The 56,402-nt window shown below is 65.3% G+C and carries 51 protein-coding genes and 1 pseudogene (2 of these 52 running past the window's edge); 26 read left to right on the forward strand and 26 right to left on the reverse strand.

The window, feature by feature from the left end; translation table 11 throughout:
- From C722_RS0104210 to C722_RS0104220, 3 genes are all read left to right on the forward strand, one after another.
- A protein-coding gene (locus C722_RS0104210) for a methionine ABC transporter permease (RefSeq protein ID WP_017639302.1) crosses the window boundary here: on the forward strand, nucleotides 1-325 show its 3' end. Its footprint begins 341 nt before the window's first position; 325 of the gene's 666 nt are visible here — the last part of the coding sequence; its start codon lies off the left edge, out of view; its stop codon occupies nucleotides 323-325.
- A gap of 50 nt (nucleotides 326-375) precedes the next feature.
- Nucleotides 376-1,167: a MetQ/NlpA family ABC transporter substrate-binding protein gene (locus tag C722_RS0104215; protein ID WP_026083649.1), complete on the forward strand. Its 792-nt coding sequence runs from the start codon at nucleotides 376-378 to the stop codon at nucleotides 1,165-1,167.
- 68 nt (nucleotides 1,168-1,235) lie between these two features.
- The gene (locus C722_RS0104220; RefSeq protein WP_017639304.1) at nucleotides 1,236-2,012 is read left to right on the forward strand and encodes a MetQ/NlpA family ABC transporter substrate-binding protein; all 777 of its coding nucleotides are present in this window, start codon (nucleotides 1,236-1,238) and stop codon (nucleotides 2,010-2,012) included.
- A gap of 51 nt (nucleotides 2,013-2,063) precedes the next feature.
- Here the strand turns inward: C722_RS0104220 and C722_RS0104225 are convergent, their stop codons facing one another.
- The 3 genes from C722_RS0104225 to C722_RS0104235 all read right to left on the reverse strand — a co-directional run bounded on the left by C722_RS0104225 (nucleotide 2,064) and on the right by C722_RS0104235 (nucleotide 4,908).
- The gene (locus C722_RS0104225; protein ID WP_017639305.1) at nucleotides 2,064-2,339 is read right to left on the reverse strand and encodes a helix-turn-helix domain-containing protein; all 276 of its coding nucleotides are present in this window, start codon (nucleotides 2,337-2,339) and stop codon (nucleotides 2,064-2,066) included.
- Nucleotides 2,336-3,661: a type II toxin-antitoxin system HipA family toxin gene (locus C722_RS24600; protein WP_026083650.1), complete on the reverse strand. Its 1,326-nt coding sequence runs from the start codon at nucleotides 3,659-3,661 to the stop codon at nucleotides 2,336-2,338. The genes C722_RS0104225 and C722_RS24600 overlap by 4 nt, the downstream gene beginning before the upstream one ends.
- A gap of 98 nt (nucleotides 3,662-3,759) precedes the next feature.
- A complete protein-coding gene (locus tag C722_RS0104235) occupies nucleotides 3,760-4,908 on the reverse strand; it encodes an MFS transporter (protein ID WP_017639308.1) in 1,149 nt (382 codons plus the stop codon).
- A 174-nt stretch (nucleotides 4,909-5,082) separates the two neighbouring features.
- On the opposite strand from C722_RS0104235, the gene C722_RS0104240 reads away from it, so the two are divergent.
- Nucleotides 5,083-5,250 (forward strand): rubredoxin, encoded by a 168-nt coding sequence (locus tag C722_RS0104240; protein WP_007161456.1) that lies wholly within the window; start codon nucleotides 5,083-5,085, stop codon nucleotides 5,248-5,250.
- An 88-nt stretch (nucleotides 5,251-5,338) separates the two neighbouring features.
- Here the strand turns inward: C722_RS0104240 and C722_RS0104245 are convergent, their stop codons facing one another.
- From C722_RS0104245 to C722_RS0104255, 3 genes are all read right to left on the reverse strand, one after another.
- Entirely contained in the window at nucleotides 5,339-5,614 is a 276-nt protein-coding gene (locus C722_RS0104245; RefSeq protein ID WP_017639309.1) for an HU family DNA-binding protein, read from the reverse strand.
- Between the two features lie 423 nt (nucleotides 5,615-6,037).
- A complete protein-coding gene (locus tag C722_RS0104250; protein ID WP_017639310.1) occupies nucleotides 6,038-7,585 on the reverse strand; it encodes a SulP family inorganic anion transporter in 1,548 nt (515 codons plus the stop codon).
- Nucleotides 7,586-7,794: 209 nt separating this feature from the next.
- On the reverse strand, nucleotides 7,795-8,502 hold the full coding sequence (locus C722_RS0104255; RefSeq protein ID WP_017639311.1) for a carbonic anhydrase: 708 nt from the start codon (nucleotides 8,500-8,502) through the stop codon (nucleotides 7,795-7,797).
- 669 nt (nucleotides 8,503-9,171) lie between these two features.
- On the opposite strand from C722_RS0104255, the pseudogene C722_RS26915 reads away from it, so the two are divergent.
- Nucleotides 9,172-9,942: pseudogene (locus C722_RS26915) on the forward strand (MCP four helix bundle domain-containing protein); the annotation flags it as partial.
- On the forward strand, nucleotides 9,934-10,797 hold the full coding sequence (locus C722_RS26920; protein ID WP_371099768.1) for a methyl-accepting chemotaxis protein: 864 nt from the start codon (nucleotides 9,934-9,936) through the stop codon (nucleotides 10,795-10,797). The pseudogene C722_RS26915 and the gene C722_RS26920, both read left to right, overlap by 9 nt.
- 42 nt (nucleotides 10,798-10,839) lie before the next feature.
- Here the strand turns inward: C722_RS26920 and C722_RS26640 are convergent, their stop codons facing one another.
- The 3 genes from C722_RS26640 to gloA all read right to left on the reverse strand — a co-directional run bounded on the left by C722_RS26640 (nucleotide 10,840) and on the right by gloA (nucleotide 13,469).
- Nucleotides 10,840-10,962: a hypothetical protein gene (locus tag C722_RS26640; RefSeq protein WP_017639313.1), complete on the reverse strand. Its 123-nt coding sequence runs from the start codon at nucleotides 10,960-10,962 to the stop codon at nucleotides 10,840-10,842.
- 157 nt (nucleotides 10,963-11,119) lie between these two features.
- A complete protein-coding gene (locus tag C722_RS0104270; RefSeq protein WP_256204523.1) occupies nucleotides 11,120-12,730 on the reverse strand; it encodes a methyl-accepting chemotaxis protein in 1,611 nt (536 codons plus the stop codon).
- Nucleotides 12,731-12,944: 214 nt separating this feature from the next.
- Nucleotides 12,945-13,469 (reverse strand): lactoylglutathione lyase, encoded by a 525-nt coding sequence (gene gloA / locus C722_RS0104275; RefSeq protein ID WP_017639315.1) that lies wholly within the window; start codon nucleotides 13,467-13,469, stop codon nucleotides 12,945-12,947.
- A gap of 247 nt (nucleotides 13,470-13,716) precedes the next feature.
- On the opposite strand from gloA, the gene C722_RS0104280 reads away from it, so the two are divergent.
- Nucleotides 13,717-13,908, forward strand: coding sequence for a CsbD family protein (locus C722_RS0104280; protein ID WP_026083651.1), 192 nt, complete (start codon nucleotides 13,717-13,719; stop codon nucleotides 13,906-13,908).
- Nucleotides 13,909-13,957: 49 nt separating this feature from the next.
- Here the strand turns inward: C722_RS0104280 and C722_RS0104285 are convergent, their stop codons facing one another.
- Complete coding sequence (locus C722_RS0104285) at nucleotides 13,958-14,689, reverse strand: glutathione S-transferase (protein ID WP_017639317.1); 732 nt, start codon at nucleotides 14,687-14,689, stop codon at nucleotides 13,958-13,960.
- 187 nt (nucleotides 14,690-14,876) lie between these two features.
- Here C722_RS0104285 and C722_RS0104290 point away from each other — a divergent pair, with 187 nt between their 5' ends.
- The 4 genes from C722_RS0104290 (at nucleotide 14,877) to C722_RS24610 (ending at nucleotide 18,953) form a co-directional block, all read left to right on the forward strand.
- Complete coding sequence (locus C722_RS0104290; RefSeq protein WP_017639318.1) at nucleotides 14,877-15,953, forward strand: glycosyltransferase family 4 protein; 1,077 nt, start codon at nucleotides 14,877-14,879, stop codon at nucleotides 15,951-15,953.
- Nucleotides 15,954-15,960: 7 nt separating this feature from the next.
- The gene (locus C722_RS0104295; protein ID WP_017639319.1) at nucleotides 15,961-16,998 is read left to right on the forward strand and encodes a hypothetical protein; all 1,038 of its coding nucleotides are present in this window, start codon (nucleotides 15,961-15,963) and stop codon (nucleotides 16,996-16,998) included.
- Nucleotides 16,995-17,837: a glycosyltransferase family 2 protein gene (locus C722_RS0104300; RefSeq protein ID WP_017639320.1), complete on the forward strand. Its 843-nt coding sequence runs from the start codon at nucleotides 16,995-16,997 to the stop codon at nucleotides 17,835-17,837. Before C722_RS0104295 ends, C722_RS0104300 begins: the two co-directional genes overlap by 4 nt.
- A 126-nt stretch (nucleotides 17,838-17,963) precedes the next feature.
- Nucleotides 17,964-18,953 (forward strand): YihY/virulence factor BrkB family protein, encoded by a 990-nt coding sequence (locus tag C722_RS24610; RefSeq protein ID WP_017639321.1) that lies wholly within the window; start codon nucleotides 17,964-17,966, stop codon nucleotides 18,951-18,953.
- Nucleotides 18,954-19,312: 359 nt separating this feature from the next.
- Here the strand turns inward: C722_RS24610 and gpmA are convergent, their stop codons facing one another.
- The 6 genes from gpmA to C722_RS0104335 all read right to left on the reverse strand — a co-directional run bounded on the left by gpmA (nucleotide 19,313) and on the right by C722_RS0104335 (nucleotide 25,470).
- Nucleotides 19,313-20,059 carry a 2,3-diphosphoglycerate-dependent phosphoglycerate mutase gene (gene gpmA, locus C722_RS0104310; RefSeq protein ID WP_017639322.1) on the reverse strand — a complete coding sequence of 249 codons (747 nt, stop codon included), beginning with the start codon at nucleotides 20,057-20,059 and terminating at the stop codon, nucleotides 19,313-19,315.
- Nucleotides 20,060-20,187: 128 nt separating this feature from the next.
- Nucleotides 20,188-20,415, reverse strand: a complete 228-nt coding sequence (locus C722_RS0104315) for a hypothetical protein (protein ID WP_017639323.1) — start codon at nucleotides 20,413-20,415, stop codon at nucleotides 20,188-20,190.
- A 505-nt stretch (nucleotides 20,416-20,920) separates the two neighbouring features.
- A complete protein-coding gene (locus tag C722_RS0104320) occupies nucleotides 20,921-21,541 on the reverse strand; it encodes a DUF2268 domain-containing putative Zn-dependent protease (RefSeq protein ID WP_017639324.1) in 621 nt (206 codons plus the stop codon).
- Between the two features lie 55 nt (nucleotides 21,542-21,596).
- Nucleotides 21,597-22,940 (reverse strand): cytochrome c, encoded by a 1,344-nt coding sequence (locus C722_RS0104325; RefSeq protein WP_017639325.1) that lies wholly within the window; start codon nucleotides 22,938-22,940, stop codon nucleotides 21,597-21,599.
- A gap of 11 nt (nucleotides 22,941-22,951) precedes the next feature.
- Nucleotides 22,952-24,739 carry a GMC family oxidoreductase gene (locus C722_RS0104330; RefSeq protein WP_017639326.1) on the reverse strand — a complete coding sequence of 596 codons (1,788 nt, stop codon included), beginning with the start codon at nucleotides 24,737-24,739 and terminating at the stop codon, nucleotides 22,952-22,954.
- A complete protein-coding gene (locus tag C722_RS0104335; RefSeq protein WP_017639327.1) occupies nucleotides 24,739-25,470 on the reverse strand; it encodes a gluconate 2-dehydrogenase subunit 3 family protein in 732 nt (243 codons plus the stop codon). The genes C722_RS0104330 and C722_RS0104335 overlap by 1 nt, the downstream gene beginning before the upstream one ends.
- Nucleotides 25,471-26,044: 574 nt before the next feature.
- Between C722_RS0104335 and gabP the strand changes: the two genes are divergently transcribed.
- Together gabP and C722_RS0104345 are read left to right on the forward strand one after the other, a co-directional pair.
- Nucleotides 26,045-27,433, forward strand: a complete 1,389-nt coding sequence (gene gabP / locus C722_RS0104340) for a GABA permease (RefSeq protein WP_017639328.1) — start codon at nucleotides 26,045-26,047, stop codon at nucleotides 27,431-27,433.
- Between the two features lie 355 nt (nucleotides 27,434-27,788).
- Entirely contained in the window at nucleotides 27,789-27,998 is a 210-nt protein-coding gene (locus C722_RS0104345; RefSeq protein ID WP_017639329.1) for a DUF1127 domain-containing protein, read from the forward strand.
- A gap of 124 nt (nucleotides 27,999-28,122) precedes the next feature.
- Here the strand turns inward: C722_RS0104345 and C722_RS26110 are convergent, their stop codons facing one another.
- Nucleotides 28,123-28,350: a hypothetical protein gene (locus tag C722_RS26110; RefSeq protein WP_143075250.1), complete on the reverse strand. Its 228-nt coding sequence runs from the start codon at nucleotides 28,348-28,350 to the stop codon at nucleotides 28,123-28,125.
- Between the two features lie 308 nt (nucleotides 28,351-28,658).
- Between C722_RS26110 and C722_RS0104355 the strand changes: the two genes are divergently transcribed.
- The 10 genes from C722_RS0104355 (at nucleotide 28,659) to garD (ending at nucleotide 42,706) form a co-directional block, all read left to right on the forward strand.
- Complete coding sequence (locus tag C722_RS0104355) at nucleotides 28,659-29,762, forward strand: efflux RND transporter periplasmic adaptor subunit (protein ID WP_157225799.1); 1,104 nt, start codon at nucleotides 28,659-28,661, stop codon at nucleotides 29,760-29,762.
- Complete coding sequence (locus tag C722_RS0104360) at nucleotides 29,759-30,829, forward strand: efflux RND transporter periplasmic adaptor subunit (protein ID WP_017639332.1); 1,071 nt, start codon at nucleotides 29,759-29,761, stop codon at nucleotides 30,827-30,829. The genes C722_RS0104355 and C722_RS0104360 overlap by 4 nt, the downstream gene beginning before the upstream one ends.
- Nucleotides 30,826-33,876, forward strand: a complete 3,051-nt coding sequence (locus C722_RS0104365) for an efflux RND transporter permease subunit (protein WP_017639333.1) — start codon at nucleotides 30,826-30,828, stop codon at nucleotides 33,874-33,876. Before C722_RS0104360 ends, C722_RS0104365 begins: the two co-directional genes overlap by 4 nt.
- A gap of 232 nt (nucleotides 33,877-34,108) precedes the next feature.
- Nucleotides 34,109-35,050: a LysR family transcriptional regulator gene (locus C722_RS0104370; RefSeq protein WP_026083654.1), complete on the forward strand. Its 942-nt coding sequence runs from the start codon at nucleotides 34,109-34,111 to the stop codon at nucleotides 35,048-35,050.
- 119 nt (nucleotides 35,051-35,169) lie between these two features.
- A complete protein-coding gene (locus C722_RS26400) occupies nucleotides 35,170-35,340 on the forward strand; it encodes a hypothetical protein (RefSeq protein ID WP_017639335.1) in 171 nt (56 codons plus the stop codon).
- 120 nt (nucleotides 35,341-35,460) lie between these two features.
- Nucleotides 35,461-37,272 carry an aminopeptidase P family protein gene (locus C722_RS0104380; RefSeq protein ID WP_017639336.1) on the forward strand — a complete coding sequence of 604 codons (1,812 nt, stop codon included), beginning with the start codon at nucleotides 35,461-35,463 and terminating at the stop codon, nucleotides 37,270-37,272.
- Nucleotides 37,269-38,309, forward strand: a complete 1,041-nt coding sequence (locus tag C722_RS0104385) for a low specificity L-threonine aldolase (RefSeq protein ID WP_017639337.1) — start codon at nucleotides 37,269-37,271, stop codon at nucleotides 38,307-38,309. The genes C722_RS0104380 and C722_RS0104385 overlap by 4 nt, the downstream gene beginning before the upstream one ends.
- A gap of 256 nt (nucleotides 38,310-38,565) precedes the next feature.
- A complete protein-coding gene (locus C722_RS0104390) occupies nucleotides 38,566-39,603 on the forward strand; it encodes a LacI family DNA-binding transcriptional regulator (protein ID WP_017639338.1) in 1,038 nt (345 codons plus the stop codon).
- 166 nt (nucleotides 39,604-39,769) lie between these two features.
- Nucleotides 39,770-41,128, forward strand: coding sequence for an MFS transporter (locus tag C722_RS0104395; RefSeq protein ID WP_017639339.1), 1,359 nt, complete (start codon nucleotides 39,770-39,772; stop codon nucleotides 41,126-41,128).
- 21 nt (nucleotides 41,129-41,149) lie between these two features.
- Nucleotides 41,150-42,706, forward strand: coding sequence for a galactarate dehydratase (gene garD, locus C722_RS0104400; protein ID WP_017639340.1), 1,557 nt, complete (start codon nucleotides 41,150-41,152; stop codon nucleotides 42,704-42,706).
- Between the two features lie 65 nt (nucleotides 42,707-42,771).
- Here the strand turns inward: garD and C722_RS0104405 are convergent, their stop codons facing one another.
- The 4 genes from C722_RS0104405 to rph form a co-directional block, all read right to left on the reverse strand.
- Nucleotides 42,772-44,676: an acyltransferase family protein gene (locus C722_RS0104405; protein ID WP_017639341.1), complete on the reverse strand. Its 1,905-nt coding sequence runs from the start codon at nucleotides 44,674-44,676 to the stop codon at nucleotides 42,772-42,774.
- A gap of 46 nt (nucleotides 44,677-44,722) precedes the next feature.
- Nucleotides 44,723-46,021 (reverse strand): membrane protein, encoded by a 1,299-nt coding sequence (locus tag C722_RS0104410; RefSeq protein ID WP_017639342.1) that lies wholly within the window; start codon nucleotides 46,019-46,021, stop codon nucleotides 44,723-44,725.
- Between the two features lie 306 nt (nucleotides 46,022-46,327).
- On the reverse strand, nucleotides 46,328-46,690 hold the full coding sequence (locus C722_RS0104415; protein ID WP_017639343.1) for a DUF4870 domain-containing protein: 363 nt from the start codon (nucleotides 46,688-46,690) through the stop codon (nucleotides 46,328-46,330).
- 16 nt (nucleotides 46,691-46,706) lie between these two features.
- Complete coding sequence (gene rph / locus C722_RS0104420; RefSeq protein WP_017639344.1) at nucleotides 46,707-47,429, reverse strand: ribonuclease PH; 723 nt, start codon at nucleotides 47,427-47,429, stop codon at nucleotides 46,707-46,709.
- Nucleotides 47,430-47,601: 172 nt separating this feature from the next.
- On the opposite strand from rph, the gene C722_RS0104425 reads away from it, so the two are divergent.
- The 3 genes from C722_RS0104425 (at nucleotide 47,602) to C722_RS25650 (ending at nucleotide 50,797) form a co-directional block, all read left to right on the forward strand.
- Nucleotides 47,602-48,462 (forward strand): YicC/YloC family endoribonuclease, encoded by an 861-nt coding sequence (locus C722_RS0104425; protein WP_017639345.1) that lies wholly within the window; start codon nucleotides 47,602-47,604, stop codon nucleotides 48,460-48,462.
- A 10-nt stretch (nucleotides 48,463-48,472) separates the two neighbouring features.
- Entirely contained in the window at nucleotides 48,473-49,093 is a 621-nt protein-coding gene (gene gmk / locus C722_RS0104430; RefSeq protein WP_017639346.1) for a guanylate kinase, read from the forward strand.
- Between the two features lie 282 nt (nucleotides 49,094-49,375).
- Nucleotides 49,376-50,797 carry an ATP-binding protein gene (locus C722_RS25650; protein WP_218186730.1) on the forward strand — a complete coding sequence of 474 codons (1,422 nt, stop codon included), beginning with the start codon at nucleotides 49,376-49,378 and terminating at the stop codon, nucleotides 50,795-50,797.
- 195 nt (nucleotides 50,798-50,992) lie between these two features.
- Here the strand turns inward: C722_RS25650 and C722_RS0104445 are convergent, their stop codons facing one another.
- From C722_RS0104445 to C722_RS0104465, 5 genes are all read right to left on the reverse strand, one after another.
- Nucleotides 50,993-52,486 (reverse strand): aldehyde dehydrogenase, encoded by a 1,494-nt coding sequence (locus C722_RS0104445; RefSeq protein ID WP_017639349.1) that lies wholly within the window; start codon nucleotides 52,484-52,486, stop codon nucleotides 50,993-50,995.
- A 103-nt stretch (nucleotides 52,487-52,589) separates the two neighbouring features.
- Nucleotides 52,590-53,201 (reverse strand): hypothetical protein, encoded by a 612-nt coding sequence (locus C722_RS0104450; RefSeq protein ID WP_017639350.1) that lies wholly within the window; start codon nucleotides 53,199-53,201, stop codon nucleotides 52,590-52,592.
- 81 nt (nucleotides 53,202-53,282) lie between these two features.
- Complete coding sequence (gene pelG / locus C722_RS0104455; RefSeq protein ID WP_017639351.1) at nucleotides 53,283-54,653, reverse strand: exopolysaccharide Pel transporter PelG; 1,371 nt, start codon at nucleotides 54,651-54,653, stop codon at nucleotides 53,283-53,285.
- Between the two features lies 1 nt (nucleotide 54,654).
- Entirely contained in the window at nucleotides 54,655-56,178 is a 1,524-nt protein-coding gene (gene pelF, locus C722_RS0104460; RefSeq protein WP_017639352.1) for a GT4 family glycosyltransferase PelF, read from the reverse strand.
- Nucleotides 56,175-56,402, reverse strand: partial view of a lipopolysaccharide assembly protein LapB gene (locus tag C722_RS0104465; protein ID WP_017639353.1) — the end only. The gene runs 762 nt beyond the window's last position; 228 of the gene's 990 nt are visible here — the last part of the coding sequence; its start codon lies off the right edge, out of view; it ends in the stop codon at nucleotides 56,175-56,177. The genes pelF and C722_RS0104465 overlap by 4 nt, the downstream gene beginning before the upstream one ends.

A 56,402-nucleotide genomic window follows, 5' to 3' on the forward strand; every position in this document is an offset into this window, starting at 1 on the left:
CGCCCTGCGCGAGGTCGACCGCGGCATCATCGAGGCGACCCAGGCCATGGGCGCCAGTCTCTGGCAGATCGTCACCCGCACCCTGTTGCCCGAGGCCCTGCCCGGGCTGATCGCGGCCACCACCGTTACCGCCATCGCCCTGGTGTCCTACACCGCCATGGCCGGGGTGATCGGCGGCGGCGGCCTCGGCGATCTGGCCATCCGTTTCGGCTACCAGCGCTTCCAGACCGACGTCATGGTGGTCACGGTGCTCTTGCTGCTGGTGCTGGTCCAGGTACTGCAGATGGTCGGCGATCGCCTCGTCGCCCATTTCAGTCGTCGTTGATTCAGGCTTCATCCACTCGAAGGTTTTGCACAAGGAAAATCCAGATGTCGCTGAAACGTACCCTGCTGTCCCTGGCCTTCGGCCTGGGTGTCGCCACCGCCGCCCAGGCCGCCCAGGCCGCCGAGACCCTGACCGTCGCGGTCAATCCGGTTCCCCATGCGGAGATCCTGGAATTCATCAAGCCGCAGCTGGCCAAGGAAGGCGTGGACCTGAAGATCAAGGTCTTCACCGACTACATCCAGCCCGATCGCCAGACCGATCAGAAGCAGGTGGATGCCAACTACTTCCAGACCAAGCCCTATTACGCCAGCTACCAGAAGAGCAACCCGAGCAGCGACCAGGTGCCGGTGGTGGCGGTGCACGTCGAGCCCTTCGGTGCCTATTCGCAGAAGATCAAGGACATCAAGGAGCTCAAGGACGGCGCCACCGTGGCCATCCCCAACGATCCGAGCAACTCCGGTCGCGCGCTGCTGCTGATCGCCAAGCAGGGCCTGATCACCCTCAAGGATCCGAGCAACGTCACCGCCACCCCGCGTGACGTCGTCGAGAATCCCAAGCACCTGAAGTTCAAGGAGCTGGAAGCCGCGACCCTGCCGCGGGTGCTGAACCAGGTCGACCTGGCGCTGATCAACGCCAACTATGCCCTGGAAGCCAAGCTGGTGCCGACCAAGGACGCCCTCTTCATCGAGAGCGGCGAGTCGCCCTACGCCAACCTGCTCTATACCCGCGCCGACAAGGCCAATGATCCGGCCATCCAGAAGCTGGCCAAGGCCCTGACCACCCCCGAGGTGAAGCAATTCATCGAGAAGAAGTACCAGGGCGCCGTCGTGCCCGCCTTCTGAGCCTTAGCTCCACCGCCGTCGACGCCCGCAGAGGCGCCGACGGTTCCACCCCGCTTTAGGAAACTGCCATGAAGAAATTGCTCGCCACCGCCGCCCTGCTGGCCGCCAGCCTGACCGCCCACGCCGCCGAGACCCTCAGCGTCGCCGCCACCCCGGTGCCCCACGCCGAGATCCTCGAATTCGTCAAACCCCAGCTGGCCAAGGAAGGGGTGGACCTGCAGATCAAGGTCTTCACCGACTATGTGCAGCCCAACCTGCAGGTGGCCCAGAAGCGCCTGGACGCCAATTTCTTCCAGCACCAGCCCTACCTGGATGAATTCAACAAGAGCCGTGGCACCGACCTGGTGACCGTCGCCCAGGTGCACGTCGAGCCTTTCGGCATCTACTCGCAGAAGATCAAGAAGCTCGACGAAGTCCGCGAAGGCGCCATCGTGGCCATCCCCAGCGACGCCACCAACGGCGGTCGCGCCCTGCTGCTGCTGGAGAAGGCTGGGCTGATCACGCTCAAGGACAGCGCCAACATCCTCGCCACGCCCAAGGACATCGCCGAGAATCCCAAGAAGCTCAAGTTCAAGGAGCTGGAAGCCGCGACCCTGCCGCGCGTGCTGAATCAGGTCGACCTGGCGCTGATCAACACCAACTACGCCCTGGAAGCCAAGCTCAACCCGACCCAGGACGCCCTGCTGCTGGAAGGCAAGGAATCGCCCTACGCCAATATCCTGGTCGCCCGTCCGGACAACAAGGACAGCGACGCCGTGCAGAAGCTGGCCAAGGCGCTGAACACCCCGGCGGTGAAGCAGTTCATCGAAGAGAAGTACAAGGGTGCCGTGGTGCCCGCGTTCTGATCGTGGTTTGAGATGAAAAACGCCGGCCCAGTGCCGGCGTTTTTCATGGGCTCAATGGCGTTTCAAGGGTACGACACCCATCCCCAGGCCAAAGGGCCGAAAAACCGCCTGTAGCGTCGCCAGCGTGGGATTGCCTTCGTCCTGCTCCAGTTGCCGTAGGGTGCGCAGCGAGATACGGGCCATGCGCGCGAAGTCGGTCTGGGTAAGGCCGGTGATCTCGCGCCGCAGACGTCGGATGCCAGTGCCCAGGCTCAGGCGTCCAGTCTGTAATCCCTCACGGATATTATCCAGCGTACGTTGCCGCCGTTCTTGATCATCAAGACTCATAGCAGCCCTGCCTCGCGCAGATGGCTATCCAGGCGCCGCAGCGGAATTCGCGGATGCTCCCAGGTGGCCTGCGGCAATACCGGCTGCAGCAGGTCCGGCAGAGCACGGAGCACCTCGGCGCTCTTCTTGAGGGCATCCCACAGCCGCTCCGGATCGTCCCATTCGGCCAGTAGCCGACAGGCGGCGTGCCAATCGACAACGCCCGCCTGCTCGACGGGCAGGGGCCATTTGCTGGTTCGGGTGATGCCCTGTTCGTCCATGACCATGGGTGCAAGGTCGTACAGGGGGGTCAGACGAACACCACGCTCATCACGCAGGATGGCGGTATTGCGACCGTGGTTGTCACTGTTGCCCAGCAGTTGATTGAGCAGGTCACGCCGCAGGTAATCATCCAGCAGCGCCGGTATCCCCTGGTCCTGATCGGCTGCACGCCAAACCCTGGTCAGGGCACCAATGGCGTCGAGATGATTCAGATAGCTACCAGGTACCAGGGTGTGAGTCAGCGAATAGAGAGATTCAACGGCCAGACGCTCCACCCCTTGGGGGCTGGTGCGGCGGTCGAAGCGTGGCATCCAGAGGCTGGGGCGTCGGCCTTCTTCCAGGGCGAGTCCGTTTGCGGAAACGGTCTCCAGTCCTAGGGCGTTCAGGGCTTGATAGTAGCAGTGCTCGCTGCGCAGGATGTCTTGGTCCGTGGCGCTAGCTTTGTTGCGTGGAAACTTCACCAGCCAATGTCGGCAGGCCAGGTCATCGCGCAGGGTGGCATCTGGATGGAGCAGGCCCTGAGGATCTTCGGTCAGCAGCAGCTTGGGTGCGTCACCACCCGCGCCGGTTGCACCGCCAAGGGCGGCACCTTGCTCATAGGCATATTCCAGAAAGCCTTGATCGCGAGCGACGACCTGCTCACGGGTAAAGCCCACGGAGGGTGTCTGCGCACGCTCATCTAGCGACTCACGAATCCGCAAATGGCCGATGGGCGCTGGCGTGCAGCGTGATAACAACCGAAAGTCGGTCTGAGTGGCTTCCGCTGCGCTCAGCCCAAGGCGAGGTAGCAGAAAACGGCGAGCGGCGCCGGCCGGGAGAATGTCATGGAGAAACGCCGGCCAATGGGACAGTCGCTCGACTTCCCAGCTCAAAGGCAGATTAGCGCTCACTGCGGCAGCTGTGGGCTTGCCGAAATCGTCGAGATGATCGCTCAGGTAGGCAGCCAGATAGCTGAGGGTGCAGGCGCCTTGTTGGGGACCTTGCCTCGGATCATCAAAAACCAAGCGTAAGGCATCCTGCCAACGCCCGGTCAGATAGGTTTGAACCACCAGCGCACTCACGGACGACCTCCGGCAATATACTGCCGGTAGTATGGGTCCTTAGCGCACTATCGGCAATATAATGCCAAAATCGCGACTCTAAGAACTGCGTTTGGGCATTAAATTGCCGTTTCTGCTGTGACCGGCGCGCTACCTCGGCGCCCAACGATCACCAGCAATACCGCGGCGCCGGCCGCCATCAGCAGCGGCAGGGCATGGCCGGTGAGCCATTGGCTGGCAGCGCCGGTGACCAGCGGACCGACCAGGCAACCGAGGCCCCAGAGTTGGGCGATGCAGGCGTTGGCGCTGACCAGCTCGGCGTCACGGTAGCGCTCGCCCACCAGGATCAGTGCCAGGGTGAAGAGGCCGCCGGCGGTGGCGCCGAACAGCACCAGCAGCGGCCAGACGCCCGGGGTGTGCAGCAGCAGTGGCAAGGCCAGGCTGACCGCCAGCAGCCCCAGGGTGCAGCCTAGGAACAGGCCCTGGCGCGAGAGGCGGTCGGCGAGCAGGCCCAGGGGCAGCTGCAGCAGAGCATCGCCCACCACCACGGCGCTGACCATGTACAGCGCCAGTTGCTGGCCGAAGCCCTGGTTGAGGGCATAGACCGGCAGCAGGGTAAGGATCATCGCCTCGAAGCAGGCGAACAGCGCTACCGCCCAGGCGATGGCCGGAGCGCCGCGGCAGAAATCCAGCAGCGCCTGCCAGGCGGCGGTGTGGCCGCCGGCGGCTGGTGCGCCCTGGCGGCCGAGCAGCAGGGTGGCGCCACCGAGCATGAGCAGGGCGCCCAGCCAGAAGCCCTGGTCACCCTCGGTACCCAGCGCGCCCAGCAGCAGCGGACCGGCCAGTTGGCTCAGGGCGTAGCTGCTGCCGTAGAGGGCCACCAGGCGACCCCGCCAGCGATCGGTGATGACCTGGTTCATCCAGCTTTCGCCCAGCACGAAGATCAGGGTGAGGATGGCGCCGAGCGCCAGGCGCAGAAGCAGCCACAGGGGGTAGCTGGGCAGCAGCGACAGCAGAATCAGCGAGGCGGCACCCGTCACCAGGCATAGCTGCATCAGTCGTGGCGTGCCGACTCGTGAAGCGAGGCGCCCGGCCAGGCTGGCGCCGGTCAGGATGCCAATGGCCGGCGAGGCGGCCATGACACCGATGGCGAAGCTGCCATAGCCCCAGCCCTCCAGGCGCAGCGAGACCAGCGGCATCGACAGGCCGATGGCCAGGCCCACGCTGATGACACTGCCCAGTACGGCGAAATAGATGGCCCAGGGCATGGGGGAGGGTGAGGAAGTCATGGGCTTAGCCTAGCGGATGAACGCGGACGACGGACAGTCGCCAAGAGCCGCTATAGAGCCACCGGCAGCGGCCTGGGTTCTGGCACGGTTGGCCTTTGCCAGGCTTTCGCGTAGCGTGCGCGCTACCTGAAGCCGGTTGAGAGATAACAGAACATGCGGAAATGGCAGTGCATCGTGTGCGGCTATATCTATGACGAAGCCCTGGGCTGGCCGGACGACGGCATCGCTCCCGGAACGCGCTGGGAAGATGTGCCCGAGGATTGGTTGTGCCCGGATTGCGGCGTGGGCAAGGGTGACTTCGAGATGATCGCCATCGGCTGATCGGCTCCGCGTGCGCCACGCGGACACAAAAAAGGCATCGCACGAGCGATGCCTTGTGGCTGCAGCGGCCATCCCTGCCGCCTCATCCTCAGCCTTCGATGCTGTCCTTCAGTGCCTTGCCCGGCTTGAACGCCACCGTGTTGCTCGCACGAATCTTGACCGGCTCGCCGGTCTGGGGATTCTTCCCCATGCGAGCACCGCGGTGACGCGGCAGGAAGGTACCGAAGCCGACCAGCGTCACGCTGTCCTTGCGGTGCAGCGCATTCGCGATCTCGTCCAGCAGCGTGTTGAGCACGACGTTGGCTTGTTCCTTAGGAAGTCCGACTTTTTCTGCAATCACAGTCGCCAATTCAGGCTTGCGCATAGCTACCTCTCGTGGAGTCATTTTTAGCCGTGTGGGCGTCGCATGGCTTTCCTGGCAAAGCGATTACCCCCGGGATAGAGGGTGGCCCGACACAAAGATCGTTGGTGCGACAAAAGTCGAACCAGATAGCGTTATAAGGCAAAGCCGAGAAGAGCGAAAGTTAATTAGCAGACTATTAGCCGTTGGTAGGATGACTGACCCCGGCTTCGGCCTTTATCCGCTGATTTGCGCACTATTTGTGGACAGATTGTCCACAATATGACCAATGGCGAGGCCGTCCAGATTTTAGCGAGATGCTCTGGCAAGCCACTGTTGGGTCGAATGGAGCGTCTTGATGTCAAGGCGTCTTTGCATCATTTCGTTACCAAAACGGCCGGATGGCGGAGCGACCAGAAGGCTCCGCCATCGCTAGCAAACCGGCGCCTAGGTCGACATCACCGTTTGCCCGGCGGAGGCCTGACCTTCCAGGCGCCGCTCCAGTGCCTTGGGCTCGATCACCAGGCGCATGCCATTGCTGGCCTGAGTGCGGCCCCAGTCTTCCAGCAGCTCCATGCAGGCGTGGTCGATATAGGAGACGCGTTCCAGGGGCACATGCAGGGTGGTGCCCGGCTTGACCTGCTCCAGCACCTTGGTCAGCTGGGGCACGCGCAGGAAGGTCGCGGCGCCCACCAGGCGTAGGTCGGCCTGGTCCGGCTGGTCTTCGCGATAGGTCAGGCTGACCTTGAGCTGTGCCGCCTTGACCGCCAGGAAGGCGATCGACAGACCGAAGCCCACCAGCACCCCGGTCAGCAGATCGGTGGCGACGATCATCAGCGCGGTCAGGGCATAGATGGCCATGGGCGCGCGGCCATAGCGCTTGAGTCCGGTCAGCGATTTGGGATCGGCCAGCTTGACGCCGGTGAACACCAGTACGCCGGCCAGGCTCGCCACCGGTACCAGCTTGAGCACGAAGGGCAGGGCGGCGACGAAGGCCAGCAGCCATAGGCCGTGGAAGATGGTGGAGGCGCGACTGGTGGCGCCGGCCTGGACATTGGCCGAGCTGCGCACTATGACGCCGGTCATGGGCAGCGCCCCGACGGCGCCGCAGAGCAGGTTACCGATGCCCTGGGCACCCAGTTCGCGGTCGAAGTGCGAGCGCGGCCCGTTGTGCATGCGGTCCACCGCGGCGGCCGAGAGCAGGGTCTCGGCACTGGCGATGAAGGCCAGGGCGAGGGCGGCTACCACCAGCTCGGCGTTGGCCAGCATGGCAAGATCGGCGAAGGTCACCCAGTCGATGGCATCGGCCAGGTTGTTGGGCACTTCGACCCGGCGGATGTCCAGCGCCAGCCAAAGACTGGCCAGGGTCGCCAGGGTCACGCCGATCAGCGCGCCGGGCAGGAAGCGTAGCGGCTGTGGGCGGAATTTCTCCCACAGCCACATGCTGGCGATGGTCAGCAGGCCGATCAGCGCCGCCTGGGCGCCGCTGCCACTGCCGTTCCACTGGCCGGCCGCGGTGAGGGCGGCGCCCGGGAAGGCCAGCAGATTGGACAGGCCCGACGCCGCTGGTTTGGCGTCCAGCATGACGTGCAGCTGCGAGAGCACGATGAGGATGCCGATGCCCGCGAGCATGCCGTAGACCACCGCTGGCGAGGTGACGCGGAACCAGGCACCCAGCCGGGTGAGACCGGCGACGAGCTGCATGAGACCGGCCAGTAGCAGTACCGGGCCCAGGGCCTCGAGGCCGTGCCGGTTGATCAGGTCGAACACCAGCACCACCAGGCCGGCGGCCGGACCACTGACCTGCAGCGGCGAGCCGGCGAGAAAGCCGACCACCAGGCCACCGATGATGCCGGTGATGATGCCCTTGGCCGGTGGCATGCCGGAGGCGATGGCGATCCCCATGCACAGCGGCAGGGCGACCAGAAACACTACGAGTGAGGCCAGGGCGTCGCGCGACAGGTTGCGCCCCGGGGTCTGTTGATTGCCAAGCATGGTCCTGGTCCTCCAGCGACTAGGAAAAAGGTGCCCGCGCGTCATATCACGTCATATGACACGGTGCGGGATTTAGGCGGCTAGCGGAAAGGGTGGGCGATCCCGATGGAGCCCCAGGTGGGATCGTCCGGCGCGGTGCGCTGTTATAGGGACGGGTCCAGGGACCCGTCTCCGGGCGGCCAGCCGGCGAACCGGATGACCGCGGTGGATCAGGCCTGCTGCAGGCGCGGACGCGGGGTGGCGACTGGCATGTTTTCGCCATCCAGGGGCAGGAAGCGTTCCTGCTGGGCGTCGTAGGCCTTGATCTCGCTGGTCTCGATGGAATAGACCCAGCCGTGGATCTGCAGCTGACCACTGGCCAGACGCGAAGCCACCGAGGGGTGGGTGCGCAGGTGTACCAGCTGGGCCACTACGTTTTCCTCGGTCAGGAAACCCAAGGTGCCGCCGTGGCCGCAGTCGCAATGGCTATGGTCTTCGACCACGGTACGGGCGACCTCGGCATGGCGCAGCCAGACCTTTACCGTCGGCATCTTTTCCAGCGGATCGGGATTGAGTACGGCTTTCATGGCGCCGCAGTCGGAGTGGCCGCAGATGATGATGTGCTTCACGCCCAGGGCTACGACCGCGTATTCGATGGCGGTGGAGACGCCGCCGTTCATCTGGCCGTAGGGGGGGACCACGTTGCCGACGTTACGGGTCACGAACAGATCGCCTGGCGAACTCTGGGTGATCAGTTCCGGGACGATGCGCGAGTCGGCGCAGGTGATGAACATGGCCTTGGGCGACTGTGCACTGGCGAGTTTCTTGAACAGCGCTTCCTGTTCGGGAAAGACATCCTGGCGGAAACGCTTGAAACCATCGACCAGCTGCAGGAGGGCCTCGTCGGGTGCGCCGAAGGTATCCGTGTTGTCGCTCATCTGTTTCTGACCTCTCTCAAGTACGCAATGGCAGCGGCAAGCGCTGGTTAGTGGCTAGACGCCCCCTGGCATCGCTTCGATACGCCCCGGCCATCTCGGGCTCTGGTGGCTTCATTTTCCGGCAATCCATCGCGTAGTCGGGCGGTGTCCTGGCACCCGGTGTCGCATCTTGGTGAACACAACCTTAATCCACGCTGAAACAATAGCTCGTGACCGACAACGCAGAAGATATTTCAAACTAATACTGAGATCATCCCGCCATTATCGCGACATGATCAGTGCATTTAGCCCTTTTATCGACACGAACCCTGCATTTCGCCACCGGATCACGCTTTTCCCCGTGAAGAAAATGTAAATCGCGATAGCCGAACAGATTTCCTTGATGATCAGTGGCTTGCGAAAGATGTGCAAAAATGTGAACACAATGCCGCTGGTGGAGATTGCTCGCCTTTCTCCCGCTTTGCATCCAGCCTGTGATCTGCGGCACAGTGCCGCAGCCTAGACCTTTCGCCAGCCTTTCAATAGCTCCAATGCCCTATGAGACAAGGGTTTGGTGGCTTTGCTCGACGCATGCTCCTGCAAGCCGTCCGCATCCAGGTCGATAATTGGCCTCAGGATCTGCCGCCAGCGGTCGATAGGGGAACTTTCCAGGCTCAACGGAAACTCTCCATGTCCTTTCGCAACCTCTCCATCGCGCGGCGCGCCACGCTCGGTTTCGCCTTTATCGGTCTGCTCCTGCTGCTGCTCGGCGGCACCGCCCTGGTCAAGATGAACGATATCCGCGCCTCGGGCCTGGCCATCGAAGAACGCGCCATGCCGCGCGTGGCCGCCCTCGACGAGCTGACCGCCCTGACCCTGCGCCTGCGGGTGCTCTCCTATCGTCTGCTGCTCAATCGCGAGCCGGAGATCATCGCCAAGACCCAGGCCTTGTTCCAGCAGCGCAACGGCCAGATGCGCGCCGCCCAGCAGCGCTACGAGGCCTTGATCCAGTCCGCCGAAGAACGCACCGCCTACGGTCGCTACGGCCAGTTGATCGCCCAGTACGACGGTCTGCAGCAGCGCATGCTGGCGTTTTCCGCCGCCGATCAGCTGGAGCCCCTGCGCCGGCTGCTCAACGAAGACCTGCTGGCCAACTCCGATGCGGTCAATGGCGTGCTCAAGCAACTCACCGACCTGGTGGATCAGCAGACCGCCGCCGCCAACGCCCAGTCCGCTGCCGACTATAGCCATGCCATCCAGTGGCTGGTGCTGCTGCTGGCGGCCACTGCGCTGCTGACCGTGGTCTTCGCCTGGCTGCTGATCCGCAGCATCACCCAGCCCATCGCCCGGGCCGTGCGGGCGGCCGAGGTGATCGCCACCGGCGACCTCAGCGAAGAGATCCACAGCGAAGGCCGCGACGAGGCCGCGCGCCTGCTGCAGGCCATGAAAACCATGCAGGGCCAGCTGCGCCAGACCCTGCAGGGCATCCTTGGCTCGGCCACCCAGCTCGCCTCGGCAGCGGAAGAACTCAATGCGGTGACCGATGAATCCAGTCGCGGTCTGCAACGCCAGAACGCCGAGATCGAACAGGCCGCCACCGCGGTGAACCAGATGTCATCGGCGGTGGACGAGGTGGCGCGCAACGCCGTCAACACCTCCCAGGCGTCCCAGGAGTCGGCCGGTGTGGCCCGTGATGGCCGCGATCTGGTGCAGGAAACCGTGGGCGCCATCGCCACCATGAGCGAGGATGTCCAACACGGCGCCACCCTGGTGGGCGATCTGGCGGTCCAGGTCAACGACATCGGCAAGGTGCTGGATGTGATCCGCAGCGTGGCCGAACAGACCAACCTGCTGGCGCTCAACGCCGCCATCGAGGCGGCGCGCGCCGGCGAGGCCGGTCGTGGCTTCGCAGTGGTGGCCGACGAGGTGCGGGCGCTGGCCCATCGCACCCAGGAATCGACCCGCGAGATCGAGACCTCCATCGGCACCATCCAGCAGGGTACCGATCAGGCGGTGGCGGCGATGCGCAGCAGCACCGAGCGCGCCCAGTCCACTCTGGAAGTGGCGCGCGGTGCCGGCCATGCCCTGGAGCGCATCCATGGCGCCATCGGCGGCATCAACGAACGTAACCTGGTCATCGCCAGCGCGGCGGAAGAGCAGGCCCAGGTCGCCCGCGAGGTGGATCGCAACCTGGTGAACATTCGCGAGTTGTCGGTCCAGACCGCGGCGGGTGCCGAGCAGTCCAGCGCCGCCAGCGCCGAGCTGTCGCGCCTGGCCGTGGACCTCAATGGGCTGGTGACGCGCTTCCGCCTGTGACCCTGGCGCGTCCGGTCGCTGTGGTGACCGGACGCTGCGCCACTAGCCGGAACCGAGCAGCTGCAGCACGCCGGTCAACAGCACCAGCAGGCCCAGGGGCGAGGCGAGAACGGACAGCAGCAGGCACCTCAGGCGAGGGCCGCGCGGGGTAGGGCAGGTCGTCATGACGTCAGGCAGCTCCGTAGCGAAAACCGGCGCCACGCTGGGCGCCCGGGGCAATTTTCGCCTGTACCGGCAGCGACGTCATGCCAAGAAAAGGTAAAGATGGGTAAAGCCACCGCTGCCCCGGGATGACTCTTCCCGGGAGCGACGGCGCGCCGGGCTAGACGCGGAAGCGCGCGGCCAGGCTGTGGATCTCGCGGGTCAGCTCGGCGAGCTGGCGACTGGAGGTCTCGATCTGGTCGGCGCCGCGCTTGGACACGCCTGCCAGTTCGCGGATGTTGATCAGGTTGCGATCCACCTCGCGGGCGACCTGGGCCTGCTCCTCGGCGGCGCTGGCAATGACCAGGTTGCGCTCGTTGATATCGCCGATGGCGACAAAGATGTGCTCCAGGCTCTGGCCGGTGCGCTCGGTGGTCTCGAGGGTGGTACCGGCCAGGGTGTTGCTGCGCTGGATGGCGGTTACCGCCTGGCCGGTGCCGGCCTGGATGTTGCCGATCATCTGCTCGATCTCCAGGGTCGACTGGCGGGTGCGCTGGGCCAGGCTGCGCACCTCGTCGGCCACCACGGCGAAGCCACGCCCGGCATCGCCGGCACGGGCGGCTTCGATGGCGGCGTTGAGCGCCAGCAGATTGGTCTGCTCGGAGACCGCGCGGATCACGTCCAGCACCTTGCCGATCTGGTTGGCCTGCTGCGCCAGACTGGCGATCACGGCTTCACTTTCGTTGACCGTGGTCTGCATGCTCTGCAATTCACTGAGGACCTGGGCCACCTGGCCACGACTGCCGGTGGCCAGGCGATCGGATTCGCGGGCGGTATCCGAGGTGGAGGCGGCATTGCGTGCCACCTCTTCCACGGCGGTGGTCATCTCGGTCACCGCGGTCACGGCCTGTTCCAGTTCCTGTTGCTGCTGGTTCAGGGTGCGATTGCTCTGGGCGGTGACCTGGCCCAGTTCCTGGGCGGCGCCGTCGAGTTGCTCGGCGGTGCGATTGAGCTGGGCCAGGGTGTCGCGCTGGCGGCGTTGCAGGGTGGCGAGGCCGGCGAACAGCTGGCCGATCTCGTCATGGCTGCGCACCTCGATGCGGCGGGTCAGATCGCCTTCGCTCATGGCGGCGAAGTGCTCGCCGGCTTCGTTCAACGGGGCCAGCACCCGGCGGGCGATGAACCAGCCGGAGAGCACCGCCAGCAGCAGGGTCAGACCAACCAGTACCAGGGTGCCGATCTCGGCCTGCAGCACGCGGCTGTCGGAGGCGGCCAGGGTGGCGTCGATGCGCCCGGTGATCTCGTCGGTAAAGACCTTGCGAGTGTCGGCGAAGGCGGTGCTGGCGTCCTTGGCGCCATCGCTGATGCGGATGTAGCCCGGCAGATCACCGGCGCGGCAGGCCTTGATCTGATTTTCCACGATGACCTTGTAGGCATCGAAGGCCTTGAGCATGGCATCGATCTGGCCGCGCAACTTGGGCTCGGTGGTGCTGGCCAGCATCTCGGTGATCAGCGTGCGGGCGATGTTCAGGCGTTCCAGCGCCAGCACCGTGCCTTTTTCGGCCTTGGCCGCATCGCCATTGACCCGATCGAGCATGGCGGTATGAGAGTTGGCACTGGCGCGGCTGATCCAGGTGGCGGCGTTGTTGACCTTGTCCAGCTGCTCCATGGTCAGACTATCCAGGTCGCGGATCTGCTGGGCACTGGTCCGGGCGCTGAGCCACCCATACAGGCAAGCCAGCAGCAGGCAGGCGACGAACAGGCTGAGGACGCTGTACATCCCCGTTCGAATTCTTGTTGTTTTTTTTCATGATGGGCTCTCTGAAGACGTCGCTGGCTGGGGTCGCAATACGACTTTGGTAAGGCTATTCGCCAGCAGTACGCCAAAGGCATGAGCAGGCGTCGATGGCTTGGAGCCAGTCGGTATCAGTTAAGCGCCGAAAAGTCGTCGGATGTCTTCAGAAGGGCAGGCAGGGTGGGCCCGACGGACGCCGGGCCCGGAGGGATCAGGACAGCGGGGTGAACTGGATGACTTCGACCCAGTAGCCGTCGGGGTCCTTGATGAAGGCGATTTCCTTCATGCTGCCGTCGGTCAGGCGCTTCTGGAAAGCCACGCCCAACTGCTCGAAACGTTCGCAGGCGGCGCGGATGTCCGGGACCGCCACGCAGGTATGGCCGAAGCCACGCGGATCGCTGTTGCCGTTGTGGTAGCTGAAGGCGGCATCGTTCTCGGTGCCATGGTTGTGGGTCAGCTCGAGAATGCCCGGCGTGGATTTGCGCCAGCGCTGGCGGGCTTCCGGGTCTGTCGGCACCTGGTTGCGATCGACCAGGGCGAGGAAGGTCAGGCTGAATTTGGCGTCCGGAAAGTCCTTGTGATCGACCACGGTGAAACCCAGTACGCGGGTATAGAAGTCCAGCGAGGTCTCCAGGTTCTTGACCCGCAGCATGGTGTGGTTGAAGACGAACTCGCGGGTGGCGGCGTCGGGCTGGGCGGTCACGCCCGGCAGGTTGTCGAATTGGCTCAGCGACATCAGAAGTCTCCATTGAAGGGGTGTGGAATTTGGAGAGGCGGCCCTGCGCAACGTTCCCGCCAAGGGGCGGCGGCTGGGCAATCGCTCACGAAAAAGGGCGGGAAGTCTAAAGGCTTCCAGGGCCGCTGCCCAAAGCTTCCTGAGGCTCCTGGCCGCTACGCTGGGCGACGAGTGGTCGAAACCACCCGGTTAGAGCCGTAGTCGGATTTTACAAGCGCACTGCCTGTGCGATCCCAAGGAGACTGATATGAGCAGCACCAGCGACAAGATCAAGGGTACCGCCAAAGAAGTGGCCGGCAAGGTCAAGCAAGGCGTCGGCGATGCCACCGATAACTCGCGTATGAAAGGCGAGGGTCGTGCCCAGGAAGCCGAAGGCAAACTGCAAAAGAACGTGGGCAAGGGTAAGGAAGCGGTCAAGAACACCATCGACCGCGCCTGAATCCAGCCTCAGTGAAAAGGCCGCCCCCGGGCGGCCTTTTCTTTGCTCGTCAGGCCGGATCCAGCTCCGGATAGTGACGGAAGATGCCGTTCTCGCTGAACGGCAGGCGGCGCGACGAGGCCAGGTAGGCGGCGATGTTGGGCAGGGCCGCCACCCGTTCGGCCACGGCCAGGACCCGCGGGATCTCCGGGGCGAGACGATGCATGGCGTTGGGGAAGGCATAGGTCAGGCCGGCCACCACCTGGAACAGCGATAGGTCGACATAGGAGCGCCGCTCGCCTACCAGCCAGGTATCACCCGCCGGGTTGTAACCCAGCACCCGTTCGAAATAGCTCAGATAGGTACGGATTCGCTCGCCGGCAAAGGCCTTGGCCCGGCGCCGGGCTTCGTCCTGCTGCTCTTCATAGGTCAGGGAGATGGCCACCGGATGGTGGACATCGTGGGCCTCGGCGGTGAGGTCGGTGATGGTCAGTTGCAGGCCATGTACCCAGAAGCGCGACTCCTCGTCCGGCGGCACCAGGTCCAGCTGCGGCCCCAGGTACTGGAGGATGTTGGCGACATGGGAAACGACCTCGTCGCCGGCCTTGAGAAAGGGCGGGGCGAAGGGTGGGCGGTGGGTCTGCTTGCCTTGCAGGTAGTCCTCCATGGCGGGCACGCCCAGGCCTTCGTCCTCCGGGGCGTTGCCCACATCCAGGTAGTCCGCGCCGGCTTCTTCGAGCGCCAGGCGGACGAATTCGCCGCGGCCCTGGATGCTGGGCCAGTAGTGCAGTTCATAACGCATGGAAACCTCCGTCGTCTGCTGGGAATACGGGTCCAGGAAGGCTGACTCCCTGCGGGGTTCGGAGGTTTTCCCGCCGCGCGGCTTTCACGACGAAGCGCACAACCAATTCCCATCGCTGAGACTCCTATCAACCAGCGGCTAGCAATGAGGACGGTGGGATGACGGTCAACAGCAAGCGGACGGCTTCATGCGCATAGGCATTCTCACCCACGTGAAACACCCGGTACGCCAGCCGTTCGCCGGCGGTCTTGAGGCCTTCACCTACGACATCACCCTGCAACTGCGCGAGCGTGGCCATGGGGTGACCCTGTTCGCCAGTTCGGCCTCGGCGCCGGAGCTGGAGGTGGTACCCATCCTCGACGACGGCAACTACGGGACGGACGGTTGCCGGCGCAAGCGCAACGTGCTCAGCTCCGAGTACCTCGACGAGCACCACGGCTATCTCGACTGCATGCAGCGCATCGACAGCCATGGCTTCGACGTCATTTTCAACAATGCCCTGCACTATGTGCCGGTGACCATGTCCGGGCTGATCCGCACGCCCATGCTCACGGTGCTGCATACCCCGCCGTTCTTCGAGTTGATCAACGCCATCGGCGAATTGCACAAGCGCGGTGGCGGTCATTACTGCACCGTGTCCCAGGCCAATGCCGACAACTGGGCGCACCTGGCGCCGGCCTGCCACGTGATTCCCAACGGCATCGATCTCGACGCCTGGCGGCCACGCGGTACCCCAATCGGCGACCATGCGCTCTGGTTCGGTCGCCTGGTGCCCGACAAGGGGCCGCACCTGGCGCTGGACGCCGCACGGGCGGCCGGTGTGCCCCTGCGCCTGGCTGGCCAGGCCACCGACGAGCGTTACTTTCGCCAGGAGATCGAGCCGCGTCTGGGTGACCAGGCCGTTTACCTCGGTCATCTGGACCGCACCGCCCTGGCCGCCGAAGTCGCCCAGGCCCGCGCCTGCCTGGTGACCCCTTGCTGGGACGAACCCTTCGGCCTGATCGTCGCCGAGGCGCTGGCCTGTGGTACGCCGGTGGCGGCCTTCGCCCGCGGTGCCCTGCCGGAACTCCTCACCGCCGAGACCGGCGCCCTGGCCCCGCCGGGTGATGTCCCGGCCCTGGCCACAGCCCTGCGCGAGGCCCTGTCGTTGTCCCGCGAGGCCTGCCGAGCGCGGGCCGAGGCCCAGTGGAGCCATCGCCTGATGATCGATCGCTACGAGCGCCTGCTCGCCGATGTCGCCGCCGGTCGGGTGGCCCGTGGCTAGACCGCCCGTGGCTGAGCTGAACATCGGCTACTACGCCCACCATCACGGCGCCGGCCATGTGACCCGAGCCCTGGCCATCGCCGCCGCCTTCGATGGCCCCCTGACCCTGTTCGGCAGTCGCCTGCCCGAACAGGTGGAGCTGCCCAACGTCCAGCTCTGCCCGCTGCCGCCCGACGTGGCCCCGGGTGTCGAGGGCGAAGCCTTCGCCTGCCTGCACTATGCGCCGCTGGGAGTGGCAGGGCTGCGCGAGCGCATGGGCCTGCTGGTGGACTGGTTTCGCCGCGCCTGGCCCTGTCTGCTGGTGGTCGACGTCTCGGTGGAGGTGGCACTGCTGGCCAGGCTGTGTGGCGTGCCGACGATCTATCTGCGTCAGCGCGGCAGCCGCTTCGATGCCGCCCACGAACTGGCCTATGCCAGTGCCAGCCGGTTGTTGGCACCCTATCCGGAACATCTGGAAGAACCCGCCACTCCAGCCATCTGGCGAGCCAAGACCTGCTATGCCGGCAGCCTGTCGCGCTATGCCGGGCAACGACGCGACAGCCTGCGCGAGCCCGGCACGGTCACCGTCATCGCCGGCCATGGCGGCACCGCCTTCAGCCGCGCGCGACTGGTCGCCGCGGCGCGCGCCTGTCCCGCCTGGCGCTGGACGGTGCTGGGTCCGGTGGCGGAGGACGCCACCGTGGCGCCGGCCAATCTGAGTTTCCTCGGCAGCGTCGCCAATCCCGCGCCCTGGCTGACCCGCGCCGAGCTGGTGGTCGGCTCGGCGGGTGACAGCCTGGTGGCGGAGCTGGCCGATCTGCGCTGTCGCTTCATCTGCCTGCCGGATGCCCGGCCCTTCGACGAGCAACTGTCCACCGGGCGCCTGCTGGCCATGCAGGGCCTGGCGCTCACTGGCGAAACCTGGCCCGCTGACGATGACTGGCCGGAGCTGCTGGCCAGGGCACGCGGGCTCGATCCCGAGCGCTGGGCGGCGGTAGGCGATGGCGAGGGCGCCCGGCGCGCCGCAGCCTGTATTCGAGAAGTCGCCCAGGAGGTGCTGACATGATCGTCCTGACCCTGGTCCATGGCCGCGAGCGGCAACTGGCCAACCTGATCCGCGGCCTGGAGCTGGCGCCGACCCCGCCCGCCGCCCTGGTGGTGGTGCAGATGAACGAGGCACCACGCGCACTGCACAGCTCGCGCTTTCCGATCCAGGTACAGGCGGTCGAAGGCGACGGCATCCTGCCCCTGGCCGCCGCGCGCAATGCCGCCGTGGCCGCTGCACCCGGCGAGGCGCTGGTGTTTCTCGATGTGGACTGCATCCCCGCACCAGACCTGCTCGATGCCTATCGCCGGGCGCTGGCCGCGCGCCCCGACGCCCTGCACCAGGGCTTCGTCCACTACCTGCCGGCCGGCGTCGCGGAAGGTGACTGGACGCCGGAGGCGCTGCTCGCCTCGGGCGTCGTCCATCCCCTGCACCGGGATCGACCGAGCGGGGAGATGATTCCCCATCCGCTGTTCTGGTCGCTGAATTTCGCCTGCACGCGCGCCACCTTCAGCCGCATCGGCGGTTTCGACGAGGGCTATCGTGGCTATGGCGGCGAGGACACCGATTTCGCCTTTCGTGCCCGTGACGCGGGGGTGCCCGTCTATCAGGCCGAGGCGCGCGCCTTCCACCAGTACCACCCGACCTATCACCCGCCGCTCAACCACTTCGCCAGTATCCTGGAGAATGCCCGGCGCTTTCAGGCGCGCTGGGGGCTCTGGCCCATGGAGGGCTGGTTGCGCGAATTCGCCGCCGCCGGCTTCATCCATTTCGATGAACGTCGCGGGATAGAGGCGCTCCGGGTGCCCACGGCCGCCGAGATCGCCGCCTGCCGGGATGCCTCCGGTTCCGGCTTCTGACGACGGCGCGCAACCAACCCGGCTGCCGCCACTCTGAAGGTAGGGCGGTCTGCAAAAGCCGCCGGGCGCAGGCCGTGCAGGCCCGCTCCAGGAATCCTTCGTGAGGAATGTTCGTCAGGAGCCGTTATGTCCTTGTTTGCCTTCAGCCTGCGCGGCATTTCGCCGTTCACCCTCGTCAAGCGTGCCGTCCAGGAATTCGTGGCCGACGACATGCCCACCTATGCGGCGGCGCTGGCCTACCAGATGCTGTTCTCGCTGTTTCCCTTCCTGCTGTTCCTGATCGCCCTGATCGGTTTCCTGCACCTGCCGGACTTCTTCACCTTCCTGCGCGAACAGGCTGCCTACCTGCTGCCGGTCACCGCGCTGGACACGGTCAATCCCATCATCGACCAGCTGCAGACGCAGAAGGGCGGCCTGCTGTCCTTCAGTATCATCGTCGCCCTCTGGTCCGCCTCGGGTGGCTTCCGCTCGCTGATGACCGCCATGAACAGCGCCTACGACGTGGTGGAAAGCCGCCCGGCCTGGAAGCGCATTCCCCTGTCGGTGCTGCACACCATCGGCCTCGCCGGGCTGTTGCTCAGCGCTGCCGCCCTCATGGTGCTGGGCCCCCAGGTGATGAACTGGCTGGCCGCCTATGTCGGGCTGGAAGACTACATGGTCACCCTCTGGGCGCTGATCCGCTGGCCGCTGGCCGTGGCCCTGCTGATGATCGCCGTGGCGGCGCTCTACTACGTCACCCCGGACGTGAAGCAGAGCTTTCGCTTCATCACCCCGGGCTCGGTGCTGGCAGTGGTGGTCTGGATCCTGGCGTCCCTGGGCTTTGGCTACTACGTGCAGAACTTCGCCAACTACAACGCCACCTACGGCAGCATCGGCGCCATCATCGTGCTGTTGCTGTACTTCTATCTGTCTTCGGCGGTGCTGCTGTTCGGCGCGGAGATCAATGCGGTGATCGAACACCACAGCGACGAAGGCAAGGAAAAGGGCGAGAAGACCCCGGGCGACGGTGGGTTGGAAGCCGACGAAGAGATTCAGGCGGGTCAGGACGAGGGCGCCCAGCGAGAAGGCGTCCTGGGTGAGGCGCGGGTGGTGAAGCGCCCGGATGGCCGAACCTGAGTGGTAGGGTGGATGACGGCGTCGCCTTATCCACCGTTCCCCTGCGGCCCTGGTTGTGGAAAACGCCAGGCGGTTTTCCCTTCCGCGGATCTGGGCGTACGGGCATGGCGGCCATGGGCCGCGCCAGTGTCGTAGGTTGGGCTGAGACGGCTTCACCGTCGAAGCCCAACATGGCCAGCACCTTGAGGCGAGACCTGTCAGGCTTCGCTGCGCTCAACCCAACCTACGGCGACCCGTGACCACGATAGGTCAGCCGTCGGCAGAGTGGATAATGGCTTCAGCCTTATCCACCGCTCACACCTCGTCGACCCTGTGGAAAACCGTGCCAGGTCTCCACCAGAGGACGGACGAAAGAGGCCTTACTTCGCCTTGCCCTGATTGGCCACCGCGGCCATCTTGGCGGCGACCTCGTCCGGGTCGGCCAGGTAGTAGTGCTTGGTGGGTTTGAGGTCTTCGTCGAACTCGTACACCAGCGGTACGCCGTTGGGGATGTTGAGGCTGACGATGTCGCTGTCGGAGATGTTGTCCAGGTACTTGATCAGGGCGCGCATGGAGTTGCCATGGGCGACCACCAGCACGCGCTGGCCACTGCGGATGGCCGGGGCCAGGACTTCGTTCCAGCAGGGCAGGACGCGTTCGACGCAATCCTTGAGGCACTCGGTGCGCGGCACCTGATCCAGCGACAGACCGGCATAGCGCGGATCGGCGGCCAGGGCCTGCTGCTCCTCGACGCTCTGCTCGGGCGGCGGTACGTCGTAGCTGCGGCGCCAGACCAGGACCTGCTCTTCACCGAACTTGGCAGCGGTCTCGGACTTGTTCAGACCGGTCAGGCCACCATAGTGACGTTCGTTGAGGCGCCAGTCGCTCACCACTGGCAGCCACATCTGGTCCATGCCTTCCTGCACGTGCCACAGGGTGCGCACGGCGCGCTTGAGCACCGAGACGTGGGCCACGTCGAAAAGGAAGCCGGCGTCCTTGAGTGCCTTGCCGCCCTCGTGAGCCTCGCGGATCCCCTGTTCGGTCAGATCCACATCCGCCCAGCCACTGAAGCGGTTTTCCAGGTTCCACGCCGACTGGCCATGGCGGATGAATACGACTTGCGACATGCGACCTCCATCTTGGGATTCATTGTTTGGCTCACGCCTACGCGAAGCTGTGCCAAACATACCGCAGATGGAGGCTGCCGGCATGGGCATCACGGAAACCGTGATGCGTCCGGCACTCGCAGGGAGCCTTAGGCCACCAGGGCGCGACGGGTACGGGCGATGACCCGCTCCAGGCCGTCGGCAGCGTTGTACTGCTCGGGGTAGAGGCGCTCGCTACGACAGGCGACACCGCGCTCGTCGATCACGGTGAAACTGAAGCCGCCCTTGCGCGAAGCCGGGGTGGTGATGCATTGAAACGGCGCGAAGGCCGCTTGGAGGTGTTGCATGGCCGCAATGGCCTGATTTTGAATATTCATCTAACTATCCTTGGGATCCACGCTCAGTCGGCGCGGTGAAATAACTCCAGCAACCTCGTACCCATAACGGCCGACGGCTGAATCTCTGGCTGGAGGAAGGCAGCGTGTGGGCGAGACGCCCAGGCATGCAGGTAAGTACTTGGGAAGGCAGGCAACCGGCCGGGCACGAGATTCAGAGGCCAGGGCGGCAGATCCTGAGCAATCGAGGGATCGATTCGATCCGGATGACGCTTATTTCGCGCTGCTACAACGAGCGGAAAGGCGTCCAGCGATTGGGGTCAGCTTGGTACTAACCCGATCAAGCTAGCAGGATCGATGCCAGCCGCGCAAGCCCGCTGGTCGGCGATGGGCTTGATGGTCTTCAGGTCTGTACGAAAGGTCGCTGGGCGAAATCAGATGGCGTAACGACCACTAAGAGTGGAGACCCCGCAGGGGTGCGCGCCTGGGTCGAATGGCTGGACGAGGTGTTCGCCGCCGTCGCGCCGGCTTGGCTAAGGCGGTGAGATCATTCCGTGAGAAAGGCTGTAGCCGGGTACTGTCCGCAGGCAGCGGCCGTCAGGCCATGACGTTGCAGATAACGATCGACTCGCCAGCGACCCAGCGCATAGCCGAGATGGCGGGGCAGGTCGCCACTGCCGAAGAACCAGCGGGCATGGTCGTATGGTTGGTGCAGTTCGGCACTCAGGTCGTCCCAGTATCTGGCCATTTCCTGGGGGGCGGCCTGGGCACAGAAGGGCAGCTGGCCGGTCAATTCACCTTCGAACTGGCAGGCGAGGCCTTCACTGACCAAGACCTCGCCCAGTGTGGACCCGTAACCCGGACCGGCATGCCGCAGGCAGTGGTGCAATTCGTGGCCGAGCAGGGCGGTGAAGCTGTCAGGGAAGGCTTGCTGCAGGCGCGGGCTGTCGGGATCCAGGGTCAGAAACACCCGCTCGGCGTCCGGACTGTAGCCATTCAGACCCAACTCCGGGATCACCCAGGCGCCCGCCTGCACCACCACGTCTACCCGTTGCTCGGGCAGGTGCGCAGCGATACGGGACAGGGCATCGGTGAAGGTCTCTTCCAGGATGGCGCGCCAGGAGTCCAGGCGACCATTGGCGTTGAGCAGGTGTAATACGCAGGTCATCCAGGCATCTCCGGGGCGGCCTGTCTTTATAGACGAGGTCGCACCCCTTCGTCCGCTACTTACCCACCTCGCGCGGCTCCGGCTGACCGTGACCGAAGGCCTGGCCCAGGTCATCACCGGAGGTGGTGCGCGTATCGTCGGTACGCCACTTGGCGACCTCGGCGGCGCTGACCGGGGCGGCGTCGTTGCCCCAGCTGGCGCGGATGAAGCTGACCACGTCGGCCACCTGGGCATCGTTCAGGCGCCAGCCGAAGGGCGGCATGACGATCATCGAGGGCGCCGTGTGCAGGCCGGGAAGGGTGCCGCCCTTGAGCACGATGTTGATCAGCGAACTGGCGTCGGCCGTGCGCAGGACCGGATTGCCGGCCAGTGCCGGGAACACCCGGTCGTAGCCCTGGCCATCGGTGCGGTGGCAGGCGGCGCAGTTGTCCACATAGACCTGGGCCCCGCGGGCGCTGTCGTCACCCCGCCAGAGCGCTGCGGCGGCACGGCCATCGGGCTGGAAGGGCGCATCGTGCGGATCCTTGGGCGGCAAGGCCTTGAGATAGCGGGCGATGGCACGCAGGTCGGCGTCGCTCAGGTATTGCAGACTGTGCTGCACCACCTCGGTCATGCCACCGAACACGGCGCTGTCGGCGGAGCGACCGGTCTTGAGGAACTGCACCAGCTGGTCTTCGCTCCAGTTGCCCAGGCCATCGCGATGATCGCCACGCAGATTCTTGGCGATCCAGCCTTCCAGGGGTGCGCTGCCGGCCAGGAAGTCCTTGCCATCGGCAGGCGAGAGGGCCTTTTCCTGCATGGTGAAGGCGCGTGGTGTGTGGCAGGCGCCACAGTGGCCGAGGCCTTCCACCAGATAGGCGCCGCGCGCCACCACCGGATCCTGGTCCGGGGCCGGCTGGAATTGCACCACCTCGGGAGCGAACAACTGGCGCCAGATCGCCAGGGGCCAGCGCATGGACAGCGGCCAGGGGATGTCGCTGTCGCGGTTGGCCTGGGCGACCGGGGTGACCCCGTGCATGAAGTAGGCATAGAGGGCGCGCATGTCCGCCTCGGTAACCCGGGCATAGGAGGGGTAGGGCATGGCTGGGTAGAGGGTATGGCCCTCCTTGGCGATGCCCTGGCGGATGGCGGCGTCGAAGTCGGCGAAGCGGTAGTCGCCGATGCCGGTCTGCCGATCCGGGGTGATGTTGGTCGAGTAGAGGGTACCGATGGGCGTCTGCATGGGCAGGCCGCCGGCGAAGGGCTGGCCGCCCGGCGCCGTGTGGCAGGCCACGCAGTCGCCGGCGCGGGCCAGGTATTCGCCTTGCTTGACCAGCGCCGGATCGGCGTCTTCGGCGGCCTGGGCCGTCATGGCCAGGCCGGCGCCCAGCAGCAGGGTCGCGAGGGTACGGAAGATCATGGGCGCGCCTCTCATGCCTGCACCAGGGGGCCGGGGTTCTTCAGGTACTGCTCGCGGATGGCCCGCGCCGACCAATAGGTCAGGGCCGCTACCAGGCCGGTGGGGTTGTAGCCCAGGCCCTGGGGAAAGGCCGAGGCGCCCGGCACGAAGACGTTGTGCACGTCCCAGCTCTGCAGGTAGCGATTGACCGCGCTGGTCTTGGGGTCGGTACCCATGATGGCGCCACCGTTGAGGTGGGTGGTCTGGTAGCTGGCGGTGTTGAAGTGCCCGCCGAAGTCTTTGACCGAGACGCTGATGTGCTCGGGATTCATGGCCTCGGCGATCTTCTTCATCTTGGCGGCCATGAAGCGGGTCATGCGGATGTCGTTGTCCTTCCAGTCGAAGGTCATGCGCAGCAGCGGCTGGCCATAGGCGTCCCGGTAGGTGGGGTCCAGATCCAGGTAGTTGTCACGATAGGACTGGTGCGCGCCATGGGCGTCCATCGACAGCTGGTGGTTGTAGTAGCCGGCCTGGGCCTTTTTCCAGGCACTGCCCCACTGCGGGGTGCCGGGTGGATTGGCTGCCCCGGCGATGGGCCGGGTGCCGGCCTGGTTGACCCACATGGGCGAGCCGCCGACGAAGCCGTGGGGGCCATGGTCGAAGTTGTCGGCGTTGAAGTCGTCCACCGCCACGCCATTGCCACCGGCGCCGATGAAGGGGTTGGTGTGGTGCTGGTCCTGGCGGAAGAAGGCCTTGATGGTGGCCATGTTCTGGTAGGCGAAATTGCGCCCGACCACGCCTTCGCCGGTCCTGGGATCATAGGGCTGGCCGATGCCCGACAGCAGCATGAGGCGCACGTTGTTGAACTGGAAGGCGGCGAGGATGACGATGTCGGCCGGCTGTTCCAGCTCCTGGCCCTGGGCGTCCAGGTAGGTCACCCCGGTGGCCTTCTTGCCGGTGCTGTCCAGGTTCACCCGCAGCACATGGGCCTGGCTGCGCAGCTCGAAGCGCGGCTCCTGCTTGAGCGCCGGCAGGATGTTGAGATTCGGCGAGGCCTTCGAATACATGTAGCAGACGTAGCCGCTGCAGTAGCCGCAGAAGTTGCAGGGGCCCATCTGGCACCCATAGGGATTGGTGTAGGGGCCCGAGGTGTTGGCCGACGGCAGGTTGTAGGGGTGATAGCCCACCTCGCGCGCGGCCTTCTCGAACAGTTGCGCCGAGACGGTGTTCTTTTGCGCCGGCAGCGGGAAGTCGCTGGAGCGATCCGGGGCATAGGGATTGCCACCCTTGCCATCGCCCACCACCTGGCCCTTGACGCTCCAGGCGGTGCCCGAGGTGCCGAACACCTTTTCGGCGAAGTCGAAGTAGGGCTCCAGCTCGGCGTAGCTGACGCCGAAGTCCTGGATGGTCATGCCGTCGGGGATGAATTTCTTGCCGTAGCGTTCTTCATAGTGGCTGCGCAGGCGCAGCTCCACCGGATCGACCCGGAAGTGCACGCCCGACCAGTGCAGGCCCGCGCCACCCACGCCATCGCCGGGCAGGAAGACGCCCAGCTGGCGGTTGGGCAGGGCGACGTCGTTGACGCTGTGGCGGATGGTGACGGTTTCCTTGGACACATCGACGAACAGCTTCTTGCGGATGCTGTAGGTGAGTTCGTCGATCACCTGGGGATAGGAGCCGTCGGGATAGGTGTCACGGTAGCTGCCGCGCTCCAGGGCCACCACGTCCAGGCCGGCCTCGGTCAGTTCCTTGGCCATGATGGCCCCCGTCCAGCCGAAGCCGACGATCACCACGTTCTTGCTGGGCAGTACCTTGGCCATCAACCGCGCTCCCCGCGAATGGAGACCGGGGGCAGCGGATAGCGTTCGTCACGCTCCACCCAGTCCATGAAGTCGGCGCGGGCTCCGGGGAAATTCACCAGTTTCCAGCCGACCAGTTCCTTGTTGCCGCCGTGCAGCGGATCGCAATAGAAGCCTTCCTTGGTGTTCTGCAGCAGCTGGGCGAAGAACAGCTTGGCTGGTACGCCGTCCAGGGCGGCGTCACCGCTTTCCAGGGCCTTGAGGGTTGCGTCCCGCTCGGCGGGTGCAAGCTCGGCGAATACCTTGCCGTGTTGCTGACGGGTCCAGCGGTCCACTGCAGCGATCCCCAGGCGATAGAGATCCTGGGGCGCCAGGCGACTCTGATAGCCCATTTCCGGCGCGGCATCGACGGCGAAGGGGCCCTGCATGTACCAGAGGCCACCGCGGGCATAGGCGGTCTGCATCTGCCGATCGATGAACTCCGGCGCACCGGCTTCCAAGGCACCCGGGCCCAGTTCGTCCGCCGGAATCAGCCGGGCCACAGCCGCCTGTACGAAGGCCCACTCCTCGGCGGTGAAGAACACTGGCTGGTAGTGGTCGGCGCGCGGACTGCTGCCGGGCTTGTTTTCCGGCGTGGGCGCTGCGAGTGCCAGACCTGAGGTTGCACCGCCCGCCAGGGCGACCACGGGAATCAGGCTCAGGGACTTGCGCAGGAAGTCGCGACGGGCCGGGACGGAATCGTCTGCGGACATGATCAGGGTCTCATCAGGTGCCCGACGTGATCCGCAGGGCTTATGGTTAGCTAGCTAATATGTTGGAATATTACCAACATCTGTCCGCCGCGGTTACATTTTGTCGCAGCTGTGCAGAGGCTTGGCAGCCATTCAAGTTCCCTTCACCCGTGCGGCGATGCGCAAAAGCCTCTTTGTTGGCCTTTGAAGTCCTGATTTCGTCAGTCCGAGCAGCTGCGATGGACCTTTACCGTGGAAAGGATATTTCTTGAGGAGATTGAGGCCTTCGTGCTGCCTCGCCGGGTGGAGGCAGTAGCATCCTCGTCACAGGCGGTTACCTGAGGTTCCACCTTTGTCGGCACCATGATGGTGCAAGTTGCACAAAGTGATACCTAACGAAGCAAGGTGGAAGCGCAGCGGCACATGAAAGAAATCGTTTTGCACATCAAATAGTTAGTGCAATAGCTAGGCAAAGTGCCGCTTTTTCGCGACTTTGCGCGAAGCGTTGCACCCTTTGAGTTCATTTTGTGCCGATTTCAGCGGGGGTGGCGCGCAAGTTGCACTTGGGAGGCTTTCCGTTGTCAGGTAACACCTTATGTCCAACGTAGAATGCAACCTCTCTCCGGCGCTCAAACCGCGCCATGTGACCATGTTGTCCATCGCTGGAGTGATCGGTGCCGGTCTGTTCGTCGGCTCCGGTCATGCCATCGCCGCTGCCGGTCCGGCCGTGCTGCTGGCCTACGCCCTGGCCGGCACCCTGGTGGTGCTGGTCATGCGCATGCTGGGTGAAATGGCGGTCGCCTCGCCCGATACCGGCTCCTTCTCGTCCTATGCCCAACAGGGCATCGGCCGCTGGGCCGGCTTCACCATCGGCTGGCTGTACTGGTGGTTCTGGGTGCTGGTCATTCCGCTGGAGGCCGTGGCTGCCGCCGCCATCCTCAATGCCTGGTTCCCGGCCATCGCCACCTGGCAGTTCGCGCTGATCATCACCGGCATCCTGACCGTGACCAACCTGTTCAGCGTCGCCAAGTACGGCGAGTTCGAATTCTGGTTCGCTCTGCTCAAGGTCATCGCCATCGTCGCCTTCATCGCCCTGGGCGCGGCGGCGCTGGTCGGTGCTCTGCCCGGTCGCGAGGTCAGTGGCCTGAGCAATCTGATGGCCCATACCGGCGGCTTCATGCCCAATGGCTTTGGCGCGGTGCTGGGCGCCCTGCTGACCACCATGTTCAGCTTCATGGGCACCGAGATCGTCACCATCGCCGCGGCTGAATCCAAGGATCCGTCCCGGCAGATCAGCAAGGCCACCAACTCGGTGATTTGGCGGATCGCGCTGTTCTATCTGGTCTCCATCTTCCTGGTGGTGTCCATGGTGCCCTGGAACGATGCCCAGCTGCCGATCGTGGGGTCCTACCAGCGCGCCCTGGAAGTGCTGTCGATTCCCAATGCCAAGCTGATCGTCGACTGTGTGGTCCTGGTCGCCGTGGCCAGCTGCCTGAACTCGGCGCTCTACACCGCGTCGCGCATGCTCTACTCCCTGGCCCGCCGTGGCGATGCCCCGGCCAAGATGGGGCGTGCCTCCAGCGCTGGCGTGCCCCGTACCGCGGTGCTGGCCAGCACCGCCGTGGGTTTCCTGACCACCATCGCCAACTACACCATGCCCGAGGCGGTGTTCAGCTTCCTGCTGTCCACCTCCGGTGCCGTCGCCCTGTTGGTCTACCTGGTGATCGCCGTGACCCAGCTGCGCCTGAGACGCAAGCTGATGGCCCGGGGCGAGCGTCTGGAATTCCGCATGTGGCTGTTCCCCTGGCTGACCTGGGCGGTGATCGTCTTCATCGTCGGCGCCCTGACCGTGATGCTGTTCAGCGACGCCCACCGCTTCGAGATCCTGGCGACCGGTCTGCTGGCACTGGTGGTCGTGGCCATCGGTACCTGGGTGGGTCGGCGTCAGCCTGCCGCCCCGAGCCTGGCCGCTGCCGCGCGTTGACGGTGAGAGGCTTCCGGCGCCCACCGGGCGTCGGAAGCGCTCCTTTCTGGAGCATGACGGCGTTTCCAGGCTGGACAGTGGGTGCGGTAACAGGTAGAACAGCAGTCCTGTTTCGTTGGCCTTGGGCCAACTGTATAGCTCGAATTTCCGCGATGTTCCTTCTGGTAACCAATTTTTGCACTGCAATGGTGCAAAGCGTTACAGAATGACCCAAATTGCAGCAGTACAGTTGCAATTGTGTGCTGAGTGATCCGCGAACCTTTCCTTGTACTGTTACTGGTGGTAGCACTCGCCTGGCGAGACAATGGCGCCATTCGATGACCAGTACCCGTCACAAGCGGGAAGGAAAACCACCATGGAACGCACCTTCAGTTCCTCGCTGTACAACGCCAAGCCCAGCAACCGTGTGCCCGTTGCCCTGCGCGTTATCTCCACCCTGTCCACCTGGCAGCGTCGCATCGCCAGCCGTAACGAACTGGCTCGCCTGGACACCCGCATGCTGGCTGACGCCGGTATCACCGAGGCCCAGCGCTACCAGGAAATGCACAAGCCGTTCTGGCGCTGAGCCCGGCTGCTGCACAGTTTCCACAGACCCCGCTTCGGCGGGGTTTGTTTTGTCTGCGTCTCGAACGCCAGGCAGCAAAAAGCCCCGGCATGCCGGGGCTTTTGTTACCGCCAGAAAGCTGGGCTTACTGCATGTTGTTCTGGTTGCGCGCGTCGACCTTGTTGGGCTTCTCGCTCTTGAAGGGGACTTCGGCACCACCATCAGCACCGCCCTTGACGGTGGTCTTGCCCGGTACGGCTTCGGTAGCCGAACCATTGACGGCCGTGGCGCTCTTGGAGGTTTCGGCCGCGAAGACACCCGTGGCCATCGACAGCATCACAGCAGCGGTAGAGGTGATCAGCAGCTTTTTCATGAGTTCGGCCTCGTCGAAGTAAACCTGGGAATCTGGTTGGGCCCGTTCCAGTGGAGAGACGGGCATCAGCTGCGAACGGGCAGGTCCACAGCGCTCGTTGTAGTTGACTGCGCCCTGGAATGCCGGGTTCCAGAGCATTTGTGAACATTTGTGGGCAAGTTGCCGCTCTGGTACCGACCATTTGCGCAGGCGGCCCCGCCGTAGCGCTTCCCAAGCAGCGCCCAGCGCCGGACAATTCGTCGGACGAACCCCCCGCGCCGCCTGTGGTCAGTTCGCAGATCGCGCCTCTTCCACCGATAAGGATAATCATGAGGGCTCTCCGCCTTGCTCACCTCTGCCAGGTAACGGTCGCTCTGGCCCTGGTAACGCTGTTGCCAGGCTGTTCCCAGGAGCGACCGCCCACCGAGGAACCGGCGCGGGTGGTGGTGACGCAGCTGAGCCCGATAAAGGATGCCCAGCGCATTCCCTTCACCGGTGATATCCAAGCGCGGGTGCAGGCACCGCTCGGCTTCCGTGTGAGCGGCAAGATCAGCGAGCGGCTGGCGGACGTCGGGGATCGGGTACGCGAGGGCCAGATCCTCGCGCGGTTGGATCCCCAGGATCTGCGCAACAACCTGGCCGCCGCCCAGGCCCAGGTGGAGGCCCAGGAAGCCCGCGCCTGGCTGGCGCGGGTCGATTTCGAGCGCCAGGCCGCGCTCTTGCCCAAGGGCTATACCAGTCGCAGCCAGTACGACCAGGCCCAGGCCACCCTCGATGGCGCCCGCAGTGCGCTGCAAACCGCCGTGGCCCAGCGCGACGATGCGCGCAAGCAGCTGGGCTATACCGAATTGCGCGCCAGCGCCGCTGGGGTGCTGACCGCCCGCCATGCCGAAGCCGGTCAGGTGGTGCAGGCCGGCGCGGCGATCTTCGACCTGGCGGTGAGCGGCGAACTCGATGCCGTCTTCGATCTCTACGAATCCCTGGCCCGCGAACTCCAGGTCGGCCAGCGGCTGCCCGTCGCCCTGCAGGCGCAACCGGCGATCGCGACCCAGGGCACCCTGCGCGAGATCGCCCCGACGGTGGCGAGCAGCGGCACGGTACGCATCAAGGTACAGCTGGACCGGCCACCCGCCGCCATGACCCTTGGCGCGGTGGTGAATGCGCAGCTGGAGGGCGTGGCCGAGCAGGGCTTCGCCCTGCCCTGGACGGCGCTGAACGGCACCACCGATCAGCCCGCCGCCTGGCGCCTGAACGAAGACGGCCGGGTCAGCCTGCAGCCGCTGCGCATCGAGCGCTACACCCGCGACAGCATCATCGTCAGCGACGGCCTCAAGGCCGGCGACCGCATCGTGGTCGCCGGCGGCCAGGCCCTGAGTCCCGGCCAGAAGGTCGAGGTCGCCGAGCGCTCCGCCTTCAACGAGGTGCGCCCATGAAGCCCCTCCTGCCGCTCTGCCTGCTGCTGGTTCTCGCCGGCTGTTCCGACGACGAGGCGCCACCGCCGCCGATCCGGCCGGTAGCGACCCTGACCCTCAGCGCGCCGCAGCCCCAGCGTGAGGTGTTCGCTGGCAGCATCCAGGCGCGCTACGAGAGCGTGCTGGGCTTTCGCGTCGGTGGCCGCATGACCCGCCGCCTGCTGGACGTGGGTCAGCCGGTCCGCCGCGGCCAGTTGCTGGCCGCGCTGGACCCCACCGATCAGGACAATGCCCTACGCAGTCGCCAGGGCCAGAGCGCCGATGCCGACGCCCAGTGGCGCGATGCCCGCAACGATGCCCGGCGTCAGCAGCAGCTGTTCGACCAGGGCGTCGGCTCGCGCTCCCAGCTGGACCAGGCGCTGACCCGCCTGCATACCCTGGAGGCCGCCCGCGAACAGGCCCAGAGCGCCGAGCGGCAGGCCCGCGATCAGCGCAACTATGCCGAGCTCTACAGCGATTTCGACGGCGTGATCACCGCCTGGCAGGCCGAGGTCGGCCAGGTGGTGTCCGCCGGTCAGCCGGTGGTGCGGGTCGCCCGCCCGGACATCCGCGAGGCGGTGCTGGACCTGCCGGCCCAGGCCATCGGCCAGTTGACCCCAGGTCGTGTCCTGACCGTGCGCATGGCGCTGGATCCGAGCGTGGCGGTGCAGGGCCAGGTGCGCGAGATCGAGCCCCAGGCCGATGCCACCACCCGTACCCGGCGGGTGCGCCTGACCCTGGACGAGCCACCGGCCGCGTTGCGCATCGGCAGTCTGGTACAGGGCGAACTGGCGTCGCCACCGGCCGCGGGCCTGTCTCTGCCGGCCCAGGCGCTGCGGCGCCAGAATGGCCAGACCTCGGTCTGGGTGGTGGCGGGCCAGGGCGAGCAGGCGCAGGTGCGCCAGCGGCCGGTCGAGGTGCTGCGCGAGGCGGACGGCCTGGCATGGATCGGCAATGGTCTGAGCGCCGGTGAGCGGGTGGTGATAGCCGGGGTCAACAGTCTCGAGGAGGGACAGCGGGTGAAGGATCAGGAGGGCGCTCGGCCATGAAAGGCTTCAACCTGTCGGACTGGGCGCTGCGCCACCAATCCTTCGTCTGGTACCTGATGTTCGTCGCCCTGCTGATGGGCGTCTTCTCCTACATGAAGCTGGGCCGCGAGGAAGACCCGTCCTTCGCCATCAAGACCATGGTCATCCAGACCCGCTGGCCGGGGGCGACCACCGAGGAGACCCTGCGCCAGGTCACCGAGCGGGTGGAAAAGAAGCTCGAAGAACTGGATTCGCTGGACTACACCAAAAGCTTTACCCGGCCGGGCCAGTCCACGGTGTTCGTCTATCTGCGTGACACCACGCCGGCCAAGGCGATTCCGGATATCTGGTATCAGGTGCGCAAGAAGGTCTCCGACATCCAGGGCGAATTCCCCCAGGGCATCCAGGGACCGGCCTTCAACGACGAATTCGGTGACGTCTTCGGCAGCATCTATGCTTTCACCGGCGACGGCTTCAGCATGCGCCAGCTGCGCGACCAGGTGGAGCAGGTGCGCCGCGAGATCCGCAGCGTGCCGGGCATCGGCAAGGTGCAACTGATCGGTGCGGAAAACGAGGTCATCTACCTGGACTTCTCCACCCGCAAGCTGGCCGCCCTGGGGCTGGATCAGCGCCAGGTGATGCAGAGTCTGCAGCAGCAGAACGCGGTGACGCCTTCGGGGACCATCGAATCCGGCGCCGAGCGCATCAGCGTGCGTACCAGTGGCGAATTCCGCTCCACCGCCGATCTGGCCGCGGTCAATCTGCGCATCGACGATCGCTTCTATCGCCTCACCGATCTGGCCGACATCCGCAGCGGGTATGCCGATCCGCCCAGTTCGCTGTTCCGCTACAAGGGCCAGCCGGCCATTGGCCTGGCCATCGCCATGAGCAGCGGTGGCAACATCCAGACCTTTGGCGCGGCCCTGACCGAAAAGATGCAGGAGCTGACCGGCGCCTTGCCGGTGGGCATCGGCGTGCACGTGGTCTCCAACCAGGCGCAGGTGGTGGAAAAGGCCGTCGGCGGCTTTACCCAGGCGTTGTTCGAGGCGGTCATCATCGTGCTGGTGGTGAGCTTCATCAGCCTTGGCGTGCGCGCCGGCCTGGTGGTGGCGCTGTCGATCCCCCTGACCCTGGCGCTGGTGTTCGTCTTCATGGAATACAGCGGCATCACCATGCAGCGGATTTCCCTCGGCGCCTTGATCATCGCCCTAGGCCTCTTGGTGGACGACGCCATGATCACCGTGGAGATGATGGTGACCAAACGGGAGGAGGGCGAGTCGCTGCACCGCTCGGCGACCTTCGCCTACGAGTCCACCGCCTTTCCCATGCTCACCGGCACCCTGGTGACCGTGGCCGGTTTCGTGCCCATCGGCCTCAACTCCAGCAGCGCCGGCCAGTACACCTTCACCCTGTTCGCGGTGATCGCCGTGGCGCTGCTCTTGTCCTGGATCGTCGCGGTGTTCTTTTCGCCGGTGATCGGCGTGCACATCCTGCCGAAGAAGGTGAAGCAGAAGGATCATGACCAGCCCGGTCGCCTGGCGCGCTGGTCCGACGGCCTGCTGCTGGGCGCCATGCGCCATCGCTGGCTGACCATCATCCTCACGGTGCTGCTGTTCGCCGCGGCGCTGTTCGCCATGAAGTTCGTGCAGAACCAGTTCTTCCCGTCTTCGGATCGGCCCGAGCTGCTGATCGATTTCAACCTGCCGCAGAACGCCTCCCTCGACGCCACCCGCGCGCAGATGGACAGGTTCGAAAAGACCCTGGCCGACGATCCGGACGTGGCCCACTGGAGTTCCTATGTCGGCCAGGGCGCGGTGCGCTTCTACCTGCCGTTGGACCAGCAGCTGGAGAATCCCTTCTATGGCCAGGTGATCCTGGTGGCCAAGGATCTGGAAGCCCGCAATCGGCTGCTGCCCAAGCTCAAACAGCGCCTGCGCCAGGACTTCGTCGGGCTGTCCGGCTACGTCCAGCCCCTTGAAATGGGCCCGCCGGTGGGGCGGCCGATCCAGTACCGCATCAGCGGCCCGGACGTCGCCGAGGTACGCCGCCAAGCCCTGGCCCTGGCCAGCGTGCTGGGCAAGAGTCCGCAGCTGGGCGACTTCCTCTACGACTGGAACGAGCCGGCGCGGATGCTCAAGATCGAGGTCAACCAGGACAAGGCGCGGCAGCTGGGTTTCTCTTCCCAGGACGTGGCGCAGATCCTCAATGGCGTGGTGACCGGCACCCCGGTGACCCAGGTGCGCGACGACATCTACCTGGTCAACGTGGTGGCGCGGGCCAGCGAGGCCGAGCGGCGCTCGGTGGAGACCCTGGAGAATCTGCAGATCATGACGCCCCAGGGCGTCGCGGTGCCGCTCAAGGCCTTCGCTCGCATCGACTACGCCCTGGAGCAGCCGCTGGTGTGGCGCCGTGACCGCCTGCCCACCATCACCCTCAAGGCGTCCATTCTCAGCGAGATCCAGGCACCGGACCTGGTCAAGCAGCTGCAGCCGGAGGTGGATGCCTTCATCGCCAAGCTGCCGCCGCGCTATCAGGTGGCGGTGGGCGGCACGGTGGAGGAGAGCAGCAAGGCCCAGGGCCCCATCGCCGAGGTGGTGCCGCTGATGCTGTTTCTCATGGCTACCTTCCTGATGATCCAGCTGCACAGCATCCGCAAGCTGTTCCTGGTGGCGAGCGTGGCGCCCCTGGGCTTGATCGGGGTGGTGCTGGGGCTGATCCCCTTCGGCCAGCCGCTGGGCTTCGTCGCCATCCTCGGGGTACTGGCGCTGATCGGCATCATCATCCGCAACTCGGTGATCCTGGTGACCCAGATCGACGCCTTCGAGCGTGACGGTCGCTCGCCCTGGGACGCCGTAGTGGAAGCCACCCGCCACCGCCGCCGGCCGATCCTGTTGACCGCCGCCGCGGCCAGCCTGGGCATGATTCCCATCGCCCGCGAGGTGTTCTGGGGGCCCATGGCCTATGCCATGATCGGCGGGATCGTCGCGGCGACGCTGCTGACCCTGCTGTTCCTGCCGGCGCTCTATATCGCCAGCTACCGCATTCGCGAGCCGGAGCGGAAGGGCTGAGGCAGCGGGCCTGGCCCAAAAGCCGGGCAAAAAAAACGGCCTTCCGACCGACGTCTCCAGAGGAGACGTCGGTCGGAAGGCCGCAAGGAGCTATCCAAGGAGCCACTGCCGGAGGGAAGGATTCGCGCGGTCAAAATGTCGAATCCACAGCAGCTCACCGCACCACTATCGGGCGTGTGACTTTTTCAATAAAGTGACAGCTTGACGAAACTCCATTGCGAAAAAGGCAATAATGGATATTTTCCAAGGCATGCGCATCTTCGTCCGGGTGGTGGATCTGGGCAGTCTCACGGCTGCCGCCCACACCCTCGCCCTGTCCACCGCCCAGGTGTCGCGCCTGCTGGCGGAACTGGAAAGCCACCTGCAGACCCGTCTGTTGCACCGCACCACCCGGCGGCTCGCACTGACCGAGGCGGGCGAGCGCTATCTCGAACGCTGCCGGCGCATCCTGCAGGATGTCGGCGAGGCCGAAGCCGAAGCCAGCGGTGCCCATCTCAAGCCCCATGGCCATCTGCGCCTGCATTCCATGACCGGCCTGGGCACCCAGCTGCTGGCACCACTGGTGTCGCGCTTCTGCGCCCGCTATCCCCACGTCGAGATCGTCATGACGCTCTCGCAGAACCACCCGGCGCTGCTGGAGGATGGGCATGACATCGCCATCACCCTGGACACCGAGCTGGCCGATTCGGATTTCGTCGCCCAGCGTCTCGGTGGCGTCTATAGCGTGGTCTGCGCGGCGCCCAGCTACCTGGCGCAGCGTCCGGCGCCCAAGGTACCGGCCGATCTCGCCGAGCACGACTGCCTGCGGCTGCTGGATCCCAACTTCTCCGAGCGTTGGGTCTTCGCTGGTCCCGAAGGCGAGCTGCAGGTGGCGCCGCGCTACGTCTTCCAGGTCAACGTCGCCGAGGCCCTGGCCAGCGTGGCGCGGCAGGGCATGGGCATCTGCCTGCTACCCAGTTACATCGCGGTCAACTACCTGCGCGATGGCAGTCTGGTACGGCTACTGCCCAACTTCCGCCTACGCGAGCGCACCATCCATGCGCTCTATCCCTCGCGGCGCTTTCTCGACGCCAAGATCAAGACCTGGATCGACTTCCTCAAGGAAGAACTTCCCGAGCGCCTGCAGGTAGAAAATCTGGTGCTGGAAGACCAACGCTACTGGGCTAAGGACTAAGCCATGGCTTGTTGCAGGTTTTGTAATAGTGAATTAGTTAGCATGCTATTTATTAGGCTGCATTCATTACCTAGAATGGTCCCGTACCCCGATGAACACGACCTTTTTAGGAGTTCGCCATGAAACGTTCTCTGTCCGCCCTGTTGCTGACCCTTGCCACTCTGACTGCCGCCCAATTCGCTGCTGCCGACGACAATCCCAGCCTGAGATACAAGCTGGTTGATCAGAATCATGCCGCCATGCAGCACTACGGGGATCAGGCTGCTCCCGCCGCCAACCTGCGTCGCTGAGCCACTCAGTTTTCGAAAGACCACCCCTCTTTGCTCCTTTGGTCTTTCTCCGCCGCACCCTTTGGGTGCGGCTTTTTTGTATCTGCGGCACACTGAGCTTCTGACCTTGTCGAGGTGCTCATGACCGCCACCCCCGCTCAACGACTCGCCCACCTGCGCGCCTTCCTGGCCGAGCAGGGCGCCGATGCCTGCCTGATCCCCAGCGCCGATCCCCACCTGTCCGAGTACCTGCCCGAACACTGGCAGGGGCGGGCCTGGCTATCTGGTTTCACCGGCTCCGCTGGGCTGCTGCTGGTGACCCGCCAGGCCGCCGGCGTCTGGACCGACAGTCGCTACTGGGAGCAGGCCACCCAGGAGCTGGCGGGCAGCGGCATCGACCTGATGAAGCAGGTCGCCAGCCAGCCCCAGGCCCACCTGCAGTGGCTGGCCGACCAGGTGCCCGAGGGTGGCACGGTGCTGGTGGACGGCCAGGTGCTGTCCCTGGGCTCCGCCGCCGCCCTTCGCCGGGCACTGGAGCCCAAGGGCATCCAGTTGCGTACCGACCTCGATCCCCTGGCGGCGATCTGGAGCGATCGCCCCGCGTTACCGGCCGCGCCGCTCTATGCCCATGCCGCGCCCCATGCGCCCCAGCCGCGCAGCGCCAAGCTCGCCCAGGTGCGCCAGGCGCTGGCGGAGGCAAAGGCCGACTGGCATTTCATCTCTTCGCTGGACGACATCGCCTGGCTGCTCAACCTGCGTGGCGCCGACGTGCCCTACAACCCGGTGTTCCTCGCCCATCTGCTGCTGGGTAGGGACAGCTGCCAGCTGTTCATCGACCCGGCCAAGGTGCCGGCGGAGATCCGCGCGGCCCTGGCAGCGGATGGCGTGGCGCTGGCCGACTACGCCCAGGCCGCCACCGAGCTGGGCCTGCTGCCAGCGGACAGCACCCTGCTGGTGGACCCGGCGCGGGTCACCCTGGGCCTCGCCGAGGCCGCACCGACGAGCGTCAAGCGCCTGGAACAGATCAATCCCTCGACCCTGCTCAAGGCCTGCAAGACCGCTGAGGAAGTGGCCCAGGTACGCACCGCCATGGAGGAGGACGGTGCGGCCCTGTGTGTCTTCTTCGCCCGTTTCGAGGCCGCCCTGGCCCGCGGCGAGCGCCTCACCGAGCTGACCGTGGACGACTGGCTGAGCGAAGCCCGCGCTGCCCGGCCCCACTTCGTCTCCCTGAGCTTCGCCACCATCGCCGGCTTCAACGCTGGTGGCGCCCTGCCGCACTATCGGGCCACCGAAGAAGCCCATGCCGAACTCCAGGGGGACGGCCTGCTGCTGATCGACAGCGGCGGCCAGTACCTGGGCGGCACCACCGACATCACCCGGGTGGTGCCCATCGGCACCCCCAGCGCCGCCCAGAAGCGCGACTTCACCCTGGTGCTCAAGGGCATGCTGGCGCTGTCGCGGGCGCGCTTTCCGGCCGGGGTCGCCGCGCCCATGCTCGACGCCCTGGCGCGCGAGCCGATCTGGGCTGCCGGCATCGATTACGGTCATGGCACCGGCCATGGCGTGGGCTACTTCCTCAATGTGCACGAGGGGCCGCAATCGATTTCCTTCTATGCCACGGTCACCCCGCACCATGTCCTGCGCGAGGGCATGATCACCTCCAACGAACCGGGCATCTATCGTCCCGGCCAGTGGGGCGTGCGGCTGGAGAACCTGCTCCTGTGCACCCGCGCCGAGACCACCGAATTCGGCGACTTCCTGGCCTTCGAGACCCTGACCCTCTGTCCGCTGGATACCCGCTGCCTGGATCTCGCCTTGTTGCGCGCCGACGAGCTGGACTGGCTGGATGGCTATCACGCCGAGGTCCGCCGCCGCGTGCTGCCGCTAGTGGAAGGCGCCGCCCGTGACTGGCTGCTGGCCCGTACCGAACCCGTCGCGAGGACTGCCGCATGAGCAGCAACGCCCAGCAATTCGCCAGTGACAACTATTCCGGCATCTGCCCGGAGGCCTGGGCGGCCATGGCGGCGGCCAACGTCGGTCACGAGACCGCCTATGGCAACGACACCTGGACGGCGCGCGCCGCCGATCGCTTCCGCCAGCTGTTCGAGACCGATTGCGAGGTGTTCTTCGCCTTCAACGGCACCGCGGCCAACTCCCTGGCCCTGGCGGCGCTGTGCCAGAGCTACCACAGCGTGATCTGCTCCGACACCGCCCACGTCGAGACCGACGAATGCGGGGCGCCGGAATTCTTTTCCAACGGCTCCAAGCTGCTGCTGGCGCCGGCCCACCAGGGCAAGCTGACCCCGGGTGCCATCCAGCAGATCGCCACCAAGCGCGCCGACATCCACTTTCCCAAGCCGCGCGCGGTGACCGTCACCCAGGCCACCGAGGTGGGCACCCTCTATGGCCTCAACGAACTGCAGGCCATCAGCGCCACCTGCCGCGACCTCGGCCTGCACCTGCACATGGACGGCTCGCGCTTTTCCAACGCCGTGGCCGGCCTGGGCTGCACCCCGGCCGAGGTGACCTGGAAGGCTGGCGTCGACGTGCTCTGCTTTGGCGGCACCAAGAGCGGCATGGCGGTGGGGGAGGCCATCCTCTTCTTCAACCGCGACCTGGCCGAGGACTTCGAGTACCGCTGCAAGCAGGCCGGCCAGCTGGCTTCGAAGATGAGATTCCTCTCCGCGCCCTGGCTGGGCGTGCTGGAAAACGACACCTGGCTGCGCCACGCCCGCCACGCCAACGCCATGGCCCAGCTGCTGGCCGGGCGAGTGCGCGACGTGCCCGGGGTGGACTTCATGTTCCCGGTGGAAGCCAACTCGGTGTTCCTGCAGCTGTCCGAGCCGGCGCTGGAATTCCTGCGCGGTCGTGGCTGGCGCTTCTACACCTTCATCGGCAGCGGGGGTGCGCGTTTCATGTGCTCCTGGGACACCGAAGAGGCTCGCGTGCTGGAGCTGGCCGCGGATATTCGCCTGGCGATGGGGGGTTAGGTTGTACCGCCATGGCGAGGCGGCCGCTGCTAACGCGTACTCGATTCTGTAGGAGCGGCCCATAGCCGCGATCAAACCTGGCATAGGGTGTATCGCGGCCATGGGCCGCTCCTACGGGATTCGCTGCTTTCTCATCCATCGGTACCCATTCCCATACGGAAAACGCTGCGTGGTTTTCCACGCTACGGTGTTCACCAGGGACGCCGCCCGCCCCAACCGTTACCATGGCCGATCTCTTTCCCGTCTCCAGCGATCCATGGCCAAGAAGTCCAGCAAAGCCCTCACTGCCGCGGTCAATCCTGGCGCCCCCACGCTCATCGACGTGGCCCGGGTCGCCGGGGTGTCGCCAATCACCGTCTCGCGGGCGCTGAATCGACCGGAGATCGTCAGCGAGGCGGCGCGGGAGAAGGTGCTGGCAGCCGTGCGGGTCACCGGCTACGTACCCAATCTGCTGGCCGGTGGCCTGGCCTCCAATCGCAGTCGCCTGGTGGCGCTGTTCGTGCCGACCATCGTCCACTCCATCTTCGCCGAGACCGTTCAGGCGTTGATGGCGCGGTTGTCCCAGGCGGGCTACCAGACCCTGCTGGGCCTGACCGGCTACAGCGCCGAACAGGAGGAGCAACTCTTGGCCGCGGTGCTGGGGCGCAAACCCGATGGCATCGTGCTCACCGGTACCCTGCACACCGCGGCCAGTCGCCAGCGCCTGGCCCAGGCCGGCATCCCGGTGGTGGAGTCCTGGGACCTGGGCGAAGACCCGCTGGACATGCAGGTGGGCTTCTCCCATGAAGCGGTGGGCCGGGCCCAGGCCGAGCACCTGCACGCCCGCGGTTATCGGCGCTTCGCCGTGGTCTCGGTGGACGACCCCCGCGCCTTGCGCCGCTGCCGCAGTCTGGTCGCCCGGCTGGCCGAGTTGGGCTTGGCGGAACCGCCGCTGGAAATCCTGCCGGCGCCAGCCCTGGTGGAATCCGGGCGGGCGGGGTTGCGCCAGTTGCTGGCCCGCGACGAGGGCTTCGACGTGGTGGTCTGCAGCTCCGACACCGTCGCCCAGGGAGTGATGGCGGAAGCCGCGAGTCGCGGGCTGCGCCTGCCCGAGGATCTGGCGGTGCTCGGCTTCGGCAATCTCTCCAGCGCTGCCCAGATGCACCCGGCGCTGTCGTCGGTGAGCGTCGAAGGCGATCGCATGGGCACCCTGGCGGCAGAGGCGCTGCTGCAACGGTTCAACCAGGGCGAGCGGGCCCGGGACGCGGTGCGCATCGACACCGGCTTCCACATCATCGACCGCGCCACGACCTGACCACCGGCGTCGAAGTCGTTAGACGTCATACTTGTATGGTTGCGCAATCATAGCTTAGTCTTGGACAAACGCCGGGGCTGAGTCAGGTTGTCGCATCAAGGCATGATTGCGCAATCATCCAGCATTCCGCGCCTTCAATAAAAACAATCACGCAAGAGGGATCCCCATGGATGCCACAAGACCCACCCGGGTGCGTTACCTGATCCTGTTGATGCTGTTCGTGGTGACCACCATCAACTATGCCGATCGCGCCACCATCGCCATCGCCGGCTCCAGCCTGCAGAAAGACCTCGGCATCAGCGCCGTCACCCTCGGCTATATCTTCTCCGCCTTCGGCTGGGCCTATGTGGCCGGGCAGATTCCCGGCGGCTGGCTGCTGGATCGCTTCGGTTCGAAGAAGGTCTATGCCGGCAGCATCTTCTTCTGGTCGTTGTTCACCCTACTGCAGGGCCTGGTCGGCGGCCTGCCGGTGGCCTGGGCGGTGACCACCCTGTTCATGCTGAGATTCCTGGTCGGCTTGGCCGAGGCGCCGTCCTTCCCGGGCAATGCACGCATCGTCGCCGCCTGGTTCCCTACCGCCGAACGCGGCACCGCCTCGGCGATCTTCAACTCGGCGCAGTATTTCGCCACCGCGCTGTTCGCGCCGATCATGGGCGGCATCGTCTTCCACTTCGGCTGGGAGCACGTCTTCGTCATCATGGGCGCCCTGGGCATCCTCTTCTCCGGGGTCTGGCTGAAGTACATCCACAATCCCAAGGAGCATCCGCGCATCAATGCTGCGGAGCTGGCGCACATCCGCGACAACGGTGGTCTGGTGGACATGGACAACGGCGCCCGCCAGCAGGGCGGCGGTCCCAAGTGGCACTACATCACCCAACTGCTGACCAACCGCATGATGCTGGGCGTCTACCTCGGCCAGTACTGCATCAATGCCATCACCTATTTCTTCCTGACCTGGTTCCCGGTGTACCTGGTGCAGGAGCGCGGCATGACCATCCTCAAGGCCGGCTTCATCGCCTCGCTGCCGGCGATCTGCGGCTTCATCGGCGGGGTGCTCGGCGGGGTGATCTCCGACTACCTGCTGCGCCGCGGTCACTCCCTGACCTTCGCTCGCAAGCTGCCCATCGTCTGCGGCCTGCTGCTCTCCACCAGCATGATCTTCTGCAACTACGTCGATGCCGACTGGATGGTGGTGGGCTTCATGACCCTGGCCTTCTTCGGCAAGGGCATCGGTGCCCTGGGCTGGGCGGTGGTGGCCGACACCTCGCCCAAGCAGATCGCCGGGCTGTCCGGCGGCCTGTTCAACACCTTCGGCAACCTGGCCTCCATCACCACCCCCATCGTCATCGGCTACATCATCGCCGCCACCGGTTCCTTCAAGTGGGCGCTGGTCTACGTCGGCGCCAATGCCCTGGTGGCGGTGTTCAGCTACCTGTTCATCGTCGGTCGCATCCAGCGCGTCGAGCTGCGTACCGCCGACGGCGAGATCCTGGGCGCGACCCAGCCTGACCCGGTCCGGGCCTGAGCCCCGGCAGAGGATAAGAAAATGCACCTGATCGATCACCGTGATTCGCCGCGCTACATCAAGCTCCACCCCCAGGACAACGTCGGGGTGGTGGTCAACGAACCCGGCGTGGCCGCCGGCACTGCCTTCGCCGATGGCCTGACCACCGTCGAGGCCATTCCCCAGAGCCACAAGGTCTCCCTGGTGGACCTCAAGCAAGGCGCCGAGGTGGTGCGCTATGGCGAGGTCATCGGCTACGCCCTGCAGGACATCCCGGCCGGCAGCTGGATCACCGAAGCCCTGCTGCGCATGCCGGAGCCGCCCGCCTTGGACAACCTGCCCAAGGCTACCGCGCCCGGCCAGATCGGCGAACCCCTGGAGGGCTACACCTTCGAGGGTTTCCGCAATCCGGACGGCAGCGTCGGTACCCGCAACATCCTGGCGGTGACCACCACCGTGCAGTGCGTGGTGGGGGTGCTGGATCACTGCGTGGAGCGGGTGCGCAAGGAGATCCTGCCGCGCTATCCCCATGTCGACGACGTGGTGCCGCTGTCCCACAGCTATGGCTGCGGCGTGGCCATCAATGCCCCGGATGCGGTGATCCCGATCCGCACCCTGCACAACATCAGCCGCAATCCCAACTTCGGCGGCCAGGCGCTGGTCATCGGCCTGGGTTGCGAGAAGCTGCAGGCCAGCCAGCTGATGCCGGGCGACGACCTCACCGCTGGGCAGAACGAAGAGGACTGGCTGTTTCGCCTGCAGGATTCGGCCAACGGCTTCGCCGGCATGGTCGAGCAGATCATGGGCTTGATCGAGGCGCGTCTGGAGGTGCTCGACCAGCGCCGCCGCGAGACGGTACCGGCCGCCGAACTGGTGGTGGGCATGCAGTGCGGCGGCAGCGATGCCTTCTCCGGCATCACCGCCAATCCGGCCCTGGGCGTGGCCGCCGATCTGCTGGTGCGCGCGGGCGCCACGGTGATGTTCTCCGAGAACACCGAGGTGCGCGACGGCATCCACCTGCTGACCCCGCGCGCCGCCACCCCCGAGGTGGCCGATGCGCTGATCCGCGAGATGGACTGGTACGACCGCTATCTGGAGCGGGGCATGGCCGATCGCAGTGCCAATACCACCCCTGGTAACAAGAAAGGCGGCCTGAACAACATCGTCGAAAAGGCCATGGGGTCGATCGCCAAGTCGGGTACCAGCCCCATCGCCGGGGTCATCGCGCCCGGTGAGAAGATCCGCGGCAAGGGCCTGTATTTCGCCGCCACCCCGGCCAGCGACTTCATCTGCGGCACCCTGCAATTGGCAGCCGGCATGAATCTGCACATCTTCACCACCGGTCGCGGCACCCCCTATGGGCTGTCTATGGTGCCGGTGATCAAGGTCTCGACCCGCACCCAGCTGGCCGAGCGCTGGCCCGACTTGATCGACATCGATGCCGGGCGGGTGGTGAGCGGGCGGTTGTCGCTGGAGGAGATGGGCTGGGAGATCTTCCAGTGCTATCTGGACGTGGCCAGCGGTCGCCGCCAGACCTGGGCGGAGCGCCATCGCCTGCACAACGACCTGGCGCTGTTCAATCCCGCTCCGGTGACCTGAGCCACAGGGCAATAAAAAAGGGCCGATCCCTAATGGGATCGGCCCTTTTTCGTGGCGCCGGGAAACTAGCGCTGGGCGGTGGCCGGCGTCAGTTGCAGGTTCGGCAGCAGATAGTGACCGACGATGAACAGTGAGCCTTTGTCGCTCAGGTGGCCATCGTCGATCTGCAGCAGGGTACGGCCATCCGCGGCCCTTACCCGGCAGGCATCCTCGACACAGAGGTGTTGCACCAGGGAGATGTACTCCAGCCCCGCCGGGAGCTTGGCCTGGCGCATGGCCTGGTCGGTGGCGAGGACATGGCGATCCAGGGCGGAGTCGGCGATGTGGTCATCGGTGGAGCCCCAATGGCGGATGGCGATGACGCTGGGCAGCGACGGACTCCACTGGGGAACGGGGCCAAGCAGCACGATGCGCTTGACGCCATAGCTGTGCAGGCGCTCGGTGATGGCCTTCCAGTCGGTCTTTTCATGATCGGCCTTCTGCGCCATGACCACCACGTCCGGGCGCAGGCGCTGGATGGCTTCCAGGGCGGTGCGATTGGAGTAGTTGCAGGTCACCCGTGTCTCGGTCTGCCGACCCAGGTCGTCGGTGAGGCGCGGCTTGCAGCTCGCCGAGGCCACCTGATAGTAGGGCAGGCCGGCCGGCAGCAGGCTGCGCAAGCCAAAGGACAGCGCCTGGGCATGGGAGTCGCCCCAGACGAAGAGGCCGCCCTTGCCCTGGGCATGGGTGCAGCTGGGATCGATGGCGTCCTGATGACGCTGGGTAAAGGCCGAATAGGCGTCGCACTTGAGCCAGTAGAGATCGTGGAGATTCTTCTGGCGATCCAGGTACTCCTGGACGAATTGCGCGCGATCCGACTGGCTGATGCTGCGCAGTGGGGTGATGGCGCCGTCGGTGGCATTCACCGCGCCCGCACTGAGGAACAGGGTGGCGAGCAGGCCGGTGCCGGCGGCCAGGGCTGCACCGCTCTGGCCCTTCCGGCGCGAGGCCCGGGTTTCCACCAGGGTATAGGAGGCCCAGCCCAGGGCGAAGGAGGCGGCGATGCCCAGCAGCAGGTGCGGCGTCTGGTCGAGCAGGCCGGCATAGCTCATGAACACCACCACCGGCCAGTGCCAGAGGTAGAGCGAATAGGAGAGGGTGCCGGTCCATTGAGAGAAGCGGTTGCCGGTGACCAGCGAATCCTGGCGTGCGGCCAGGATGATGGCGGCGGTGCCGAGCACCGGGATCAGCGCCAAGTAGCCTGGCCAGACATCGCCTTCGGCGAGCGTCAGGAAACCCACCGCCAGGGCGATCAGCCCCGCGCCTTCCAGCAGCCGGCGCGAGCGAGCGGCGAGCTGCAGCGGGAAGAGATAGGCGGCGCCACCTACCATCAGCTCCCAGGCGCGGGTCGGCAGCAGATAGAAAGCCGCTTCCGGCCAAAGCAGCGAGGCGGTGACGGCGAAGGCGAAGCCGACCGCCGTGGCGAGCAGGATCAGCACCCGCAGGGTCTTGAGCGATACCACCTTGGACAGCAGCACCAGCACCAGCGGATAGATCAGGTAGAACTGCCATTCCACCGACAGCGACCAGGTGTGCAGCAGCCATTTTTCATGGGCGGCTGCGGTGAAGTAGCCGGCTTCCTTCCAGTAGACCAGGTTGGAGACGAAGCCCAGGCTGCTCGCCACGTGCTTGCCCAGTTCGCCATAGGCGTTGGGCAGCAGGAAGAACCAGCCGGCGATCAGCAGTACGGCGCAGAGCACCGCCAGCGCCGGCACGATGCGGCGGACGCGGGACAGATAGAAGGCGGACAGGCGGAAGCGCTGCTGTTCGAGGGCGCGAAAGATGATCCCGGTGATCAGGAAGCCGGAGATGACGAAGAAGACGTCGACCCCGGCGAAACCGCCCGGTAGCCAGTCGGCATTGAAATGGAAGAGGACGACGGCGATCACGGCGATCGCGCGCAGCCCATTGATGTCTTTCCTGAAGTCCATGAGCGGCATCCGGGCGGCAAGGGGAAGGCGGGAGAGGGGCGTCGGGCTAGGCGTGGGGGGCCAGGGTTTCCGGTGCCGGGCGGACCAGGTGCAGGCCGGGATCGGTCTTGGGCTTGAGCAGCAGATAGCCCAGGGTGATACCGATGAAGAGGTTGGCCACGCCGATCTCGAAGAGGTCGGTGGTCCAGCCGATCAGGCAGAGGCAGAAGGCGATGGCCAGCAGGGTGTGGCTTTCGCGATCGCGGCTCAGGTGCAGGCGGATGAACAGCGGCAGTTGCAGGCAGTAGAGGGCGATGCCGACCACGCCGAACACGCACCAGAGATAGACCACGCTGCTGTCGCAGTTGACCATCAGGTCCATGCCCGGCACGGGAAAGGCGGCCATGGTGCTGCCGAACATGCCGAAGCCGGCGCCGGTCAGGGTCCAGCCGGGCTCGCTCATGACCTCCACGACGTTGGGCCAGGTGTTGACCAGACGGTCGTAGAAGGAGGCCAGGCCGCTGTCGCTGGTGACCACGTGGGGATCGAAGTCGCGGATCAGGCTGAGGATCGGCAGCAGCAGGCCACCGACCACGCCGAGCAGCAGCAGCAGGTAGGTGGACCACTGGAAGCGACGGCCCAGCATCAGCACCAGGGTGAAGGCGAAGGCGGCGGCGGGGGCCTTGCTGGTGGTCAGCAGGATGCCGAAGAGACCGGTCAGGGCCATCAGCAGCCAGAGCGTGTAGGAGCGCGCGAAGTAGGAGAGATAGAGGCAGTAGACGGCGATCAGGGCGGCCAGCACGTTGGACACGCGGGCGAAGCCGGCGATCCGGTCGGCCTCGCCCGCCATCCAGTTGGTGTTGCCGGCGATGTCGTTGCCACCCAGGGTGTAGCTGTAGCCCTTCCAGGGGACCGAGGTGTACTTGTCCAGCAGGATGCCGATGAGCGAGGCGATCAGCAGGCCCAGGACCACCCGGCCGAGCAGGCGCCGCTGTTCCAGCAACTCACGGCCGCAGAGCAGGCCGAACAGCAGCGGGCTGTAGACGAACAGCGAGAAGAAGACGTTGTTGATACTGGCGCCGTGCAGCAGGGCCAGGGCCGCATAGGCCGGGATGCTGAGCAGGGCCACCCAGAGGATGCGCGGCAGCTTGGCGGTGGCCAGTTGCAGGGCGAAGAGCGCCAGGCAGGCGATCTTGGGGAGGTAGATCAGCGCCGAGGCGCCGGCCATGTCGAGGTAATAGCGCAGGGCGCCGGAAAAGGTCTCGACGAACAGCAGCGAGATGGCGGTCCAGACCGCGAGGGTCGAGTAGCGCCAGGACAAAGCCTGCTGGAACGCCGATTGCGGGGGGGCGACTACGGCCGACATGATCATCATCCCTGTGTTGATGCCGAAACAGCCGGCCATGGGTGGCCCGCTGCGCTGACGTGAAAAGCGCGAAAGGGGTAACCAGCAGAGGGTTCGCCACCTTGGCGTGGTCCCTGGGCTGGATGAGGTCTGCCAGCGAAAGGCAGGCACGCTACCGCCCATGGCGGTCAGAAACGGCCACGGACGACAGGTAAAGAAAGCAAGACGCGGGGGATGATAGCGGAGGGCTTCCGGCGCCTGTCAAACGACGACAGACCGACCGGAAATCCTCAACGCGGATATCAGAAGCAGGCCACAAAAAGCCCGTTAATTAACCATCCGCCAGGTCAGGGGATAGCGGTAGTCGCGGCCCTGGTTGGCCTTGATACCAGCGATCACCGTCAGCACGAAGGCCACGCAGGCCACCAGCAGCATCAGCGGAAAGCCGATCAGCACCCACACCAGCAGCCAGCAGATCATGTGCAGCAGGGTGACGGTGAGCTGGAAGTTCAGCGCCTCCTTGCCCTGGCGGTCGATGAAGGGATCGTCCTCGCGCTTGAACTGCCAGACCACCAGCGGACCTATGACGTTACCGATGAAGGGCACCACGAAGCCCAGGAAGGCGGCGTAGTGGCAGAGCATGGCCCAGCGCCGGGCTTCGGCACTGGGGGCGGGGACGAGATCGTGCATGGCTTGACCCTTTTCGTTACTCGCCGCGCAGGGCGGCTTGCTGGAGCTCGAACAGGTCGCGCAGACCACCCTGGGCCAGTTCGAGCATGGCGTTGAGTTCGGCCGGCTGGAAGGGCGCGCCCTCGGCGGTGCCCTGGACTTCGATGAAACCGCCGGCATCGGTCATGATCACGTTGAGATCGGTCTCGGCGGCGGAGTCTTCCAGGTAGTCCAGGTCGAGCACCGGGGTGCCCTGGTAGATGCCCACGGAGATGGCGGCCACCATCTGCTTGAGCGGATTGCCCTTGAGGTTGCCGCGGCGCTTGAGCGCGCCCAGGGCATCGACCAGGGCCACGCAGGCACCGGTCACCGAGGCGGTGCGGGTGCCGCCATCGGCCTGGATCACGTCGCAGTCGATGTAGATGGTGTTCTCGCCCAGCTTGGACAGGTCGACGGCGGCGCGCAGCGAACGACCGATCAGCCGCTGGATTTCCAGGGTGCGACCACCCTGCTTGCCCTTGGCGGCTTCACGCTGATTCCGCTCGCCGGTAGCGCGGGGCAGCATGCCGTATTCGGCGGTGAGCCAGCCCTGGCCCTTGCCCTTGAGAAAGCGCGGCACCCCGGCCTCGACGCTGGCGGTGCAGATCACCTTGGTATCGCCGAATTCCACCAGAACCGAACCCTCGGCGTGCTTGGTGTACTGACGGGTGATGCGGATGGGGCGCAGCTGATCGGCGGCGCGGCCACTGGGACGCTTCATTGCGGGCTTCCTGTAAGGCATGGGTATCAGGTCCATAGTATAGAGAGCGTCCGGCTCATGCGACACGGATGCATTGGGTCGCTCCGATCAGGTGCGCTAGAATCGTGCGTTTTACATGCGTGGGCGCTCTGGATCGCCCCAGATCCACGCATCGTCAGACGAGGATCCTGCCATGGTGCACAGCATGACGGCGTTCGCCCGGGTCGAGCGGCCGGGGCCCCAGGGCACCCTGAGCTGGGAGCTGCGCTCGGTCAATCACCGCTACCTGGAGCCGCACCTGCGGCTGCCGGAGACCTTTCGCGAGCTCGAATCCGGTGTGCGCGAGGCGCTGCGCCGACGGTTGTCGCGGGGCAAGGTGGAGTGCGTGTTGCGCGAGGCGCGCGACGAAGACGCGGTCCTGCGCGTAGACGCCCGCCGGGCCGCGCAACTGGTGGCGGCCGCTGAAGATGTCGCGGCGCTGATCGCCCGGCCGGCCAAGCTCGATCCCCTGGCCGTGCTGGCCTGGCCGGGGGTGCTGGCAGGCGCCGAGGTGGATGACGCCGAACTCGGGGCCCAGACCCTGGCGCTGTTCGAGGCGGCCCTGGATGAATTGCTCGAAGGCCGGCAGCGCGAGGGACGCGAACTGGCGCGCCTGATTGAGGAGCGGCTGGTCCAGGTGCTGGCGGAGGTGACGACGCTCAGGACGCTGCTGCCCGAGCTGCTGGCACTGCAGCGCCGGCGTATCCTCGAGCGCTGCGCCGAGGCGGGCGTCGAATTCGAACCGGCGCGACTGGAGCAGGAACTGGTGCTGCTGGCGCAAAAGAGCGACGTGGCCGAGGAGCTGGATCGCCTGGAGACTCATGTGGCCGAGGTACGGCGGGTCCTGGCGGGCAGTGGCGCGGCTGGTCGGCGGCTGGATTTCCTCATGCAGGAACTCAATCGCGAGGCCAACACCCTGGGCTCCAAGGCCATCGACGCCCGCGCCTCCCAGGCGGCCATCAATCTCAAGGTGCTCATCGAACAGATGCGTGAGCAAGTGCAGAACATCGAATAGGCGAACCTCCATGACAGCCCTTCCCGGCACCCTCTATATCGTTTCCGCGCCCTCCGGCGCTGGCAAGACCAGCCTGGTCAAGGCCCTGCTGGACGCCCTGCCCGACATCCGCGTGTCGGTCTCCCACACCACCCGCGCCATGCGCCCAGGCGAAACCGACGGGGTGAACTACCACTTCGTCGATTGCGCGACCTTTACCAACCTGCTCGAGCACGGCGATTTTCTCGAACACGCCGAGGTGTTCGGCAACTATTACGGGACCTCCCAGGCCGCCCTCGAGCGTGACCTCGCCGAGGGTCACGACCTGATCCTGGAGATCGACTGGCAGGGCGCCCAGCAGGTCCGTCGCAAGCTGCCCCACGCCCAGTCGATCTTCATCCTGCCGCCCAGCCAGGCGGCGCTGCGCCAACGTCTGGACAATCGCGGCCAGGACAGCGCCGAGATCATCGAGCGGCGCATGCGCGAGGCGGTCAGCGAGATGAGCCACTATGTCGAGTACGACTACCTGATCATCAACGATGACTTCGCCAGTGCCCTGGAAGACCTCAAGTCGATCTTCCGCACCCGCCAGCTGCGCCTGGATCGCCAGCAGCGTCGGCATGACGACCTGCTGGTGGATCTGCTGGGCTGAGTGCGAGGATGAAGTTGTGAGATACCGAACCCGACCAGGCGCCTGACCGAGTACTCATCAGATGGTCGTCGAGAATGAAGAGTTTGATCGAAAGTCCCTGCGTAAGGTTCAGGGTAAACAAGCTGCTTGGACCGAAGTCGCGGTCGATTGCGTTGCCTTTGCCAATAGCGCAGGTGGTCGTCTCCTCATTGGGTAGAGGACTCTTGTGATCTGCCGCCAGCCGAGCAACGCATAGCTCCGGTCTTACTCGATCAAATTAGAAAACGCATCCAAGAGCTGACGGTGAACGTAGCTGTGGTTCCGCGGCTGGTTGTGGCAGAAAACCAGAGTGAGTACATCGAACTCAATATCGCCAGATCCTTTGGTATCGCGTCGACGACCGATGGGCGCTATTTCATGCGGGTGGGTGATTCCTGTGTTCCCATTGTGGGAGACCAGGTACTGCAACTGCTCAATGATAGGCCTACGCTGCCTTGGGAAACCCTGACGCATTTGAGGGTTTCTAGAAGAGAGATTGATCCACTGCAGGTCGCTTTCATAGTCGGTGGTCTACGCCGTTCTGATCGAGTGAAGTCAGGGCTTAAGGAAAAATCCGACAGTGAACTGTTGGAACACTACGGACTGGTCGATGGGGACTACCTGACCAACTTGGGTGTGTTGTTTTTAGGGCATGCACGAGATCGAGCAAAATTGGGTAGCGCGCCTCTCGTGCAAGTGCTCAAGTACGACGAGCTGGGAAATAAGATTAATAAATGGCACTGGTCCGATTATCACTCTAATCCAATAGAGCTGGTAGAAGCTATTTGGCGAGAAGTGCCTGATTTCCGAGAGAGCTATGAGCTGCCCGATGGTTTCTATCGTCAGCATGTGCCTGCCTTCGATGAGCGAGTCGTTCGCGAACTGCTCGTTAATGCCTTGGTCCATAGACCTTATACACAGCGTGGCGATCTATATTTGAATCTCTATCCGGACAGGCTGGAGGTGGTTAATCCAGGGCGTCTACCTCTAGGTGTTACACCTGCTAACATCCTTCATGCCAGCAGGCGTCGTAATGATCGGATGGCAGTGCTTTTCCATGACTTGCAATTGATGGAAAAAGAGGGTACGGGGTTTGATCTTATTTACGATGTGCAGTTGTCCAATGGTCGTCCAGCACCTGAGCTGTATGAAAGGGTAGATGCTGTTTGTGTAATCATACGACGCCGTATTGTTCGTCCGGAAATGATAGGTTTGCTAAAAACGCTTGACGAGCGCTTTATGCTGACGAGACGCGAGCGCATCACTCTCGGACTATTGGCGCAACATGAAGGGTTTACCTCTACCGAATTAGCGGCTTCTCTCGAATTGTCAGCGACAGATGAACTAAAGCCTTGGATAGGCCGTCTGCGAGACTTGGGACTTGTTGAGGAGACGGGGCGGACAAAAGCGAAACGCTATTATGTGTCGCCTACCTGGCTGCGCGGTAGCGGTCTAGAGGGTGTTACTACTCTGACTCGTATAGAACCCCATCGATTGAGAGCGCTCATCATTGAGGATCTCGGACGATATCCGGGCTCTTCGTCCTCTGAAATCAATCAGCGTATTGGCGTTGAAATCTCTGATCGGACAGTCAAGCGAGCGCTTGATGAGCTTATCCAGCAGTCACAGGTGCGTTTCGAAGGCGAGCGTCGCTGGCGTCGATACTGGCTAGGTGAGTCGTCCTAAAGGACAAATGTCTGGGAATGGAGCGTTGGATTTGGCAGCTGTCTCTTAGGATCTTGTACCACACCCCGATTTACCTGGTTTTGATAAAGGACAGCGAGTCACTTGCATCGCGGCCTGTCCGATAGTCGGCCCAGGCCCTGCTCGTAGCCAGACCTGGGCCTGACTACGAGCCTTGGTTTGCCCAGTGCTCTGTTCCTACAGCTTGATCCAGGTCGCCTTGAGCTCGGTGTACTTGTCGAAGGCGTGCAGGGACTTGTCGCGACCGTTACCGGACTGCTTGAAGCCACCGAAGGGGGCGGTCATGTCGCCGCCGTCGTACTGGTTGACCCAGACACTGCCGGCGCGCAGGGCGCGGGCGGTCTTGTGGGCCTTGGAGATGTCGCGGGTCCAGACCGCCGCGGCCAGGCCGTATTGGGTGTCATTGGCGATCTGTACGGCTTCCTCGGCGGTGTCGAAGGTGATCACCGAGAGCACCGGGCCGAAGATCTCTTCCCGGGCGATCTTCATGGCGTTGCTCACGCCGTCGAAGATGGTCGGCTCGACATAGACGCCGCCGGTCTCTTCCAGGGTGCGCTTGCCACCGGCCACCAGGGTGGCGCCTTCGGCATGGCCGGCTTCGATGTAGCGCAGCACGGTTTCCAGCTGGGTGGTGTCCACCAGAGCCCCGACATTGGTCTCCGGATCCAGCGCATGGCCGGGCTTCCAGCCCTTGAGCGCCTCGATCACCAGCGGCAGGAATTCTTCCTTGATGGAACGCTCCACCAGCAGGCGCGAACCGGCGGTGCAGACCTCGCCCTGGTTGAAGGCGATGCCGCTGGCGGCGGCCGCGGCGGCGTCCTTGAGGTCGGGCGCATCGGCGAAGACGATGTTGGGGCTCTTGCCGCCGGCTTCCAGCCAGACCCGCTTCATGTTGGATTCGCCGGAATAGGCCAGCAGCTGCTTGGCGACCCGGGTGGAGCCGGTGAAGACGATGGTGTCGACGTCCGGGTGCAGGCCCAGAGCCTTGCCGACCTCATGGCCGTAGCCCGGCAGCACGTTGAACACGCCGGCGGGGATGCCCGCCTGCTGGGCCAGTTGGGCGACGCGGATGGCGGTCAGCGGCGACTTCTCCGAGGGCTTGAGCACCACCGAGTTACCGGTGGCCAGCGCCGGGCCGAGTTTCCAGCAGGCCATCATCAGCGGGAAGTTCCAGGGCACCACGGCGGCGACCACGCCGACCGGCTCGCGGGTGATCAGGCCGAGCTGGTCATGGGGCGTCGGGGCGACCTCGTCGTAGAGCTTGTCGATGGCCTCGGCGCTCCAGCGGATGGCATTGGCCGAGGCGGGCACGTCGATAGTGAAGGCGTCGGCGATGGGCTTGCCCATGTCCAGGGTTTCCAGCAGCGCCAGCTCTTCGGCATTGGCCAGCAGCAGGTCGGCGAAGCGGATCAGCACCCGCTTGCGCTGGGCGGGCGCCAGGTGCGCCCAGGTGCCTTTCTGGAAGGCGGCGCGGGCGGCGGCCACGGCCAGGTCGGCATCGGCGGCGTCACAGCGGGCGACCTTGGCGAGGAAGCGTCCGTCCACCGGACTCAGGCAATCGAAGGTGGCGCCGGCGGCGGCATCGACATAGGCGCCGTCGATGAAGGCGCGACCTTCCAGGGTGAGACCTTGGAAGCGCTGCTCCCACTCGGCGCGGCTGGGCAAGCTCATGGGTGACTCCTCGCGGTTGGCGGTGAGCAGCCACCCTAAACCGGCCCGGGAGGGTTATCAATATATTTGACAGTCGGCCGCCAAAGGCGCCGAAACGTGCGTTTTATCGAACGCTGCGCTGACGTTGCCGACTCAAGGTCAGGGCCGGCCGCGCCGTGGCCAGGGCGCCGCGCCGTTGCCGTGGCTGAAAGCACTGCTGGGTGAGCGGCGCCGCGACACTGGCGTCCAGGTCGTCGAGCCAGCCGTCGACGGCGTCTTCCAGGGCGGCGACGGTGAGCTGCCCCAGCACCTGATGGGCGATGAGATTGCCCAGGCTGGGCGCGGCCGGTTCGCGAGCGGCACCCCACCAGGCGGCGAGGCGCTCCTGGAGGCCTTCGAGCAGGCGATGGAGGCGGTAGGCCGCGGCCAGCAGCGCCAGGCTGGCGGACGGCGCCTGGGCCAGGGCCGCCGGGGCGAAACCGGCCAGGGCGCGTTCCAGCACTCCGGCCAGGGGCGCCTCGAAGGCCACCGCCCGCGCCTGCAACAGCAGGGCTTCCAGGGCATCGGGCACCTTGTCGACATAGGCGCTGGCGAAGCGCTCCAGGGCCGGACCGCGCGTGGCATCGGCGCTGGCAGTGCGCGCCGCCTGGTCGGCGAAGGTACGGCTGGCCTCGCCACTGTCCCGAGCGCGCACCTGGGTGGTCTGGATCACGAGGCGCAAGGCGGCGGTATTCATGGCAGGGTCCTGCAGGGGTGAGCTGTGTTGGACGCCTGCAGCAGGAGCGGGTCACACCGTTCGTCCGGTGCCAGCGGCACCTCAGTGCCGGAGCATGAAGGTGTCGTATTCCAGGTCGTCCAGCACCCGGTCCAGGCGGTGCAGGCCGAGCAGCACGCAGCAGGCCAGGGAGACGGTGAAGCCATAGCCGAAGAAGCTTGGGCCCAGCTCGATGCTGAGCAGGGTCAGTGCCAGGTTGAGGCCGAGAAACAGGGTGCAGAGCATCAGCACGGTGTCGCGCCGGTCCAGGTAGAAGAAGACGTTGAGCAGCGCCATGAACACCACCTGGATGCTCACCCCCACCACGTCGATGTAGAACAGCGGCAGGTAGTAATGCGACATGCCGAGCCAGGCCAGCAGCTGCGGCGCCAGCAGGAACACCAGCACCAGGGTCAGACCCTGGACCTTGCAGATCTCCAGCAGGCCCTGGCGGATGGCCAGGATCATCTGTTCCTTGAGCTGGCTGATGTGCTGCAGGGTCTCGCCGCCGCGCACGGCGTTGAACACCCGCTCGTACCACTCGGCGAAGTCGGTCTCGATGCGCACCAGGAACACCGCCATGCCGGGGATGATCGCAAGGTAGGCGAGAAAGATTGGCAGATCGTAGAGGATGGAGGCGCGCAGGGGGCCGATGACGGCATCGGAGGTCAGCGGATTGAACCAGAAGACGAATTTGTCGACCCAGATGCCCAGGTTGTAGAACAGCCCGGTGACCAGCAGGCTGACGAAGATCTGCTTGCGGTCGAGGAAGTCGAAGGCCACCAGGCGATCGGCCGGGTACTCGCGGATGATGTCGTAGAGAAACATGAACAGCAGCGCGGCGTGACCCAGCAGCAGGGCCATCAGCAGGCCGTCCATGCCCAGGAAGCGCAGCACGAAGGCGGCGGCGATCATGATGGCGTAGCCCAGGGTCATTACCACCAGGATGCGGTTGTAGGCCTTCATCCCGGACAGGAAGATGATCACCAGCCAGAGGTCGCAGAGGGTGACGAAGTTGGCCAGCACCAGCAGCCGGTAGGCGAAGGGCTGGTCGAACAGGGTGGCCAGCAGCAGGAAGCCCAGGCCGCCGGCCACCAGGGTCACCAGCAGCAGGATGCCCACCAGGTTGGGCAGGATGCTGGTCTGCTTTTCCTCGAACAGCCGATCCGAGACGAAGCGGGTGAAATACAGCTGCAGGCCGCCGGTGAGGATCAGCGAACTGGCCATGAGGTAGGTCACCGTGACCAGGAACTGGCGGATCAGCACGCTGGGGGTGACGATGCCGGTGGCCAGCACGCCGATCAGCATGACGCTGATGATCGACAGCACCCAGGGGCCGGAGCTGATCAGGCCGGCATAGACATAGGCGCGCAGGGTGGCGGTGTAGGAGTCGCGCGCGAGGATCTTGCGCAGTTCGAAGCCGATGCCGGCCATGTCAGACGACCCTCCCGATGGCGTCCTGGTAGAGCTCGCGATAGCGTTCCAGCATCAGCGGCTCGGTGTAGTAGCGATTGACCCGGGCCAGCCCGGTGCGCTGCGCGGCCTGCCAGCGACCGGGATTGCGCAGCAGGGCGAGGATGGCGCGGGCGGTGGCCTGGGGATCGGCGATGGCGACCACGCTGCCGCCGGTGCCCAGGGCGCGGTCCTCGGGGAGCGAGCCCTCGATCAGCTCGCGGCAGGAACCCACGTCGCTGCTCACCACCGGCACGCCGGCGGCCCAGCCTTCGAGGATCACCAGCGGCTGGGCCTCGCTGATGGAGGTCAGCACCATGAGGCCGAGCTTGGGCAGGATGTTACCGATCTTCTGGAAGCCAAGGAATTTCACCTTGCCCTCCAGACCCAGGCTGGTGACCAGGCTGTGGCATTCGGCGGCGTATTCCTCGTCTTCGTCTTCCGGGCCGACCACCCAGGCCTCGGCCTCGGGCATGGCGCTGATCACCCCGCGCATGGCACGGATGAAGGTCTTGACGTCCTTGATCGGCACCACCCGACCCAGCAGCCCCACCACCGGCGGCACGCCTTCGGGGCGACGCTCCAGGGCGTCCTGCCACTGGGTGAGGCTGATGCCATTGGGGATCACCCGGCAGCGCGCGGGATCGGCACCGTCCTGGATCTGCCGGCGGCGGTTGCCATCGTAGAGCGAGATGATCGGATCGGCGGCCTTGTAGGTGAGCAGGCCGATACGCTCGAAGAAGCGGATCCACAGCCGGCGGATATAGCTGACGTCCACGTCCAGTCCGGTACGCAGGGCCTCGTCCGGGCCTTCGGCGATCCACTTGGCCTGGGCCAGGTCGATCTTGCGCTCCTTGGTGTAGATGCCATGCTCGCTGAGCAGGAAGTTGCAGCCCCAGCGGCGCTGCAGGATGGCGCCGAGCATGCCGGCATAACCGGTGGAGATGGAGTGGATCATCCGTGGCCGGGGCAGGCGGCGCGCGGCTTCGGCCAGCATCAGCAGCGGCGCCTGCATGGCGCGCAGGGTCCAGAGGTAGTCGACGAAGGAGGGATCGGTGCAATAGCGCTCGTAGCCCTCGGTGATGGCCTCCCAGCTGGCGCGGCTGTACATGAAATCGTCCAGGGTCACCTTGCCTTCGGCGAAGGCGTCCACCAGGGCATCGCCCTGGGCGGCGCTGGGTTCGTCGGGGTGGTGCAGGAAGGCGTGCAGATCGCGCAGCAGCTGTACCGGCGCTTGGCGTCGCGGGCTGATGGGCGCTGCCTTGGGCACCCAGGAGCCAGCGAGGAAGTGCTCCTCGATGTGCACCACGTTGGGCGGGATGGCGTAGTGGCGCTTCTCGTAGTTCTCGCGCTGGCCACCGATGAAGAACACCGAGAAGGTCAGCTCCGGCAGGCCGAGGATCAGCTGGTTGACCCAGCTCGACACCCCGCCGCGCACATAGGGCCAGGTGCCCTCCAGCAGCAGGCAGACATCGGGTGTCACGGTCGCGGCGGTGGCGTCTTTCATAACCAGTACTTCACCAGGGCGGCGAACGGCGGCCGCTTCTTCAGATCCGCCGGCAGGCTGTCGAGCAGTGCCGGGATGACCGCGTAATCGCGGCGCAAAAAGGCGATTTCGGCGCGGAAGGGCGCCAGCTGGGCCAGGGGTACGCCCGCCGCTTCGGCGGCCTGGAAGAATTCCAGGGCCCGTTCCGGCTCGCCCTGTTCCAGGGCGATGCGCCCGGCCAGGAT

This window comes from Pseudomonas sp. 313 (genome assembly GCF_000316965.1).
Lineage (GTDB): Bacteria > Pseudomonadota > Gammaproteobacteria > Pseudomonadales > Pseudomonadaceae > Chryseomonas > Chryseomonas benzopyrenica.

Coding starts and splice junctions, on each gene's coding strand:
- C722_RS0104410 (WP_017639342.1), bottom strand. CDS start 46,021: ATGTCGGCCGTAGTCGCCCCCCCGCAATCGGCGTTCCAGCAGGCTTTG.
- C722_RS0104405 (WP_017639341.1), bottom strand. CDS start 44,676: ATGGACTTCAGGAAAGACATCAATGGGCTGCGCGCGATCGCCGTGATC.
- C722_RS0104240 (WP_007161456.1), top strand. CDS start 5,083: ATGCGGAAATGGCAGTGCATCGTGTGCGGCTATATCTATGACGAAGCC.
- C722_RS0104290 (WP_017639318.1), top strand. CDS start 14,877: ATGCGCATAGGCATTCTCACCCACGTGAAACACCCGGTACGCCAGCCG.
- C722_RS0104320 (WP_017639324.1), bottom strand. CDS start 21,541: ATGACCTGCGTATTACACCTGCTCAACGCCAATGGTCGCCTGGACTCC.
- C722_RS0104220 (WP_017639304.1), top strand. CDS start 1,236: ATGAAGAAATTGCTCGCCACCGCCGCCCTGCTGGCCGCCAGCCTGACC.
- C722_RS0104300 (WP_017639320.1), top strand. CDS start 16,995: ATGATCGTCCTGACCCTGGTCCATGGCCGCGAGCGGCAACTGGCCAAC.
- C722_RS0104335 (WP_017639327.1), bottom strand. CDS start 25,470: ATGTCCGCAGACGATTCCGTCCCGGCCCGTCGCGACTTCCTGCGCAAG.
- gloA (WP_017639315.1), bottom strand. CDS start 13,469: ATGTCGCTGAGCCAATTCGACAACCTGCCGGGCGTGACCGCCCAGCCC.
- C722_RS26920 (WP_371099768.1), top strand. CDS start 9,934: ATGCAGGGCCAGCTGCGCCAGACCCTGCAGGGCATCCTTGGCTCGGCC.
- C722_RS0104355 (WP_157225799.1), top strand. CDS start 28,659: ATGAGGGCTCTCCGCCTTGCTCACCTCTGCCAGGTAACGGTCGCTCTG.
- C722_RS0104245 (WP_017639309.1), bottom strand. CDS start 5,614: ATGCGCAAGCCTGAATTGGCGACTGTGATTGCAGAAAAAGTCGGACTT.
- C722_RS0104330 (WP_017639326.1), bottom strand. CDS start 24,739: ATGGCCAAGGTACTGCCCAGCAAGAACGTGGTGATCGTCGGCTTCGGC.
- C722_RS0104285 (WP_017639317.1), bottom strand. CDS start 14,689: ATGCGTTATGAACTGCACTACTGGCCCAGCATCCAGGGCCGCGGCGAA.
- gabP (WP_017639328.1), top strand. CDS start 26,045: ATGTCCAACGTAGAATGCAACCTCTCTCCGGCGCTCAAACCGCGCCAT.
- C722_RS26400 (WP_017639335.1), top strand. CDS start 35,170: ATGAAACGTTCTCTGTCCGCCCTGTTGCTGACCCTTGCCACTCTGACT.
- C722_RS0104225 (WP_017639305.1), bottom strand. CDS start 2,339: ATGAGTCTTGATGATCAAGAACGGCGGCAACGTACGCTGGATAATATC.
- C722_RS0104450 (WP_017639350.1), bottom strand. CDS start 53,201: ATGAATACCGCCGCCTTGCGCCTCGTGATCCAGACCACCCAGGTGCGC.
- C722_RS0104445 (WP_017639349.1), bottom strand. CDS start 52,486: ATGAGCTTGCCCAGCCGCGCCGAGTGGGAGCAGCGCTTCCAAGGTCTC.
- C722_RS0104390 (WP_017639338.1), top strand. CDS start 38,566: ATGGCCAAGAAGTCCAGCAAAGCCCTCACTGCCGCGGTCAATCCTGGC.
- gpmA (WP_017639322.1), bottom strand. CDS start 20,059: ATGTCGCAAGTCGTATTCATCCGCCATGGCCAGTCGGCGTGGAACCTG.
- C722_RS0104395 (WP_017639339.1), top strand. CDS start 39,770: ATGGATGCCACAAGACCCACCCGGGTGCGTTACCTGATCCTGTTGATG.
- C722_RS0104345 (WP_017639329.1), top strand. CDS start 27,789: ATGGAACGCACCTTCAGTTCCTCGCTGTACAACGCCAAGCCCAGCAAC.
- C722_RS0104325 (WP_017639325.1), bottom strand. CDS start 22,940: ATGATCTTCCGTACCCTCGCGACCCTGCTGCTGGGCGCCGGCCTGGCC.
- C722_RS0104250 (WP_017639310.1), bottom strand. CDS start 7,585: ATGCTTGGCAATCAACAGACCCCGGGGCGCAACCTGTCGCGCGACGCC.
- C722_RS0104360 (WP_017639332.1), top strand. CDS start 29,759: ATGAAGCCCCTCCTGCCGCTCTGCCTGCTGCTGGTTCTCGCCGGCTGT.
- C722_RS0104255 (WP_017639311.1), bottom strand. CDS start 8,502: ATGAGCGACAACACGGATACCTTCGGCGCACCCGACGAGGCCCTCCTG.
- C722_RS0104415 (WP_017639343.1), bottom strand. CDS start 46,690: ATGCACGATCTCGTCCCCGCCCCCAGTGCCGAAGCCCGGCGCTGGGCC.
- C722_RS0104315 (WP_017639323.1), bottom strand. CDS start 20,415: ATGAATATTCAAAATCAGGCCATTGCGGCCATGCAACACCTCCAAGCG.
- C722_RS0104425 (WP_017639345.1), top strand. CDS start 47,602: ATGGTGCACAGCATGACGGCGTTCGCCCGGGTCGAGCGGCCGGGGCCC.
- C722_RS0104235 (WP_017639308.1), bottom strand. CDS start 4,908: ATGCCCTGGGCCATCTATTTCGCCGTACTGGGCAGTGTCATCAGCGTG.
- C722_RS0104380 (WP_017639336.1), top strand. CDS start 35,461: ATGACCGCCACCCCCGCTCAACGACTCGCCCACCTGCGCGCCTTCCTG.
- C722_RS26110 (WP_143075250.1), bottom strand. CDS start 28,350: ATGAAAAAGCTGCTGATCACCTCTACCGCTGCTGTGATGCTGTCGATG.
- C722_RS0104365 (WP_017639333.1), top strand. CDS start 30,826: ATGAAAGGCTTCAACCTGTCGGACTGGGCGCTGCGCCACCAATCCTTC.
- garD (WP_017639340.1), top strand. CDS start 41,150: ATGCACCTGATCGATCACCGTGATTCGCCGCGCTACATCAAGCTCCAC.
- gmk (WP_017639346.1), top strand. CDS start 48,473: ATGACAGCCCTTCCCGGCACCCTCTATATCGTTTCCGCGCCCTCCGGC.
- C722_RS0104385 (WP_017639337.1), top strand. CDS start 37,269: ATGAGCAGCAACGCCCAGCAATTCGCCAGTGACAACTATTCCGGCATC.
- C722_RS0104370 (WP_026083654.1), top strand. CDS start 34,109: ATGGATATTTTCCAAGGCATGCGCATCTTCGTCCGGGTGGTGGATCTG.
- pelG (WP_017639351.1), bottom strand. CDS start 54,653: ATGGCCGGCATCGGCTTCGAACTGCGCAAGATCCTCGCGCGCGACTCC.
- rph (WP_017639344.1), bottom strand. CDS start 47,429: ATGAAGCGTCCCAGTGGCCGCGCCGCCGATCAGCTGCGCCCCATCCGC.
- pelF (WP_017639352.1), bottom strand. CDS start 56,178: ATGAAAGACGCCACCGCCGCGACCGTGACACCCGATGTCTGCCTGCTG.
- C722_RS0104280 (WP_026083651.1), top strand. CDS start 13,717: ATGAGCAGCACCAGCGACAAGATCAAGGGTACCGCCAAAGAAGTGGCC.
- C722_RS26640 (WP_017639313.1), bottom strand. CDS start 10,962: ATGACGACCTGCCCTACCCCGCGCGGCCCTCGCCTGAGGTGCCTGCTG.
- C722_RS24610 (WP_017639321.1), top strand. CDS start 17,964: ATGTCCTTGTTTGCCTTCAGCCTGCGCGGCATTTCGCCGTTCACCCTC.